Here is a 47,140-nt window from a genome sequence, read left to right as displayed (position 1 = left end):
CCAGGCGGAGGCGTCCGCGGCAGCAGCCACACCGACCGCGCCGCGGCGTGCGCGTACGGCGGCGGAGGGTTCGGCCAGCCAGGCGGAGGCGTCCGCGGCAGGCGACGCGGCACCTTCACGGCCGCCGGGAGCGGGTGCCCCAGCTGGGCCCCGGCGAGCGCGCAGCGCCTCGGGCGGGCCCGCCAGCCAGCGATCCGCTTCCGATACGACCCCGTCGGCCGACGGCGACACGGCTGCACCCTCAGCAACGCCACCTGCGCAGACCGAGCCCCCAAAGGCTCCCACCGCCCCGCGCAGCCCGGACGCCCCTTGGCACCACGCCCGCCCGGCTTACGACGAGCCTGAGCCGCAGCGCAACAGCGAGGCCGCGCCCGAGTACGAGCGGAGCCCTGAAGCCGTGCACGAGCCGGAGCGCAGTGCGGAAGTCGAAGGCGAACCACCCCGCGAGCCCGAAGGGAGCGGGGAAGGCAAATCACCCCGCGATCCCGGACGGAGCGGGGAGGGCAAATCACCCCGCGATCCCGGACGGAGCGGGGAAGGCAAACCACGCCACGAGCCTGGGCCCGCATCGAAGTCACCCGACGGCGAGAAGGCACCCGAGGCTGAGCGCCCCCCTGCTCCCGCCTCCCCAGACTCAGCCGCCGCTCCCGATTCCGACGCCGCCCCAGGCTCCGACACCACCCCCGATTCCGACGCCGACCCCGACTCCCCCCAGACCCCCGAAGACCCCGAAGGAGGCCAGCAGTGAACGACGCTCTCGATGTCGCCCTGCGTCTCCTGATCGTCTTCGTCGTCTTCCTCACCTTTCCCCTGATCATCGGCCAGACCGAACACAAGGTGATGGCCCACATGCAGGGCCGCCTCGGCCCGATGTACGCCGGCGGCTTCCACGGCTGGGCCCAACTCGTCGCCGACGGCGTCAAGTTCGCGCAGAAGGAAGACGTCGTACCCGCGGGCGCGGACCGCCGTATCTTCCAGCTCGCCCCGGCCGTGGCCCTCCTCCCGTACCTCCTGGTCCTGCTCGCCATCCCCATCGGCCCCGGCGAGGGCGCAGTCGGGCAGGTCCTCGACGCCGGCATCTTCTTCGTGCTCGCGGTCATGGGCGTCGGCGTCCTCGGCTCGCTCATGGCCGGCTGGGCTTCTGCCAACAAGTACTCCCTTCTCGGCGGCCTGCGCACCGCCGCCCAGCTCCTCGCCTACGAACTCCCGATGCTGCTGGCCGCCGCCTCCGTCGCCATGGCGGCCGGCACGGTCTCCCTCCCTGGCATCCTCGACGCCTTCGAGTGGTGGTGGCTGCCCTGGCAGATCGTCGGCGCCATCGTCTTCTTCGTCGCCGGCCTCGCCGAACTCCAGCGGCCCCCCTTCGACATGCCGGTCGCCGACTCGGAGATCATCTTCGGTGCCTACACCGAGTACACCGGCCTCCGCTTCGCCCTGTTCCTCCTCGCCGAGTACGCCGGAATCGTCGTCCTGTGCGGCCTGACCACCGTCCTCTTCCTGGGCGGCTGGCACGGTCCCTGGGGCGCCGACGGCCTCGGCTGGGTCTGGACCCTGCTGAAGACGGCCGTCCTCGCCTTCCTGGTCATCTGGCTGCGCGTCACCTACCCCCGCCTGCGCGAGGACCAGCTCCAGAAGCTGTCCTGGACCCTTCTCGTCCCCGTCTCTCTCGCCCAGATCGCCCTCACCGGCGTCGTCAAGGTGGTGATGTAACCGTGGCTCCCTTCCCTGGCTCCGGCCTCGCCAAGGGCCTGGCCGTCACCCTCCGCACGATGACGAGGAAGTCCGTCACCGCCCAGTACCCGGACGTCCTGCCCGACCTCCCGCCCCGCACTCGCGGCGTCATCGGCCTCTTCGAGGAGAACTGCACGGTCTGCATGCTGTGCGCCCGTGAGTGCCCGGACTGGTGCATCTACATCGACTCCCACAAGGAGACCGTCCCTGCGGCGACCCCCGGCGGACGCGAACGCAGCCGCAACGTCCTCGACCGCTTCGCCATCGACTTCTCCCTGTGCATGTACTGCGGTATCTGCATCGAGGTCTGTCCTTTCGACGCCCTGTTCTGGTCCCCGGAGTTCGAGTACGCCGAGACCGACATCCGCGACCTCACCCACGAGCGCGACAAGCTGCGCGAGTGGATGTGGACGGTCCCGGCCCCGCCCGCCCTCGACCCCGGCGCGGAGGAACCGAAGGAGATCGCGGCCGCCCGCAAGACGGCGGAGAAGTTCGCGGCAGCCCAGGCCGAACCGAAGGACCCCACGGGTTCCACCGGTCCTGCCGATCCCCCCGGTCCACAGGGAGGACAGTCGTGAACCTCGCCGCATCGCACGGCTTCCTCTCCCCGACCGGTGTCGAGATCGCCTTCCTCCTCGTAGGCCTGGCCACCTTCGGCGCCGCGATCGTAACCGTCACCACCCGGCAGCTGGTGCACGCCGCCCTGTGGCTGGTGGTGACCCTCGGCGGCCTCGCTGTCGAGTACCTCCTGCTCACCGCCGAGTTCATCGCCTGGGTGCAGGTCCTCATCTATGTCGGTTCCGTCGTCGTCCTCCTCCTGTTCGGTCTGATGCTCACCAGGGCCCCCATCGGCCGCTCCCCGGACGCCGACTCCGGCAACCGCTGGGCCGCCCTCACCGTGGCCGTGGCCGCGGCGGCCGCCCTGGTCTGGGTCGTCGTCGACGCCTTCCGCACGACCTGGATCGACCTGGACGGCCCGGCCGCCGGTTCCACCGAGGCCACCGGAGCGAGCCTCTTCCAGAACTGGGTCCTCCCCTTCGAGGCTCTCTCCGTCCTCCTGCTCGCCGCCCTGGTCGGCGCGATCGTCCTGTCCCGGAAGGCCGAGAAGGACGCGGTCGGGGCCGGCACGGCCAAGCCGCACGCAGGCAAGGCCGGAACAGGCAAGGCCGACAAGGAAGGGGCCCGCTGATGCACCTCGCCTATCCCGCCGTGCTCTCCGCCCTCCTCTTCTGCACCGGCCTGTACGGCGTCCTCGCCCGCCGCAACGCGATCCTGGTGCTGATGTCGGTCGAGCTGATGCTCAACGCCGTCAACCTGAACCTCGTCGCCTTCGACATCTGGCTCAGCAAGGCCGCCGAGGAGACCCTGCACTCAGGTCAGGCCCTGACCCTGTTCACCATCGCCATCGCCGCCGCCGAGATCGGCATCGGCCTGGCGATCGTCCTCGCCGTCTACCGCAACCGCGGCACCTCGGACATCGACAAGCTCCGCGACACCGCCGAGGGCCACGAACGCGGCACTCCCGCGGACGAGAAGGCTGAGGCCACCGCGTGACCACCACCACCCTCGCCGTCCTCGTCCCCCTCCTTCCCTTCCTCGGCGCGGCCGCCGGCCTGCTCCTGGGCCGCACCGCCCCCGGCTTCGTCCGCCCGCTCGCCGTCCTGCCGACTCTCACCTCCCTCGTGCTGGCGGCACTCGTCGCCGTGCGCCAGGGCGGCGACCAGGCGGTGAACGCCGCCACCGAGCTCACCCCCACAGGTTCGATCCCCATCGAACTCGCCCTGTACATCGACGGCTTCGCCGCCCTCGTCGCCGTCCTGGTCGGCGTCGTCGCGACCTGTGTGCAGATCTACTCGACGGGCTACCTGCGCGACGACCCGCGCTACCCCTCGTACGCCGCTCTCGTCTCCCTGTTCACCTCAGCGATGCTCCTCGTCGTCTACTCCGGCGACCTGATCGTCCTGCTGGTCGGCTGGGAGATCATGGGCATCTGCTCGTACTTCCTGGTCGGCCACTACTGGGAGACCCCGGAGGCCCGCGCCGCCTCCATCAAGGCGTTCCTGGTGACCAAGCTCGGTGACGTCCCCTTCCTGATCGGCCTGTTCGCGCTCGCCACCGACGCCGGGTCCTTCCAGATCACGAAGGTCCTCGGCACCGTCGCGAGCGGCGGACTCGACCACCCGACGCTGATCGCCCTGCTGCTCCTGGCGGGCGTGGCGGGCAAGTCGGCGCAGTTCCCGCTGCACACCTGGCTCCCCGACGCGATGGCGGGCCCCACGCCCGTCTCCGCGCTGATCCACGCCGCGACGATGGTCGCCGCCGGTGTCTACTTCGTCGCTCGTCTCCTCCCGGTCTTCCAGGCCTCCTCGGCCGCGATGGTCGTCCTCGCCGTCATGGCCGCGGTGACGATGACCGGCTCGGGCCTCGCAGCGCTCGCCCAGGACGACATCAAGCGCGTCCTGGCCTACTCGACGATCGGCCAGCTCGGCTACATGACCGGTGCCCTCGCCGTCGGCGACCGCGGTGCCGCCGTCTTCCACCTCCTGTCCCACGGCGCCTTCAAGGCGCTGCTGTTCCTCGCCGCCGGCGTGATCATCCACGCCGCCGGTACCAACTCGCTGGCCGCCATGTCCCGCATGCGGGGCCTGCGCGACCGCGTCCCCGACGCCTACTGGACGATGACCGTGGCGCTCCTCGCGCTCGCCGCCATCCCGCCGTTCAGCGGCTTCTTCTCCAAGGAGTCCGTCCTCGGCGCCGCCGAGCACGTCGCCACCGGTCACACCGAGCACGCTCCCGGCGCGGCGGGCTGGACCGTCCTCGTCGCCGGCCTGCTCACGGCCCTGCTCACCGCCGCGTACGCCACCCGCCTGTGGCTGCTCACCTTCCAGGGCCGTGGCGCCGAGGCCCCCGACCACGGGCGCCAGCCGCTCACCATGACCGTGGTGCTCTGGGTACTCGCCGTCCCGTCCCTCGCCCTGGGCGGGCTCGCCTACCGCACGCTGCCCGACTGGTTCGACGGTCGCGACCTGACCCCGACGCTCACCACCTCCGTGCTCGGCACGGGTCTGGCTCTGGCCGGCGTGATCGTCGTGTACGGAGCCTGGCGGCACACCACCGCGCTCGCCGCCCGCCTTCCGCTGGGCGCGGTCGCGGCTCACCCCGAGGGCGGCGCCGGACTCGTCGAGGCCGAGGCCATCGCCGGCCATGCGCCCGCCTACGGAGACGTGGCCTACGCGCCCGACCCGGCAGACCCGGGCCGCCTCCTGCTCGGCCCGCTGCACCGGCACGCGGCCGTCGGCTTCCACCTCGACGCCGTGTACTCGGCCCTCTTCGTCCGCCCGGTCCAGGCCGGCGCCACTCTCGTCCGGTTTCTCGACCGTGAGGTCGTCGAGACCTACGTCCGCGGTGCGGGCGCCCTACCCCGCTGGCTCGGTGCCGCCGTTCGGCGTGCCCAGACCGGCAACGTGCAGACCTATGTGAGCGCGCTGCTCGCCGGCACCGTCGTCCTCGCGGTCGCCGTCGTCCTCGTCGCCACGGGAGCGTGAGCAGGCGTGATCGATATCAATGAGTCCGTGATGCAGTTCCTTCTCGCGTTCGTCGTCGTCGGCCCGCTCCTCGGCGCCGCCGCCGCTCTCCTGCCGGCCCCGCCCGGACTGAAGGGGAAGTCGCCCGAGCAGGCCGTGCTGCGGCACGGCGTGACCATCACCGGCGTGATCCTCGTCGCCGCGATCGTCCTCGCGCTCGGCTTCGACCACGACCATCCCTCGAAGATGCAGGCCACGACCGACATCAGCTGGATCCCCGCACTCGACGTGCGGATCCACCTCGGCATCGACGGCATCTCCCTCCCCCTTCTGGTCCTGACCGCGCTGCTGACCTTCCTCTGCGCGCTCTACTCCTACTTCAAGATGCCTGCGGGCCCGACCCCGAAGGCCTTCGTCGCGCTCCTGCTCGTCCTCGAGTCCGGCACCCTCGCCACCTTCGCCGTCCTCGACCTGCTCCTCTTCTTCCTCGCCTTCGAGATGGTCCTCATCCCGATGTACTTCCTCATCGCCCGCTGGGGCGGTGGACAACGGACCCAGGCCGCCTGGAAGTTCATCCTTTTCACACTGCTCGGATCCGTCGTCATGCTGCTCGGCCTGCTCCTGATCGGAATCAAGGCGGGCACATTCGACATGGTGGCACTCGCCACTGACAACGGCTCATCGCTGACCACATCCGTGCAGGTCATCGCAGTTTTGGCGATCGGAATCGGGCTCGCGGTCAAGACGCCGATGTGGCCGCTGCACAGCTGGCTGCCCGACGCCCACACCGCCGCCCCGACGGTCGGCTCGGTCCTGCTCGCCGGCGTGCTGCTGAAGATGGGGACGTACGGGTTCGTCCGAATCCTCCTCCCCGTCGCACCCGACGGCTTCCGCACCTTCGCCCCCTACCTCGCCGCCTTCGCCGTCGTCGGCATCATCTACGGATCCCTGGCCTGCCTGGCCCTCGCCAAGCAGGGCGCGAAGGGCGACCTCAAACGCCTCATCGCCTACTCCTCCGTCGGCCACATGGGCTTCGTCCTGCTCGGCATCGCCAGCATGACCCCGACCGGCGTGAACGGCGCCCTGTTCGCCAACATCGCCCACGGCCTCATCACCGGCCTGCTCTTCTTCCTGGTCGGCGCGCTGAAGGACCGCACCGGCACCACCGACCTCGACACCCTCGCCGACACGACCGGCGCCGCGCTCTACGGCAAGGCACCCCGCCTCGGCGGTCTGCTCGCCTTCGCCGCGGTCGCCTCACTGGGCCTGCCGGGCCTCGCCGGGTTCTGGGGCGAGATGCTGGCGCTGTTCGGCGCGTTCAACCCAGCCGCCGACCTCAGCCGCCCCGCCTTCCTCACCTTCATGGCGATCGGCGCGTTCGGCACGCTGCTCACCGCCGCGTACCTGCTCGTGGTCGTTCGCCGCGTCTGCATGGGCGCCGCCCCGCAGGAAGCCCCGAAACTCGCCGACGTCCACACCTACGAGTTCGCGGCCTGGACCCCGCTCGTCGCCCTCACCGTCGTCGCCGGCCTGTGGCCCAAGGCCCTCCTCGGGCTGACCGACCCGGCCGTGCAGCAGCTCCTCGCAGGAGGCACCCGATGAGCTCCCTCGTCCAGTCCGTCGACTGGCTCGCCATCGCGCCGCCCACCATCGCGGCCGTCGTCGGCCTCGCCGTCCTCGTCGCCGACCTCTTCGTGGAGGAGGCCAGGAAGACACTGCTCGGCTGGGTGTCGGTCGCGGGCCTCGCCGCCTCCACGCTCCTGCTGCTGCCCCTCACGGACGGCGACCGCAGCACCTTCTGCCTTACCGGCGACGCCGACGTATGCAGCTACACCGTGGACCGCTTCACTCTCGTCATCCAGTTCCTGGTCCTCGGCGGCGCCCTCCTCGCCGCCCTCCTGTCCGTCACCGCCCTCAAGGACGCCGACAAGGGACTCCCAGAAGGGGAGTACTGGTTCCTGCTGCTGTCCTCCGCCGCAGGCGCCGCCCTCCTGCCCGCCTCTCGCGACCTCGCGACCCTGATCGTCGCCCTGGAAGTCGCCTCCCTGCCCGCGTTCGCCCTCGTCGGCCTGCGCTACGGCGACAGGAAGTCTTCAGAAGCAGCCCTGAAGTTCTTCCTGTCCTCGGTCACCGCGACCGCGGTCAGTCTCATGGGCATCAGCTTCGTGTACGCCTCCACGGGCACCCTCTACCTCACCCAGGTCGCCGACCGGATCCAGCATGTCGACGGGCAGCTCCACACCCTCGCCCAGACCGGCGTCGTCCTCACCCTGGTCGGCTTCGCCTTCAAGACCGCAGCGGTGCCCTTCCACTTCTGGGTGCCGGACACCTACGTGGGGGCACCGCTCCCCATCGCCGCCTACCTGTCGGTCGTCGGCAAGGCGGTCGGCTTCTCCGGCCTGATCCTCGTCACGGTCGTCGCCCTCCCGTCGTACGCCGACGTCTGGGGACCGGCACTCGCGGCGCTGGCCGCCCTCACCATGACCGTCGGCAACGTCGGCGCCCTGCGCCAGCAGGCCACGCGCGCGTACAGCGCGGTACGGCTCCTCGCCTGGTCGTCCGTCGGCCAGGCCGGCTATCTCCTCGTACCGATCGCCGCCGCCGCGTACTCCGAGGACGCCGAGAGGTCGATCGGCTCCACGGTCGCCTACGCCCTCATGTACGCCGCCGTGAACCTCGGCGCCTTCGCGGTGGCCGCGCTGGTGGGCCGTACGCGCTCCCTCAACCGCATCACCGACTACCGCGGCCTGTACGCCTCGAACCCCCTGGCAGCCCTCATCCTGGCGTTCTTCCTGCTCTGCCTCGCCGGACTGCCGCCGGGCATCATCGGCCTCTTCGCGAAGGTCACCGTCTTCTCCGCAGCCGTCGACGCGGGCCTCGGCTGGCTCGCCGTGGTCATGGCCGTCAACGTCGTCATCGCCCTCTTCTATTACCTCCAATGGACCGCACTGCTGTTCCGGGCCCCCGAGGGTGAACCCGTCAAACACCATGTCCCAGCCCCCCTCACGGCCGCGATCACCCTGACCGCGATCCTCGGCATCGTCCTCTCCGGGGCCCCCCAGATGGTCCTGCGCTTCGCCGACACGGGGCTTTTCTGAGCACCTTGCAGCGCATCCGGCTGAACGACCGGCGCTCTCCCCACGCGCGCGGTGCGGCCGAAAACCTCACGCGCGCCCGCGCGCACAGAGGGGTCCGAACCACACACGCGCTTGCCGCACACCGTCGCCGTCACCCGGACGGCCCACGCGCGCCGGCGTACGCACAAGGGAACTAGTGGCTCTCGCCTGGCGTTGACCAGGTCAGGAGGGTCCACTGGACGTGACACCGCGGAACCAGTGGCATCGGAGACCAACAAGCAAGATCAGCAGGCAAAGGGTTCCCCTGCGGCACCACTTGGAGGGCGTACCGTGCACCGCCGGCACAACGGGCTCAGGACCGCAGTACTCCTCGGGGGGCTGTCCGCACTCATCATCGTCATCGGCAGCTTCTTCGGCCGCATGGGGCTGATCATCGCGGTCCTCATCGCGCTGGCCACGAACGCGTACGCCTACTGGAACAGCGACAAGCTCGCTCTACGCGCGATGCGCGCCCGGCCGGTCAGCGAGTTCGAAGCCCCGGCCCTGTACCGGATGGTCCGCGACCTCTCCACCCAGGCCCGACAGCCCATGCCGCGCCTCTACATCTCCCCGACGGAGGCGCCCAACGCCTTCGCGACGGGCCGCAACCCGCGCAACGCCGCCGTGTGCTGCACCGAAGGCATCCTGCGTCTCCTGGACGAACGCGAACTGCGAGGCGTCATCGGCCACGAACTCAGCCACGTCTACAACCGAGACATCCTGATCTCGTCGGTCGCCGGCGCGCTCGCCTCCGTCATCATGTTCCTGGTCAACTTCGCCTGGCTGATCCCGATCGGCCGCTCGGACGACGAAGAAGGCCCCGGCATCCTCGGCCTGCTGCTCATCATGATCCTCGGCCCGCTCGCCGCCGGCCTCATCCAACTCGCCATCAGCCGCTCCCGCGAGTACGAGGCGGACGCCTCCGGCTCCCAGCTCACCGGCGACCCCCTCGCGCTCGCCGGCGCCCTGCGCAAGCTCGAACTCGGCACCAAACAGCTTCCACTTCCCCCGGAGCCCCGGATCGAGACCGCGAGCCACATGATGATCGCGAACCCGTTCCGCACAGGCCAGGGGTTCTCCAGAATGTTCTCGACACACCCGCCGATGGCGGAGCGCATCGCCCGGCTCGAGAAGATGGCAGGTCGCCAACAGTGAAAACAATCCTGAACGTCATTTGGCTCGTCCTGAGCGGCTTCTGGCTGTTCCTCGGGTACCTGGCCGCTGGACTGCTCCTCTGCATCACGATCATCGGAATCCCGTTCGGCATCGCGGCCTTCCGTATCGGCGTCTACGCCCTGTGGCCCTTCGGGTACACGACGGTCGAGCGCCATGACGCCGGCGCGCCCTCCTGCATCGGCAACGTGCTGTGGCTGATCCTCGCGGGCTGGTGGCTGGCCATCGCCCACATCGTCACCGGCATCGCCCTGTGCATCACGATCATCGGTATCCCGTTCGGCATCGCCAACTTCAAACTGATCCCCGTGTCACTGCTCCCACTGGGACGCGAAATCGTGCGCACGGACGAGCCGTTCGCCGCCCGCTGACGGGCGGTCCGGGGGGTGGGAGAGCCGAAGTACATCCTGCTGGCGTACGACCGGGAGGCCGAGTACGACGGCGAGGAGGGCGGCGAAGAGACATGGGCCCTGTGCCAGGACGTCCACGACCTCTTCGCCGACCCTCGGCCTCCCCGGCGGGAGACGTACGAGCTGCTCGGCTGCGCCCCCGAGGGCGGACTGCGGACAGCCCTCGCACGCGCGCGTGCCGACGGTTCGGCGCCGCTGGGCTCCCTCACCCTGGAGATCCTCGACAAGTCCGGCACGGTGGTCGGCGAGTGGTACCTGGAAGACGTGCGCGTCCTCGCCGACCGCCCCTGTGCCCGCGATCTGTCGCTGAGGGACGTCACGGTCGAGGGGACGGAATCCGACGACAGCCCCTACGACTATCCGCGGCGTCCACCCCTGTCCCCGGGCTACCGCGTGCTGGGCGGCGCGGGCGAACCGCTTGGCCCCTGCCGCGACCTGGCCCATGTGCGGGAGCTCCAGGACGAACCCCTGGACCCCCCGTTGCGGCTGCTGGGCTGTTCCCCGCGAGGCGCCCTGCGCGCGGCACTGGACACCGGGGAGGCGGACCTCGGTCACGCCGAGGTCCTGCGGATCGACTCGGCGGGCCGGCCCGTTCAGGCAGCCGCCGAGGGCGAGTTGCGGGCCTGGATCCCGTCCGCCCGCGGCCCGGGCCTGGTCGACCTCACCCTCGACCCGTGGTCGGAACGCCCCCCGCTCGCGGCCCGTGAGGTGTGGGAGCTGTGGGGCGACGGGCGCCCCGCCGAGCGCAACCGCTGGGCGCGGTGCGGTGCCGAAGGGCGATGGTTCTGGCTCGGCACCGCTCTGGACAACCATGACCACGGCCGCGAGGACCGGTCGTCCGGCACCACCTGTCACCTCGACGGCCGTCACATCACCGACCAGCCCGGATTTTTCTGCGCTCTCGGCGAGGCGGTGAACGGCCCGGGTGGCTACTTCGGCCGGGGCCTCGAATCCCTCAACGACTGCCTGAGGGGCCGCTGGGGAGTGGCCCCGCCCTTCACCCTCGTCTGGTCCGACGCCGACGTCGCCCGCACCTGCCTCGGTGTCACCCCGCACACCGTGCACGGCACGCCGAGCTTCCGAGAACTCCTCGGCTTTCTCGCCGAACGGCGCGTCGACGTCCGCCTCGCATGACCGCTCGTCATGGCCCGCGGCGCCCGTCGCGGGCTCGAGGTTGTCCACAGCCCGGCGGTTGTCCACAGGCCGGCACGATTGTCAGTGCCGCCTTGCATCATGAACCCATGACCGAGATCGAGCAGTTGCTGGCACGGGTGGATGCGAAGGCCCGCAACACCCGCCCGTGGGGCTGGACCTCCCTGCCCGAGCCGGTGGACAGCGTCACGCTGGCCCGCGCCGAAGCCGCCCTGGGCTTCCGCCTGCCCCCGCTGCTCGCCGAGCTCTACCTTCGGACAGGAGATGGCGGATTCGGCCCGGAGTACGGCCTGTTGCCCCTGCTCGACAACCCTCCTGCCGGCGAACCCGCCGCCGTCGTGCAGTACCTCGCCAATCGCGAGACCGGCCGCAGGGACCCCGAATGGCCCTGGCCGGAGGGCGTCCTGCCGATATCCCACTGGGGTTGCGCGATGTACGCGTGCGTGGACTGCCGAAGTCCCGAGGCCACCGTCCTGCTCTTCGAGCCGAACGCCAACGACGCCGACCATGCCTGGTACGTGGACGCACCCGGCCTCGCGGACTGGCTGCGCGCCTGGGTCGAGGGCACGGGCTGGTGGGACGAGATGGACGAGGAGCTGGAGATGACCCCCTGGGCCGAGTTCCGCATACGTACGGCGACGACTCAGGCGTCCTGAGAGGCCGCCGAACCCCGAAGCGCCCTGAACGCACCCCACTCAAGGCCCCGCGGGCGGCAGCCACCGCAGGCCGGGCACACTCTCCGGCCTACCGCCCCGCCACTCGGCGCACGCCATACACGACCACGCCCACCGCCAGCACCCCCGCCCCCACGATCACCGAAACCCCCGGCAGCGCGAACGCCAGGACCGTGCACCCGAGCAGACCCATCGCCGGCACCACCCGGGCCGCCGGAGCGGATCCGAGCGTCCAGGCCGACGCGTTGGCCACGGCGTAGTACGTCAGCACACCGAAGGAGGAGAACCCGATCGCGCCCCGTACGTCCACCGTCGCCGCCAGGACCGCGACCACCGCACCCACGGCGAGCTCCGCCCGGTGCGGCACCTGGAACCGCGGGTGCACGACAGCCAGCGCACCGGGCAGATGCCGGTCCCGCGCCATGGCCAGCGTCGTACGGGACACGCCCAGGATCAATGCGAGCAGCGAGCCGAGCGCCGCGACGGCAGCGCCCACCCGCACCACCGGCACGAGCCCCGGCACCCCTGCCGCCCGCACCGCGTCGGCCAACGGCGCCTCCGCGTGCCCGAGACCACCGGCCCCCAGCACGGAAAGGACAGCCACCGCCACACTCACGTACACCACCAGCGTGATCCCCAGGGCCAGCGGGATCGCGCGGGGAATGGTGCGCGCTGGATCCCGAACCTCCTCACCGAGGGTGGCGATGCGCGCGTACCCGGCGAACGCGAAGAACAACAGGCCGGCCGCCTGCAGCACCCCGTCGGCACCGCCGGAGGTCCCGACGTCCAACCGCGCTGCGTCCGCCGCCCCGGATCCCAGACACACGACCACCACGGAAGCGAGGACGGCCAGGACGACCGCCACGATCGCCCGGGTCAGCCGGGCGGACTTCTGCATACCGCCGTAGTTCACCGCGGTCAGGGCCACCACGGCGGCGACCGCCACGGCATGCGCCTGCCCCGGCCACACGTACGCCCCCACGGTGAGCGCCATCGCCGCACAGGAGGCCGTCTTGCCGACCACGAAGGACCAGCCTGCGAGATAACCCCAGAACTCCCCGAGCCGCTCGCGTCCGTACACGTAGGTGCCGCCCGACGCCGGGTACAGCGCGGCCAGCCGAGCCGACGACGTGGCGTTGCAGTAGGCGACCACGGCGGCGACCGCGAGCCCGATCAGCAGCCCGGACCCGGCCGCGCGTGCCGCGGGCCCCAGGGCGGCGAAGATCCCGGCCCCGACCATCGAGCCGAGCCCGATGACCACGGCGTCGCCGACTCCAAGGGTGCGCCGCAGCCCCGCGCCGGAACGTGTCATGCGCCGCACCCTACTGACCAGTGCAACCGCCGGATGCCGGCCTGGCGTCTTCTTCGTCACAACGGCATGAACAAGGCACGCGGCAAACAGGAAGCACGAGCTTACGAGCACAGCCTGTCCGGACCGAAATCGCAGGGCCGGGACAGTGCGGGCACAGCACGAAAGGGCAGGTTCACCGCATGGGCATCCTCAGCTGGATCATCCTGGGACTGCTGGCCGGAGCCATCGCCAAGTTCCTGCTGCCGGGCCGTGACCCGGGCGGCTTCATCGGTACGACCGTCATCGGAATCACGGGCGCGTTCATCGGCGGCTGGATATCGGCCCGCTGGCTGGACCACCCGATCAGCAAGCACTTCTACGACGGCGCCACCTGGGCAGCGGCCATCGGCGGCTCGCTCGTCCTCCTGATCGCGTACCGCATCCTGTTCGGCAACTCGCGCGACTGAGACGCGGCACGACTCAGCACGCCCCCAGACCGCAGCCAGCAGGCGAGAAGGGTGGGCACCGCCGGCAAACCGCCGGGGGCCCACCCTTCCTCGTACAGCCGGAGAGCTGGGACCGCCGGCTACGACTACCGCCTACTGACCACCGACTACCGGTAATTCACGAACTGAATGGCGAAGTCGAAGTCCTTGCCCTTCAGCAGAGCGATGACGGCCTGCAGGTCGTCGCGACTCTTCGAGCTGACGCGCAGCTCGTCGCCCTGCACCTGGGCCTTCACGCCCTTCGGACCCTCATCGCGGATGATCTTTGCCACCTTCTTCGCGTTCTCCTGGGAGATACCCTCCTCGATCGAGGCGAAGATCTTGTACTCCTTGCCCGAGAGCTGGGGCTCGCCCGCGTCCAGCGCCTTCAGCGAGATCCCGCGCTTGATCAGCTTGGACTGGAAGACGTCGAGGACGGCCTTCACCCGGTCCTCGGAGTTCGCCTCCATCAGGATCTTGTCGCCGGACCACGAGATCGAGGCACCCACACCCTTGAAGTCGTAGCGCTGCGAGATCTCCTTGGCGGCCTGGTTGAGGGCGTTGTCGACCTCCTGCCGCTCGACCTTCGAGACGATGTCGAAACTGGAGTCGGCCATGTCCTGTGGCTCCTTGTATCGAGGTGCGTATCGGGTGCGTATCGGCGTACGTGGGGGCGGCCGCCGAGCCCGGCGTTGTCCCGGGCCGCATCCGGACAAGCCTAGCCACCCGCGGTCCTCCGAGCGCAGATCAATCAGGTGGCGAAGCACCCCTCCGCATCGGGTATCGTTTACGTCGTTGCCACGGAGCACCGCTGAAAGACGGTTCGAAGGGCAGCGAACCCCGGCGGTGTGCCCGAGCGGCCAAAGGGAGCAGACTGTAAATCTGCCGGCTCAGCCTTCCCAGGTTCGAATCCTGGCGCCGCCACGCTTGTGGGTATCGGCCCCTGACCAGTCACTTTGGTCGGGGGCCGATCTCGTTCCCGTTCGCCGTCGGTTACCGTGATTCCCCGCCGGTCCCCGCCCGATCTGGCACGCGTGTGGCACGACTGGTGAGCATGATCACGTGGTCGACGGAGTCTTGAACCTCAAGCCCACGACAGTCAGCCACGACGGTGAGTACGCCGACCGATCAGGCGCGCGTGTGTCTCGCTGCACTCCCACCGGCCTCAGCCGCGCTATCGACGTCTGTCGTCAACCACAGCAACTGCGAGGGCCGGCGCGGTGGTCCGTGCCCCGAGCCGGAGCCATGCGTGCCGACGTGGGGATCGACGCGCCGTCTGCTGTCCCGGGTCAACAGAGCCTCTGACTTCTGCCTCGTCCGTCGAGATTTCATGCCTCGTCGGCCCTCGCACGCTGGCCAGACTTGTAGATCGCGCCACCCCGGATCCGACAGGCATCAAGGGCGTCCATGGGCAGGCGGCGGACCCGCGGCCGGCCCATCCTGCTGCCCGTCTGCCTGGCACTCTGGGCACAGCTCATGCAGTCCCTCGCCAGTAACCACGGTTCCCCACTCGAGGCACCGTTCGCAATGCAGGGCCCGGACAGGGTTAGCGCGAGGTACAGGCTGGGTGGCGGCGTGGGCTCGGTGGTCCATGCGGGGGCATCCTCAGTGATTTCAACAGTGGAGCATGCGACCCTTTGGATCCTTTTATGCATGTATAAACACGGCGCTCATTTGAAGTAACCCCGATGTTAAGCCTTCCTGGATCAACGGAGCCGCTTTGGGCTGGAGCTGCTTCGGAGTGAGCGATCATGGCCCCGACCGCCCCAGCCACGACGGGGGTTTCTCCCACGTCATGGCTGCGTCCGCTGTCCGGTCGGCGTTCCCGGTGCGGGATCAGCGGGCCGTACGAACGCCCGCGCATTCGGCAGCGTTGTCCCGCATGCCACCGCCCCTGCGATCCGGCCTCTTTCTGTGCCACAAAGCGTCTTTGACCTGCACCGTTGGGGCTCATCGTTCGCCCCCGTGCCCGTGTTGGAATGTGGCCGCTGCGTGTGGCGGCGGACGGGCGGCGACGTGGGGCCGGGCCCGACGCACGCTGTCGCGCCGAGGACGTCACCGTTTGATCCCTAGCTTCGAGGGGATCGGTCGTCGGTACCGGTCGCGACTGGTTCGAAGGGACGCCACCGCCCGCGATGGGTTGCGGTGCAGCAGGTGAGGCGAGTGTCACCGCTGTGGGCTGGTGACCGAACGGCCAGGAGCAAAAGTGGACAGCGAGGACTGTAAAGCGATCTCACTCGGCCTACGTCCCAATTCAGTTCAACTGCGGGTGAAGTCAGGCTGCTTTCCATACAGTTGATGCACTGTGTCGGGGGACGAGAGGGTTTCCATGCATGAGACGGGATCATCGTCCGGCGAAGCGGCGCTGGACTTCTGGGTCTCCTACGACGAGGAGAACGAGGCGCCTGGAGATTCGATGGGTCTGTTCGGTGACAGTGGGGAGGCCGTTCTCAAGCGCGTGCCGCTGGGACCGCTGCGCAAGAACCTGGCCGAGGCGGTCGACGCACTTCAGCAGGTCTTCGCGGATGTGGCCGCCCGAGGGGGCCCGCTGCCGCTCCGGGAGGCGCACCTGTCCTTCCAGGTGACGGCGAACGGCGGTGTCCAGCTCATCGGCACGGCCCAGATACAGAGCAGCCGCGGCATCGTCCTGGTGTTCAAGGAGTGACGGACGGCGCGTCATGGGGATGCACAGAGCACTGCTCATCGGGGCCAGCGATTACGACATGCGGGGCATCCAGCCCCTTCCGTTCATTCCCGGAGACCTGAGGCGACTCGGACATGCGTTGGAGCACCACGGATTCGACGATGTCCAGGTCCTGGCCCGGCGGGCAGACGGCAAACAGATCTCGGCCAACTATGTCAACGCTCGGGTCACGGGCTTTCTGCGACGGGCCCGGCGCGGCGACACCGTATTCATCGTGCTGAGCGGCCACGGTATCCATGCCAAGGGCCGGGACTACCTGGTACCGGAAGACATAGACGAGGACGTACATCCCTTCGAGTCGGGCTGTGTGCCGATCGACTGGCGCCACCAGCTCGACGAGACACCCGCCGAGCACGTTGTCTTCCTCATCGACGCGTGCCGGGAGGGCATCGACCAGGATTCGATGGGAGTCGCCGGTGTCAAGGAGTGGGGCCGCCAGAAGATCGGGGCTGCTCTGCGCCGCAAGGTCGCCTATCTGTACGCCTGCTCGCCCGCACAGCTCTCGCTCTTCGTGCGCGCTGATGAACGGGTGAGGGACGGAGGAAACCACGGCACCTGGCCCAGCGAGTCGTTCAGCATTTTCTCACGATCGGTATCCGACGTGGTTGCCGCGCATCCAAGGGGAGTACCGCTTGCCTTGGACGCGTTCAGGGATGCTGTGCAGGACAGGGTGGCGGACTTGCACCAGGCGTACCGGAAGAGAGGCGAGCCACAGATCCTTCGCCTGGTCACGGATATTCCGGCTGACGGGTTCTTCTTCTTGCCGCGCCACGAGATCATCCGGCCACCGACGCAGACCTCCGCAACGGAGTTCCAAGGCCAACCGTTGCATGATGACGCGACGATGGGTCTGAGTACGGGCTCGGACCTCCTCGGTGAGCTTCCGGAATCAGCGATCGCGAGAGTGCTGCCACCTCCTCCTTCCGCCGCACCCTCCGACGGGCCGCAGCTTGTTCGCTTGCCGGAAGTTCCCTCCCATCTGCCCAAGACGTCACTGGGGTTCGCTCGGCGGCGCATCAGCTGGAGCAGGAAGCGGTCCTTGCTTCTCGGATGCGTGCTAGTCCCTCTCGCCTTGATCAGCATCGGGTTGTACATCGGGTACCGCTGGACGCAGACGCAGTATTACGTCGGCGCCAAGGGCCAGCACGTCGCGCTGTACCAAGGCATCAGCCAAGACCTGTGGGTCTTCTCGCTGTCGAAGGTGGAGAAGGACCACCCCGAGATCGAACTCAAGTACTTGCCGCCGTACCAACAGAAGCTGGTCACGGCGACGATTGCCGAGGGTGGACTGTCCGACGCCCAGTCGAAGATCGACGAGATCTCCGTGCAGGCCTCCGCCTGCAAGAAGGAGGCCGAGCGACGGGCGGCTGAGAGCGAGAACGACTCCCACACCTCGTCTACGCCCCCTTCTGGCCCCAGCCTCACGGAGGAAGAGCAGAAGGTCGTCTCCCTTTGCGGCAGGCAGTAGGCAAGCCGTGAGAGGCCCGCGGGCAGTCCGCGCGGGCCCCGTCAGGGATCGCTCCGTGACCTCGCTGGGGCTTGGGCAGATTTGGAGGCGATTGTGGGCGATCCCGAGTGCATCAGTTCGGAGCCCGCTATCGAGGTTCTGGACGGGGTGGCTGCCCTGTCCAGCACTCGACTGATCGCCGGAATACGACTAGCTCCGGGGCGCGGTTGCGGCCGTCCAGGCATCGGCGATGATCTCGTGCAGGGAGGACCGTTCAGGCCTCCAGCCGAGTTCCCTCCGGATGAGGGTGGTGTCGGCGAGCACTGTCGGCGGTTCCTGACGCGGCGGGTGGTGGACCACCGGGACCCGGCGGCCGGTGACCCGCTCAGTCGCGGACACGATGTCGCTGACGCTCGCTCCGGTGGCGCCGACGTTGTAGATCCGGTGAGTCCCGGGTGCGCACGCCTGCAGGGCCAGCACGTAGGCGCGGGCCAGGTCGTCGACGTGGACGAAGTCCCGCACGGCGGATCCGTCACCGTTGACGTCGACGTGGGGCGCACGCCCGGCCGCGACCGCCATTGCCTTCGGGACGATCCGGGTCAGGTCCGGGTCGCCCACGTCGGCGACGGCACCGGCGACGTTGAATGCGCGGAGGATTACCGCCCCCACCGTGCCGCCGCTCGTCCGATTGATCAATGCCTCGTCGGCGGCCAGTTTGGTCTTGCCGTACGGCGATGTCGGCAGGGGAGGCGTCTGCTCGTCGATGGGCTGACGCTCGGACACGCCGTAGACAGCGGCGGTCGACGCCTGGACGACCCCGACCGGGCGGCCGGTGCGGGCGAACTCGTCCTCGCAGGCCTCCAACAGGGCCACCGTGCCGCCGCGGTTGACCGCTTCGTAGTCGTCGGGCCGTTCGAAAGACTCCCGAACCCTGGTGAGCGCGGCCAGGTGACACACAGCGTCGATGTCGCGGAGGGCGTCGCGCAGCCGCGCGGAGTCGAGCAGGTCGGCATGCACGGTCCCGGCAACCGGAGTCGACGGCAGCTCGGCATCGATCGGCCGATGCGTCATGGCGATCACGTCATGCCCGGCCTCGGCGAGCCGCCGTACGAGGGCGTTGCCCACGTAGCCGTACGCACCTGTCACCAGTACGCGCAAGGGTCCTCCTCAGTCGGCCAGTACCAGCTTAGAAGCTGCCACGTCAGGTCAAGGCAGGCCACGTCAGGTCAAGGCAGGCCACGTCAGGTCAAGGCAGGTCAAGGCAGGCGCCGGCGGCTCGGAATCCAGCGTTTCCCCACGGAGGCCTCGGCCTCGTTCCAGACGGCCGCCCCGGCCCTGGTCCCGACCGCGCTCGGCCTGCTCCACTCCCCTCGTGGGGCAGAAACACGCCGGCACCCCGCCATCCTCGCGGGCCAGGCGCCCTCCTTCGCGCTGGCACCCTCCGCTCCGACCAGGCACGGGGCAGCGCAGCCCGCCGTTGGCCGGCCCGGCAGTGGAGGAACCCCGATCCGCGCTGGCGGGCGATGCCGGTGTTGCCACCCTGGCGGCCGGAGCGGCGCCTGGGTGGACGCCCACACCTGAGCCGCCGGTCAGAAGGTAGGTACCGACACCCGTCCGCGGCCAGGGCAACCCGCCGCCGCTGAGCAGGAAAAGCCGCACGCGGGCCGGCCGGGACCGTGTTCCCGCACAGACCTGGGCGAGTCGCTGTTCGCATCAACACGCCCCCGCTCAGGGCACACTGACCCCATGTCCACTCGTCGCAGGCGCTGCCCCGAATGCCGTCGAGAGATCGCCGTCGTCGCCGGGCGGTTCGCGCGGCACGACCCGCCCGGTGCGCGCGAGAGCGGGGATCTCGTCTCGTGCCCCGGCTCACGCAGATTGGCGGAACTCGACGCCGCCCAGCCGTCGTTGGACGGCTATGCGGTGCCGGAATTCCCCGGACAGCTGGCCCTGTTCTAGCGGTTCTAGCGGTTCTAGCGGTTCTGGAGGGCCCGGAGGGCCTGAAGTCCTGGAAGCTCTAGGGCTGTCAGAGCACCCTCAGCAGCGGCCACCTCCTCAGTTCCCCGCCACCGACTTGACCGCCACTGACACCGGTGTCGATCCGCTGATCAGCTCCAGGGTCAGGCCGGCCGTCGCCGGAGTGTCCACCAACTCCGCCAGTACGGCGGCCACGTCGTCGCGCGGGACGGCGCCGCGGCCCGTGTGCGCCTCGAGGCGTACGAGGCCGGTGCCGGCGTCGTTCGTCAGTGAGCCGGGGCGCAGGATCGTCCAGTCGAGGGCGTCGAGGCGGCGGACGTACTCGTCGGCCTCGCCCTTGGCGCGCAGGTACACGTCGAAGACGTCGTCCCCCTCGTGCGCGGGATCCGCGCCCATGGACGACACGACCACGTGACGTCGTACCCGCGCCCGGACCGCCGCGTCCGCGAACAGGACGGCAGCACCCCGGTCCACCGTGTCCTTGCGGGCCGAACCGCTGCCCGGGCCCGCGCCCGCCGCGAAAACGGCCGCGTCGGCGCCCTGCAGATGTGCCGCGACCTCCTCGACCGCGGCCGACTCAAGATCGAGGAGCACCGGTTCGGCACCGGCTTCCCGCAGGTCGTCGCCCTGTTCGGCCCTGCGGATGAGCCCCGCGACCTCGTACCCGCGCGCGGCGAGCAGTCGCTCCAGCCGCAGCGCGATCTGACCATGACCACCAGCGATGACAATGCGCATGTTTCCGACCGTACGCCCGGACGGCCGCATGCGCCGCATTGCTTCAGCCGCTTCAGCCGCTTCAGCCGCTTCCCGGCGGTTCAGGTACGCGTGGGGTTCAGGACACTTCGCCCCGCCCCTGCCGAGGCAGCCCCAGCTCCACCGCCGCCGCCGAGTTGCAGTACTCCCGCACCGCACTCGTCCGCGCCACCACCCTTCCCCGGTGCACCACGATCCGGCTGTACGCCAGGGACAGCGCACCCGCGAGCCGGTTCCCGCGCACCGCGAGAAGTTCGGCCGGAAAGCCCGCCTCCACCCGCACCTCGGGCAGCCCCAGCACCCTCCGCGCCGACGAACTCACCGCGTCGTACGCGTCATCGGGCCGCAGCCCGTGGCGGGAGGCCAGCAGATACGCCGCCTCCAGGGGGTCCCCGCGGCCCATCGGGTTCGACACGTCACGCAGTGCGCCGCTTCCGGCGGCCACCCGGACCCCGGCTGTACGCAGCAGCCGTACCGGAGCCGTGCCCCGGCGGTCGACGCCGCCGCAGCCGCCCTGCGGCAGGCACACCACCGTCACCCCGGCCGCCGCCAGCTGGTCCGCGGTCCTTGACGCCACCTCGACGGGCAGCCGCCCGAGTCCGCCGCAGGGGCCGAGGGTCAGCCCGGGACGCAGCCCGCCGGCCATCGCCGCGATCCGGGCGAGGCGGGCCGGGTCGGTGGCGTCGGTGTGCAGGTCGACCGGGCAGCCGTGCTCGGAGGCGATCTCCAGGAGAGTCTCTACGTAGCCCGTCGGATCGGGGTCCACATCCGGGCAGCCGCCCACCACAGAGGCGCCCATCTTCACGGCGTCCCGCAGCATCGCGAGCCCGTCGGCACCGGCCACCCCGGTCAGCATCCTCGGCATCGCCACGGCCGTCAGCTCGGTGAACCCGCGCAGCGAACGCCGTGCCCGCAGTACGGCGCTCAGGGCGCCCAGTCCCTGAACGTCGCCCACGCGCACGTGTGCCCGTAGCGCTGTCGTCCCGTGCCCGAGCTGGAGCAGGGCGGCCTCGGTGGCCCGGCGCTGGACGTCCTGGGGGTCGTACGAGACCGGCCCGTCGCCGTCGGCGTCGGCCGAGAGTGCGGTGTCGCTGTGGGCGTGCGGTTCCGCCGGGGCCGGCAGGAGCAGATAGCCGGCGAGGTCCACGCGCGTGCCACAGCCGTGCGCTCCGCCCGCCGCCAGGCTCCCGGCCGTCCCGACCGCCTCGATGCGCCCGCCGCCCAGCCGTACGTCCACGCTCCGGCCGTCGGTGAGCCGCGCCCCGCAGAGTAGGAGAGCGGCGGGGTCGGCCGACCCCGCCGAGCCCGAGGCAGCCGGTGCACCTGACGAGGACGGTGATCCCGACGCGGACGAGGAGTCCGACGAGGACGGTGCACCCGACGAGGACGGTGAGTCCGACGGTGAACCCGACGACGATGAACCCGATGAGTAAGACGAGCCCGACGACGAATCACCCGATGAGTAAGACGAGCCCGACGACGGTGAACCCGGCGAAGACGACGACCCCGAAGAGGAGGACCACGGCGGTGGCTGATGGCTGTCGGGCATCGCGCTCCAGGGGCTCAGGGACTGCTCACAGGGGGACGCAAGATCACGCAGAGTGAGACGAGCCTAGGGTGACGACCTGCCCGCTTCCGGTAGGAGCGCAATAGTCGTACCGGTGTGGTCCTCCCTGACGAGCCCTGACGAAGCCCCGACGAGGCCCCGACAAGGCTGCGGAAGAGGCGCAGGAGGCGCCCGGGAGGTCCGTGGAACGGGGCCGGGCTGCGGCCCCGAAACGGATTTGGGTGAACGGCGGCCTAGCGTGTAATGTCTTCATCGCTCGCCCCAATAGCTCAGTCGGCAGAGCGTCTCCATGGTAAGGAGAAGGTCTACGGTTCGATTCCGTATTGGGGCTCTGGTGTGTGAGGTTCCCGTCGCGAGGCGGGGCCCGATCGCATCGCAGCGGTGTAGCTCAGTCGGTAGAGCAAGCGGCTCATAATCGCTGTGTCACCGGTTCAAGTCCGGTCACCGCTACTGACAGTAGCCGATTGCGGGGTCGGTCCTTCGATCGGCTACTCTTTCTTGCGTTAAATCATCCTATCCGTTCGTCAAGGAGCACTCACGTGGCTGCCACCGACGTCCGCCCGAAGATCACGCTGGCCTGCGTGGAGTGCAAGGAGCGGAACTACATCACCAAGAAGAACCGGCGTAACAACCCGGACCGTCTTGAGATGAAGAAGCACTGCCCGCGTTGCAACGCGCACACCGCGCACCGCGAGACGCGATAAATCAGGCTCGCACACGAGGCCGCCCCCGCATTCAGGGGGCGGCCTCGCGTCGTTTCGGCCCCGGTTACCGGCCGGTTCCGGCCAACCTAAGGTCCAGTACAGGACCACCAGGTCCACTGCAGGCAACCGCAGCAGACATCGCGCAGACATCAGGAGGTGCCGAGCCATGGCGCTCGACCAGTCCTTCGTGGGGCGGGCCTATCCGCCCACCGACCCCTATGAAGTGGGCCGGGAGAAGATCCGTGAGTTCGCGGAGGCGGTGGGGGACGCCAACCCGGCGTACACGGACCCCGAAGCCGCCAAGGCGCTCGGGCACCCCGATGTCATCGCGCCGCCCACCTTCGTCTTCGCGATCAGCTTCAAGGCCGCGGGACAGGTCTTCGAGGACCCCCAGCTCGGCCTGGACTACAGCCGCGTGGTGCACGGCGACCAGAAGTTCGCCTACACCCGCCCGGTGCGCGCCGGTGACCGGCTCACGGTCACCTCGACCATCGAGGCCATCAAGTCCATGGCGGGCAACGACATCCTGGACATCCGTGGCGAGGTCCACGACGAGGCGGGCGAGCACGTCGTGACCGCCTGGACCAAGCTCGTGGCCCGCGCGGCCGAGGAGGCGTGAGGAACCGATGACGGCGAAGATCGCGTACGACGACGTCGAGGTCGGCACCGAGCTGCCGGCGCAGACGTTCTCCGTGAGCCGGGCCACCCTCGTCCGGTACGCGGGTGCCTCCGGCGACTTCAACCCGATCCACTGGAACGAGAAGTTCGCCAAGGAGGTCGGGCTGCCGGACGTCATCGCACACGGCATGTTCACCATGGCCGAGGCGATCCGCGTGGTCACCGACTGGGCCGGCGACCCGGGCGCGGTCGTCGAGTACGGCGTCCGCTTCACCAAGCCCGTCGTCGTCCCGAACGACGACCAGGGCGCCACGATCGAGGTCAGCGGCAAGGTCGCGGTCAAGCTCGACGACAACACGGTCCGGGTGGACCTCACGGCGACCAGTGCCGGGCAGAAGGTGCTGGGGATGTCCCGGGCGGTCGTGCGGCTGGCCTGACCGGATGTGGGGGAGTGTTGTACGGCTGCCCTCACCGGATGAGTGCCGCACGGCTGCCCTCACCGGATGAGTGCCGCACGGCTGCCCTCACCGGATGAGTGCCGCACGGCTGCCCTCACCGGAGGCCGGTAGGTGCTGTACGGCTGCCCTCACCGGATGCCGTTGAGCGCTGTACGGCTGCCTTGGCCGGATGCCGTTGAGCGCCGTACGGCTGCCCTGACCGGATGCCGTCGGGTCCTGTACGGACCGGACGCCGGTGAGCGCCGTACTGCCCGCCTCACTGCACGCAGCGGAGTAAGGGGCGTCCTCCATTGTGGGGCGCCCCTTACCTGATTCGGGCCCCCTGCCTGCAACAACGCTTCATGCGGACACGGCGTTCCGGGGCCCACGAGACCTGGCCGGCGTCGACTCTTGACTAAGTTAGTGATTGAGTACTAACTTACTCACATGGTCAGGATGAGCGCAGACGAGAGGCGCGAGAGCGTCATCCGCGCTGCGATGAGCGAGTTCGCCCGCGGCGGCTACTACGGCACGTCGACCGAGGCGATCGCCAAGCGGGTCGGGGTCTCCCAGCCGTATCTCTTCCGGCTCTTCCCGGGCAAGAAGGCGATCTTCCTCGCTGTGGCCGAGCGGTGCATGGAGGACAGTCTCCGCACCTTCGTCGACGCCTCCGAGGGGCTTGAGGGCGAAGAGGCCCTGCATGCCATGGCGAACGCGTACACCAAGGTCATCGCGGAGCAGCCCGAGCGGCTGATGATGCAGATGCAGATGTACCTCGCGGTGAGCGCCGCCGAACAGGCCGGTGATCATGAGTTCGGCGAGGCGGTTCGGGCCGGCTGGATGCGGCTGTGGGACAGCGTCCACCTGCCGTTGGGCGCCGACATCGACGAGACGACCACGTTCATGGCGTACGGAATGCTCATCAACTGTCTCGTGGCCATGGGCTTTCCGCCCGAGCACCGGGTCTGGGAAGGGCTCTACCCGTCGGCGCGGGTCACCGGCCGGCTGGAGAAGTAAAGCGCTCAGCGGCCGGCTGGAGAAGTAAGGCAAAGCAAAGGCATCGGCATCGCCTTTTCATGCCCATGAAAGTTAGTCAGTAATAACTAACCCGAGATAACGATCACCCACTGGGGGAGCGATGTCACAGCAGACCGAACGCCGCGGGGGCGCCGTCTGGGCCCTCGTCATCACCAGCGTCGCCGGATTCATGGCGGCCCTCGACAACCTCGTCGTCACCACCGCGCTGCCCTCCATCCGACAGGACCTCGGCGGAGCGCTGGACGACCTGGAATGGACCGTGAGCGCCTACACGCTCACCTTCGCCGTCCTGCTGATGTTCGGCGCGGCGCTCGGCGACCGGTTCGGCCGGCGCCGGCTCTTCCTCGCCGGGCTCACCGTCTTCACCGGCGCGTCCGCCGCCGCGGCCATGGCGTCCGGCATCGACGGCCTCATCGCCGCCCGTGCGGTCCAGGGCGTCGGCGCCGCGATCATGATGCCCCTGACGCTCACCCTGCTGACGGCCGCCGTGCCCGTCGCCAAGCGCGGGATGGCGTACGGCATCTGGGGAGCCGTCAACGGACTCGCCGTGGCCTCAGGGCCGCTCATCGGCGGCAGCCTCACGGAACACGTGTCCTGGCACTGGATCTTCTGGCTGAACGTTCCGCTGGGCGTGGCCCTGCTGCCGCTCGCCCGCCTGCGCCTGGCCGAGTCGTACGGCACCGGCGCCCCGCTCGACGTCCCGGGAACCCTGCTCGCCAGCGGCGGCCTCTTCGGCATCGTCTACGGCCTGGTCCGCAGCCCCGTCGACGGCTGGACCAGCCCCCTGGTCCTGACCGGACTGTTCGCCGGCGCCGCGCTGCTCGTCGGGTTCATCCTCTACAGCGTCCGTGCCAAGAACCCCATGCTGCCGATGCGCCTGTTCCGCTCCCGTGCCTTCGCCGGCATCAACGCCGCGAGCCTGCTGATGTTCCTCGGGATGTTCGGGTCGATCTTCCTGCTCAGCCAGTACATGCAGGGCGTGCTCGGCTACTCGCCCACCGAGGCGGGTCTGCGCATGCTGCCCTGGACCGGCATGCCGATGCTCGTCGCGCCGATCGCCGGCATACTCTCCGACCGCATCGGCGGCCGCCCGGTCGTCGCCGCCGGCCTCTTCCTGCAGGCGGCCGGCCTCGGCTACATGGCCTACGCGGCCACAGCCGAAGCCTCCTACGCCATCCAGCTGCCCGGCCTGATCATCAGCGGCATCGGCATGGCGCTGTACTTCGCTCCCGCCGCCAACCTCGTGATGTCCAGCGTCCTCCCCAGAGAGCAGGGCGTCGCCTCCGGCGCCAACAACGCCCTGCGTGAGGTGGGCGGCGCGCTCGGCATCGCGGTCATGGCCTCGATCTTCTCCGCCCAGGGCGGCTACGAGAGCGGACAGGCGTTCGTCGACGGCCTGCGGCCCGCACTCGTGACCGGCAGCGCCGTGGTGGCGCTCGCCGGGATCGCCGCGCTGCTCATCCCCGCACGGCGGCGCGGCGCTCCCGCCACGAGCGCGGCCGAGCAGGCGCCCGCGCCGGTCGCCGAGGCCGTCTCCCACTGACACGACACCCGAGAGGCGCCCCACATGCCCACTCTTCCCTGGACCGTGCCGAACACCCCGCCCAAGGCCACCGACGTCCACGTCTTCGCCTCCCGCTTCGAGACCCGCACCCTCTGGGGAGCGTTCCGCTTCCTCGCCCGTACGCCGGGTGTGTGGCGGCAGGTGACCGGGGCCCCCGGAGCCTACGGCGCCTCCCTGAAGGCCCAGCCGTTCCGGCGGACCTTCTGGACCCTGTCCGCCTGGGAGTCGCCCGAGGCCCTGAAGGCCTTCGCCCGTACGGGCACCCACGCGCCGACGTCCCAAGGCCTGGCCGCGCAGATGCGGGACGCGAGGTTCGCCACCTGGACGGCGACGAGTGACAGCCTTCCGGTGGACTGGAGCGAGGCGATCCGGCGCCTCAAGTGACTGAGCCCGCGCGGGCACGCGCGCGTGGAGGGTGTGAACGGCTCGGCCCCACGGCCGGGCCGTTCGCCTGTGGCCAGGGCTGTCCGTGCCGTCTCGTACTCTTGGGCGCGTGCAGGAACTCCACGATGCCCCCCTCGCCCCGCTGACCACCTTCCGGCTGGGCGGCCCCGCCACCCGGCTGGTCACCGCCACGACCGACGCCGAGGTGATCGCCGCCGTCCGCGAGGCCGACGACAGCGGGACGCCCCTGCTGCTCATCGGCGGCGGCTCCAACCTGGTCATCGGCGACAAGGGCTTCGCGGGCACCGCGCTCGTCATCGCCACGAAGGGCTTCGCCCTTGCGGGCACGCGGCTCGAGCTGGCCGCCGGCGAGGCGTGGACCGACGCCGTCGCCCGCACGGTGGAGGCCGGACTCGCCGGCGTCGAGTGCCTCGCGGGCATCCCCGGCTCGGCCGGCGCGACCCCCATCCAGAACGTCGGGGCGTACGGCCAGGAGGTGTCGTCGACGATCACCGAGGTCGTCGCGTACGACCGCCTCACGCGCGAGACGGTGACGGTCCCGAACGCCGAGTGCGTCTTCTCGTACCGCCACAGCCGCTTCAAGGCCGACCCCGAGCGGTACGTCGTCCTGCGCGTCCGCTTCGAACTGGAGGACGCGGGCGGCCTGTCGGGGCCGCTCAGGTACGCCGAGACGGCCCGCGCCCTCGGCGTCGAGGCCGGGGAGCGCGTGCCGCTGGCCGCGGCCCGCGAGACCGTCCTGAAACTGCGCTCCGGGAAGGGCATGGTCCTCGATCCCGAGGACCACGACACCTGGTCGGCCGGATCCTTCTTCACCAACCCGATCCTCACCGCCGAGCAGTTCGCCGCTTTCGACGCGCGCGTGCGCGAGCGGCTCGGCGACGGCGTGCAGCCGCCCGCCTACCCGGCGGGGGACGGACACACCAAGACCTCCGCGGCCTGGCTGATCGACAAGGCGGGCTTCACCAAGGGCTACGGCACCGGCCCCGCCCGCATCTCCACCAAGCACACCCTCGCCCTCACCAACCGCGGCAGCGCGACCACCGAAGACCTGCTGGCGCTGGCCCGCGAAGTCGTCGCAGGGGTCCACGAGGCCTTCGGGATCACCCTGGTCAACGAGCCGGTGACGGTCGGGGTCAGCCTCTAGTGCCGCGGCAGGCAACGTTCGCCCCGTCGCGACGCCCGGCACGCCCTCTCGCCGCCGGCCGAAAGCCCACGTACGTCCAGTACGAGGACTTCCGGCCGGCACGCCGAGAGCACGCACCGAACGCCGCTCCTTGCCGGGCAAACGTTGCCTGCCGCGGCACTAGACCGAGGCCCGGGGGCCGCCCCCGGGCCGGCTATGCGGCCAGCCAGTCGTCGATCCCCGACAGCAGCTTCGCCTTCGTGTCCTCCGGCGCCGCCGACGCCCGCACCGACTGGCGGGCCAGTTCGGCCAGTTCCGCGTCCGTGAAGGCGTGGTGGCGGCGGGCGATCTCGTACTGGGCCGCCAGGCGCGAGCCGAACAGCAGCGGGTCGTCCGCGCCGAGGGCCATCGGTACGCCCGCCTCGAACAACGTCCGCAACGGCACGTCCGCCGCCTTCTCGTACACGCCGAGGGCCACGTTCGACGCCGGGCACACCTCGCACGTCACGCCCCGCTCCGCCAGCCGCTTCAGCAGCCGCGGGTCCTCGGCCGCCCGCACCCCGTGGCCCAGCCGGTGCGCGTGCAGGTCGTCCAGGCAGTCACGCACCGACGCCGGGCCGGTCAGCTCGCCTCCGTGCGGGGCCGACAGCAGGCCGCCGTCGCGGGCGATGGCGAAAGCACGGTCGAAGTCCCTGGCCATACCCCGGCGTTCGTCGTTCGACAGACCGAAGCCGACCACACCGCGGTCCGCGTACCGCACCGCGAGCCTGGCCAGCGTGCGCGCGTCCAGCGGATGCTTCATACGGTTCGCGGCGACCAGCACCCGCATACCGAGGCCCGTCTCCCGCATCGTCGTGCCGACCGCGTCCAGGATGATCTCCAGGGCCGGGATCAGACCGCCCAGACGAGGGGCGTACGACGTCGGGTCCACCTGGATCTCCAGCCAGCCCGAGCCGTCCTTCAGATCCTCCTCCGCGGCCTCCCGCACCAGGCGCTGGATGTCCTCGGGCTCCCGCAGGCACGAGCGCGCCGCGTCGTAAAGGCGCTGGAAGCGGAACCAGCCCCGCTCGTCCGTCGCCCGCAGCTTCGGCGGCTCTCCGCTGGTCAGTGCTTCGGTCAGCGCCTCCGGCAGCCGTACGCCGTACTTGTCGGCCAGTTCCAGCACGGTGGTGGGACGCATCGACCCGGTGAAGTGCAGGTGCAGATGGGCTTTCGGCAGCTCAGAGACATCACGTACACGCTCCATTCCGGAATCCTGCCGTACGTCCCCGCCGTCCCGGTACCGCTTTCGCCATTCGTGGTCTTGCTCGCACAAACAAACGTGGGGCCTGCCACCGCATGCGGTGGCAGGCCCCACCAAGAAACCCGGGGCAGGGACTCAGTCCCGTGCCTCCGCCAGCAGCTTCTGGATCCGGCTCACGCCCTCGACGAGGTCCTCGTCACCCAGGGCGTACGACAGCCGCAGGTAGCCCGGCGTGCCGAAGGCCTCACCGGGAACGACCGCGACCTCGGCCTCCTCCAGGATCAGCGCGGCCAGCTCCACCGAGTTCTGCGGGCGCTTGCCGCGGATCTCCTTGCCGATCAGCGCCTTCACCGAGGGGTACGCGTAGAACGCGCCCTCGGGCTCCGGGCAGAGCACGCCGTCGATCTCGTTGAGCATCCGCACGATGGTCTTGCGGCGGCGGTCGAAGGCCTCACGCATCTTCGCGACCGCGTCCAGATCGCCGGAGACCGCGGCCAGGGCCGCCACCTGCGCGACGTTCGACACGTTCGACGTCGCGTGCGACTGCAGGTTCGTCGCCGCCTTGACGACGTCCTTCGGGCCGATGATCCAGCCGACACGCCAGCCCGTCATCGCGTACGTCTTCGCGACACCGTTGACCACGATGCACTTGTCGCGCAGCTCCGGCAGGAGCGCGGGCAGCGAGGTGAAGGTGGCGTCGCCGTAGACCAGGTGCTCGTAGATCTCGTCCGTCAGCACCCACAGGCCGTGCTCCACGGCCCAGCGGCCGATCGCCTCGGCGTCCTCGGCGCTGTAGACGGCACCGGTCGGGTTGGAGGGGGAGACGAAGAGCACCACCTTGGTCTTCTCCGTGCGGGCCGCCTCCAGCTGCTCCACGGAGACCCGGTAGCCGGTCGTCTCGTCCGCGACGACCTCCACCGGAACGCCGCCCGCCAGGCGGATCGACTCCGGGTAGGTCGTCCAGTACGGCGCCGGGACGATGACCTCGTCGCCCGGGTCGAGGATCGCGGCGAAGGCCTCGTAGATCGCCTGCTTGCCGCCGTTGGTGACCAGGATCTGCGAAGGGTCGACCTCGTAGTCCGAGTCGCGCAGCGTCTTCGCGGCGATCGCGGCCTTCAGCTCGGGCAGACCGCCCGCCGGCGTGTAGCGGTGGTACTTCGGGTTCTTGCAGGCCTCGATCGCGGCCTCGACGATGTAGTCCGGGGTCGGGAAGTCGGGCTCACCGGCGCCGAAGCCGATCACCGGACGTCCGGCGGCCTTGAGGGCCTTGGCCTTGGCGTCCACGGCGAGGGTGGCGGACTCGGAGATCGCGCCGACTCGGGCGGAGACCCGGCGCTCGGTGGGAGGGGTTGCAGCGCTCATGGCACCCATCGTTTCAGACCGGAAACGCACGCGGCACGCGGGTTTCACGGACTGAACAACGACAGAACAACCGTCCGTATCCCGCCCCTGCGCTGGGCGATCTTCCGCGGGCAAAGCCCCTATGGGCGCTTTCTGTTCGACGACCGGCGCCGGAACACGTACACTCTCACCTCGTTGGCCTTCAGCAGGCCGCACCCGACCGGTGCACACCGAGCACCCGGCCGGATGCGGTACGTTGGGGGACATACAAAGGGTCGTAGCTCAATTGGTAGAGCACTGGTCTCCAAAACCAGCGGTTGGGGGTTCAAGTCCCTCCGGCCCTGCTACACACACCTTCGCCAGGGATGTGTGCGCATGTACGTACAGCATTGCACCGCCGTGCGGCTCAGACCGGGCGCGGCACGGCCACGACCCGGAATCAGGTGAGGACGAGTGACGGACGCCGTGGGCTCCATCGACATGCCTGATGCCCAGGACGAGGCGCCGGAGTCCAGGAAGAAGACCCGCAAGGGCGGCAAGCGTGCCAAGAAGGGCCCGCTGAAGCGTCTTGCGCTCTTCTACCGCCAGGTCGTCGCAGAGCTCCGCAAGGTCGTCTGGCCCACCCGCAGCCAGCTGACGACGTACACGACCGTGGTGATCGTCTTCGTGGTCATCATGATCGGCCTGGTGACCGTGATTGACTATGGGCTCGACCACGCCGCCAAGTACGTCTTCGGCTGAGCCAGAAGCGAAGGGCGCCGGTGACGGCGCCCCTTTCGCGTGTTCCACCCCCATGTATCCAGGAAGAAGCAGCCACCGTGTCTGACCCGAACCTGAACGAGGCCGTCGAGCCGGACGAGTCCGTGGATGACGAACTCGACATCGTCGAGGGCGCGGACGAGGTAGACGAGTTCGAGGCTGCGGAAGCCGAACTGGGCGAGCCCGCAGAGGAATCCGCCCTGCACCTCGAGGACGAGTCCGGCGAGGAGGTCGAGGGCGACGTCGACGCCGCCGACCCGGCCGTCTCCGCCGAGGCGGAGGAGGCTGAGGAGGCCGAGGAGGAGACCGAGCCGGTCGACCCCATCGCCGCCCTGCGCGAGGAGCTGCGCACCCTGCCCGGCGAGTGGTACGTCATCCACACCTACGCCGGCTACGAGAACCGTGTGAAGACCAACCTCGAGCAGCGCGCCGTCTCGCTGAACGTCGAGGACTACATCTTCCAGGCCGAGGTGCCGCAGGAAGAGGTCGTCCAGATCAAGAACGGCGACCGCAAGACCATCCGCCAGAACAAGCTCCCCGGCTACGTGCTGGTGCGCATGGACCTGACGAACGAGTCCTGGGGCGTCGTCCGCAACACCCCCGGCGTCACCGGCTTCGTCGGCAACGCCTACGACCCGTACCCGCTGACCCTGGACGAGATCGTCAAGATGCTCGCCCCGGAGGCCGAGGAGAAGGCCGCCCGCGAGGCCGCCGAGGCCGAGGGCAAGCCGGCCCCGCAGCGCAAGGTCGAGGTCCAGGTGCTGGACTTCGAGGTGGGCGACTCGGTCACCGTGACCGACGGCCCGTTCGCCACGCTGCAGGCGACGATCAACGAGATCAACCCCGACTCGAAGAAGGTCAAGGGCCTGGTGGAGATCTTCGGCCGCGAGACGCCGGTCGAGCTCTCCTTCGACCAGATCCAGAAGAACTAGAAGAATCGGTCGGCGGAACCCAGGTTCGTCGACCGATTCGGACACAGAAGGCGCCTCGGGCCGAGCGGCTGTTGCCGTGTGGCCCGGGCGTCTTCGTCGCTTCCGTGTGCCCGCCCGACGGCATGGAAGCACGCCCCCTCGCAGCCGACCTGAGCTGCCGATTTCATGTCGCGCGACCACAGCAGCTATCGTGGTGCGGTATGCCATCTGCCGGATGATTCATCCGAATGACGCAGGTGGTACTCAACCTCTCAGTAAGGACCCGGAGAGAGCATGCCTCCCAAGAAGAAGAAGGTCACGGGGCTCATCAAGCTCCAGATCCAGGCCGGCGCCGCCAACCCGGCCCCGCCGGTCGGCCCCGCGCTGGGCCAGCACGGCGTGAACATCATGGAGTTCTGCAAGGCCTACAACGCCGCGACCGAGTCGCAGCGTGGCTGGGTGATCCCGGTGGAGATCACGGTCTACGAGGACCGCTCCTTCACCTTCATCACCAAGACGCCGCCGGCCGCGAAGATGATCCTCAAGGCCGCGGGCATCGAGAAGGGCTCCGGCGAGCCTCACAAGACCAAGGTCGCCAAGATCACCGAGGCACAGGTCCGCGAGATCGCCCAGACCAAGCTCCCCGACCTCAACGCCAACGACCTGGACGCCGCCGCGAAGATCATCGCCGGCACCGCGCGTTCCATGGGCGTCACGGTCGAGGGCTGAGCCCCAGCCCCGTAGTCAGAACGCACGCGGCGGCAGCCGCGTATGGGTACAGCGTGGCAGGGCCTGCTCGGCCCGTACCACGACTCCTAAGAACACACAGGAGCAGTAGTGAGCAAGCGCAGCAAGTCTCTCCGCGCTGCGGACGCCAAGGTCGACCGGGAGAAGCTCTACGCCCCGCTCGAGGCCGTCCGTCTCGCCAAGGAGACCTCCACGACCAAGTTCGACGGCACCGTCGAGGTCGCCTTCCGTCTGGGTGTCGACCCGCGCAAGGCCGACCAGATGGTCCGTGGCACCGTGAACCTTCCGCACGGCACCGGTAAGACCGCCCGGGTCCTGGTCTTCGCGACCGGCGACCGTGCCGAGGCCGCGCGTGCCGCGGGCGCCGACATCGTCGGCGCCGACGAGCTGATCGACGAGGTGTCGAAGGGCCGCCTGGACTTCGACGCCGTCGTCGCCACCCCGGACCTCATGGGCAAGGTCGGCCGCCTCGGCCGTGTCCTCGGCCCGCGTGGTCTGATGCCGAACCCGAAGACCGGCACGGTGACCCCGGACGTGGTCAAGGCCGTGACCGAGATCAAGGGCGGCAAGATCGAGTTCCGCGTCGACAAGCACTCGAACCTGCACTTCATCATCGGCAAGACGTCCTTCGACGACACCAAGCTGGTGGAGAACTACGGCGCCGCGCTGGAGGAGATCCTCCGTCTGAAGCCGTCCGCCGCCAAGGGTCGCTACATCAAGAAGGCCGCGGTCAGCACCACCATGGGCCCCGGCATCCCGGTCGACCCGAACCGCACCCGCAACCTCCTCGTCGAGGAGGACCCGGCCGCGGTCTGAGCCTGACGGCTCACCACATCCGGTGACGGGCCCCGCAACCTTTCTGGGTGCGGGGCCCGTCCCCTATTTCGGTACCGAGTGTCACTGCCCCGCGCTAGCGTGCGGGCACAGGATTCACATAGGGGTGGGACGAATGAAGAGCACGACCGTGCGCCACATGGCTCTCTCGATCGCGGCAGTGACCGCGCTGACCGGACTGGCGGCCTGCGGCCCCTCCGACTCCTCGAAGAGCTCCCGCAAGGACGACAATGGGCCCGGCAGGGCCTCCGCGCACCTCAACCCCATAGCCGCCCTGCGCACCGCCGAGAAGTCCACGGACGCCGCCGACTCCGCCAGGGTCGAGTCGACCACCACCATGGGCTCGATGATGTCCATGACGGCCGACGGCGCCCTCGGCTGGGGCGACGGCATCACCGGCACGATGACCATCACCTACACCGGCGGCACGATGGCCGACACGATGCGTCAGCTCGGCACCACGTCGATGGAGGCCCGCTACCTCCCCGACGCCTACTACGCGAAGATGGGCGAGCAGTTCGCCGAGCAGGCGGGCGGCAAGCACTGGATCCGGTACGGGTACGACGACCTGGAGGACCTCGGCGGCGGCTCCGGCGCCTACCTCAAGGACCAGATGCAGAACACGACCCCCAACCAGTCGGTGAAGCTCCTGCTGGCCTCCGGGGACGTGAAGAAGGTCGGCGAGGAGAAGGTGCGAGGGGTGAACACCACGCACTACTCGGGCACGGTCGACGTCGCCGACCTGGCCTCCAAGAACTCCAGCCTGAGCGAGAGCCAGCTGGCCGATCTGAAGAAGCAGCTGGAACAGGCCGGCGTCACCACGCAGACCATCGACATCTGGGTGAACGACCAGAACCTTCTGGTCAAGAAAATCGAGAAGGGTGAGATGACCAGCGGAGAACTGACCCAGACCGCCTACTACAGCGACTACGGCGTCAAGGTCTCCGCCGAAGAGCCCCCGGCCGCCGACACCGAGGACTTCAAGGAGCTGCTGGAGAAGCAGGGCGGCACGGGCACGGTCTCCTGAGGCCTCCCGGTCTCTGAGGCCTCCCGGTCTCTGAGGATTCCCGGTCTCGTGAGGATTCCCGGGCCGGGAATCCTGAGGCTCCTGTGACCCCTGTGACCCCTGTGACTCTGTGACCCGTGTGACTCATGTGACCCGTGTGACTCATGGGTATTCGCGAGACCATTCGATTCTCCTGGGATACGCTCGCGACCTTGCTGTGTATCAGCCATGTATTCCTAGGGGGAATCGATGGAGACTTCTGCACGTGGTTCCGTGCGCCGTCGGGCGGCGGGCGCAGGCCTTGCCGCCCTGGTCCTCGCCGGTGGGGCGGTCGGGTGTTCCAAGGCCGCCGACGAGCAGTCGCCCGCGATGGAGCCCGCCGCGGCCGTCGCCAAGGCGGCGAAGAACGCCGACGACATCACGTCCTTCCGCTACAAGCTGACCGGCAAGGTGCCCGAGCAGGGCCGGGTGAGCGGCGAGGCGTCGATGAGCGTCAAGCCGCTGGCCATGAGCATGAAGATGACGGCACTGGACCAGTCCACCGACAACCAGGTGGAGATCCGGCTCGTCGACAAGGCGATGTACATCGGCGGGGGCGCCGCGGCCGCCAAGGAGATGGACGGCAAGAGCTGGATCAAGTTCGACATGTTCGCGCTCGGCGCCGACAAGGACCTGAACGCCGGCCAGTTCGGGGCCGGCCAGGCCGACCAGAACCCGGCGACCGAGTCCACCTTCCTGACCGGCTCCAAGGACATCAAGGAGGTCGGCATCGAGACCGTCGACGGTGTGAAGACCACCCACTACAAGGGCACCGTCACCCTCGACGACCTCGAGGCCTCCCTCAAGGACGAGGACAGGACCACCCGCGAGAAGCGCGAGAAGAGCATCCAGGTGTACGAGAAGATGGGTGTCGACTCGTTCACGATGGACATGTGGATCGACGGCGAGGACCACACCAAGCAGTTCCGGATGCGCGGCGACGCCGACAAGGGGCCGCTCGACATGACCATCACCTTCTCCGACATCAACGAGCCGGTCACGGTCACCGCCCCGCCGGCCGAGGACACCGCGGACCTGGCGGAGATGATGAAGGGCGCCGAGGGCTGAGCACCGGACGGGCGGATTTGCCTGCCGGCGATCCGTTCGCGTACTCTCCTACAGAAGCCAAAGACCGCTGGTCGTTGCCGTGCGCTCGCAAGAGGGCGCGGCGGCCGAAGGATCCGCTGAACCGCGGACGACCCGCGCAGGTGACTGTGGAATTGCTCCTGGAGTTCGCTGCTCGCGCTGCGAATGCCCGGTCGAGCTACGCCCCGTGCGCCTGCGCCGGGGCGTTTCGTTTACCCAGCCCCTTCCGAGCGGTCCTCATCACCCGGAAGGAGGCCGACGCTCTATGGCAAGGCCCGACAAGGCTGCCGCGGTGGCCGAGCTCGCGGAGCAGTTCCGCAGCTCGAACGCCGCCGTGCTGACCGAGTACCGGGGTCTCACCGTGGCGCAGCTCAAGACGCTGCGTCGTTCGCTCGGTGAGAACGCCCAGTACGCCGTGGTGAAGAACACGCTGACCAAGATTGCGGCCAACGAGGCCGGGATCTCGACGCTCGACGACCTGTTCAACGGTCCGACGGCGGTCGCCTTCGTCACCGGTGACCCGGTGGAGTCGGCGAAGGGTCTTCGTGACTTCGCCAAGGACAACCCGAACCTCGTCATCAAGGGCGGTGTCCTTGACGGCAAGGCGCTGTCCGCCGACGAGATCAAGAAGCTTGCGGACCTCGAGTCCCGCGAGGTTCTGCTCTCCAAGCTGGCGGGTGCCTTCAAGGGCAAGCAGTCTCAGGCTGCTCAGCTCTTCCAGGCGCTTCCCTCGAAGCTCGTCCGCACGGTGGACGCCCTTCGCGCCAAGCAAGAAGAGCAGGGCGGTGCCGAGTAACTCGGCTCGCGCATTGACTGCCGCCTGAGGCGACGGTCGTAGCGGGCCGAACGTACGCCCGCCTCACATGTACATCCCGGCACCAGCCGAATTAGTGGAAGGATCGCCCACCATGGCGAAGCTCAGCCAGGAAGACCTGCTCGCGCAGTTCGAGGAGATGACCCTCATCGAGCTCTCCGAGTTCGTGAAGGCCTTCGAGGAGAAGTTCGACGTCACCGCCGCCGCCGCGGTCGCCGTTGCCGGCCCGGCCGGTCCGGCCGCCCCGGCCGAGGCCGCCGAGGAGAAGGACGAGTTCGACGTCATCCTCACCGGCGCCGGCGACAAGAAGATCCAGGTCATCAAGGTCGTGCGTGAGCTGACCTCCCTGGGTCTGAAGGAGGCCAAGGACCTCGTGGACGGCGCCCCGAAGCCCGTCCTCGAGAAGGTCGCCAAGGACGCCGCCGAGAAGGCCGCCGAGTCCCTCAAGGGCGCCGGCGCCTCCGTCGAGGTCAAGTAACACCTCTCGGGTCCGCACGGACTCGCGCGCGAGCGGCAGCCGTCGTACGGACGGCTGTAACGCTGACGCACAGAAGAGCGATCATCCATCCGGGTGGTCGCTCTTCGGCGTTCCGGGGACCCCGGCGGCGGCTGCCTTGCGCCTGGGGGTGCTGCGAGTAGGGTGATCTTCGTCGTACGTCGAGGGTCTCCTGGTAGCAGACCGCAAGTGACGAGTGCAGCACCCGGTTTGGGCAAGACAGGCCTTGACGAACCGCACGCAGCGCGCAATTCTCAGGACGCGTCGTCACAGGATCCGGATCCGAGGCATGGATCGACGGCGAAGAGGGCAGTATCAACGTGCATTGAGGGCGTGGGCTTGCGCAGGTGTCGAGAAGAACGAGGGTCTCGAGAAACCCGCACTGGACATCAGTGTGCCAAGTGGCTACACTGACCCTTTGCGCTGCCTGTTAGCTGTCCCCTGCCCGTCACCAGGGGCATGCCCTCGCTTGAGCACCGACGACCGAACCGTCCCTGACCTGGCCTAATTGGGCTGGTGAAGGAACTTCTGTCTCTGTGCACGGGAGAGGGACCGGTACGCGCGTAGTGAGTCCGAGCCCTCGGAAGGACCCCCTCTTGGCCGCCTCGCGCACTGCCTCGACCGCGAATACGAACAACGGCGCCAGCACCGCCCCGCTGCGCATCTCCTTTGCAAAGATCAAGGAGCCCCTCGAGGTTCCGAACCTTCTTGCGCTGCAAACCGAGAGCTTCGACTGGCTGCTCGGAAACGACGCGTGGAAGGCTCGTGTCGAGGCGGCTCTGGAGTCCGGTCAGGACGTCCCCACCAAGTCCGGTCTGGAGGAGATCTTCGAGGAGATCTCCCCGATCGAGGACTTCTCCGGGTCGATGTCGCTGACTTTCCGCGACCACCGTTTCGAGCCCTCGAAGAACAGCATCGACGAGTGCAAGGAGCGCGACTTCACGTACGCGGCTCCGCTCTTCGTCACCGCTGAGTTCACCAACAACGAGACCGGCGAGATCAAGTCCCAGACGGTCTTCATGGGCGACTTCCCGCTCATGACCAACAAGGGCACCTTCGTCATCAACGGCACCGAGCGTGTCGTCGTGTCGCAGCTGGTCCGTTCGCCGGGTGTCTACTTCGACTCCTCCATCGACAAGACGTCCGACAAGGACATCTTCTCCGCCAAGATCATCCCGTCCCGGGGTGCCTGGCTGGAGATGGAGATCGACAAGCGCGACATGGTCGGTGTGCGCATCGACCGCAAGCGCAAGCAGTCCGTCACCGTCCTCCTGAAGGCGCTCGGCTGGACCACCGAGCAGATCCTCGAGGAGTTCGGCGAGTACGAGTCCATGCGGGCCACCCTGGAGAAGGACCACACCCAGGGCCAGGACGACGCGCTGCTCGACATCTACCGCAAGCTGCGTCCGGGCGAGCCCCCGACGCGTGAGGCCGCGCAGACGCTGCTCGAGAACCTCTACTTCAACCCCAAGCGCTACGACCTGGCCAAGGTCGGCCGCTACAAGGTCAACAAGAAGCTGGGTGCGGAGGCCCCGCTCGACGCGGGCGTCCTGACCGTCGAGGATGTCATCTCGACGATCAAGTACCTGGTGAAGCTGCACGCGGGGGAGACCGAGACGGCCGCCGACAGCGGTCAGACGATCGTCGTCGAGACCGACGACATCGACCACTTCGGCAACCGTCGTCTGCGCAGTGTCGGCGAGCTCATCCAGAACCAGGTCCGTACGGGTCTGGCGCGTATGGAGCGTGTCGTCCGCGAGCGGATGACGACCCAGGACGTCGAGGCGATCACGCCGCAGACCCTGATCAACATCCGGCCGGTCGTCGCCTCCATCAAGGAGTTCTTCGGCACCAGCCAGCTCTCGCAGTTCATGGACCAGAACAACCCGCTGTCGGGTCTCACCCACAAGCGCCGTCTGTCGGCGCTCGGCCCGGGTGGTCTCTCCCGTGAGCGGGCCGGCTTCGAGGTCCGTGACGTGCACCCGTCCCACTACGGCCGCATGTGCCCGATCGAGACGCCGGAAGGCCCGAACATCGGTCTGATCGGTTCGCTCGCCTCCTACGGCCGCGTCAACGCGTTCGGTTTCGTGGAGACGCCGTACCGCAAGGTCGTCGACGGCCAGGTCACCGACGAGGTCGACTACCTGACGGCCGACGAAGAGGACCGATTCGTCATCGCGCAGGCCAACGCCACGCTCAACGACGACCTGCGCTTCACCGAGAACCGCGTCCTCGTCCGCCGCCGTGGCGGCGAGGTCGACTACGTCGCCGGTGACGACGTGGACTACATGGACGTCTCGCCGCGCCAGATGGTGTCGGTCGCGACCGCCATGATCCCGTTCCTCGAGCACGACGACGCCAACCGTGCCCTCATGGGCGCGAACATGATGCGTCAGGCCGTGCCGCTGATCAAGTCCGAGTCCCCGCTCGTCGGCACCGGCATGGAGTACCGCTCCGCCGTCGACGCCGGCGACGTGGTCAAGGCCGAGAAGGCGGGTGTGGTCCAGGAGGTCTCCGCGGACTACATCACCACCGCCAACGACGACGGCACGTACATCACGTACCGCCTGGCCAAGTTCGCCCGCTCCAACCAGGGCACCTCGGTCAACCAGAAGGTCATCGTCAACGAGGGCGACCGCGTCATCGAGGGCCAGGTCCTCGCCGACGGTCCGGCCACCCAGAACGGCGAGATGGCGCTCGGCAAGAACCTGCTCGTGGCGTTCATGCCGTGGGAGGGTCACAACTACGAGGACGCGATCATCCTGTCGCAGCGCCTCGTGCAGGACGACGTCCTCTCCTCGATCCACATCGAGGAGCACGAGGTCGACGCCCGTGACACCAAGCTCGGCCCCGAGGAGATCACCCGGGACATCCCGAACGTCTCCGAGGAGGTCCTCGCCGACCTCGACGAGCGCGGCATCATCCGCATCGGTGCCGAGGTCATCGCCGGCGACATCCTCGTCGGCAAGGTGACCCCCAAGGGTGAGACCGAGCTGACCCCCGAGGAGCGCCTGCTGCGCGCGATCTTCGGTGAGAAGGCCCGTGAGGTCCGTGACACCTCGCTGAAGGTGCCGCACGGCGAGACCGGCAAGGTCATCGGCGTCCGCGTCTTCGACCGCGAGGAGGGCGACGAGCTTCCCCCCGGTGTGAACCAGCTGGTGCGCGTCTACGTCGCGCAGAAGCGCAAGATCACCGACGGTGACAAGCTCGCCGGCCGCCACGGCAACAAGGGCGTCATCTCGAAGATCCTGCCGATCGAGGACATGCCGTTCCTGGAGGACGGCACCCCGGTCGACATCATCCTCAACCCGCTGGGTGTGCCGTCCCGAATGAACCCGGGACAGGTCCTGGAGATCCACCTCGGCTGGCTCGCCAGCCGCGGGTGGGACGTCTCCGGCCTCGCGGACGAGTGGGCGCAGCGCCTCCAGGCGATCGGCGCCGACCAGGTCGACCCGGGCACGAACGTCGCGACCCCCGTCTTCGACGGTGCGCGCGAGGACGAGCTCGCGGGCCTGCTGAACCACACCATCCCGAACCGCGACGGCGAGCGCATGGTGCTCCCGACCGGTAAGGCGCGGCTGTTCGACGGCCGTAGCGGTGAGCCGTTCCCGGACCCCATCTCGGTCGGCTACATGTACATCCTGAAGCTGCACCACCTGGTCGACGACAAGCTGCACGCCCGCTCGACCGGTCCGTACTCGATGATCACCCAGCAGCCGCTGGGTGGTAAGGCCCAGTTCGGTGGCCAGCGCTTCGGTGAGATGGAGGTGTGGGCGCTGGAGGCGTACGGCGCCGCGTACGCCCTCCAGGAGCTGCTGACCATCAAGTCCGACGACGTCACCGGCCGCGTGAAGGTCTACGAGGCCATCGTCAAGGGCGAGAACATCCCCGAGCCCGGCATCCCCGAGTCCTTCAAGGTGCTCATCAAGGAGATGCAGTCCCTGTGCCTCAACGTGGAGGTGCTGTCCTCGGACGGCATGTCCATCGAGATGCGCGACACCGACGAGGACGTCTTCCGCGCGGCGGAGGAGCTTGGCATCGACCTGTCGCGGCGCGAGCCGAGCAGCGTCGAAGAGGTCTGACGGGAGTCCGGCCGGGCTCAGCCCATGAGCCCGGCCGGCCCCAGGACCCCCGTATCAGACCCCTAAGACTTACAACCCTGAGAGGGATTGACGCATAGTGCTCGACGTCAACTTCTTCGACGAGCTCCGGATCGGCCTGGCCACCGCTGACGACATCCGTCAGTGGAGCCACGGCGAGGTCAAGAAGCCCGAGACCATCAACTACCGCACCCTCAAGCCCGAAAAGGACGGACTCTTCTGCGAGAAGATCTTCGGTCCGACCCGGGACTGGGAGTGCTACTGCGGCAAGTACAAGCGTGTCCGGTTCAAGGGCATCATCTGTGAGCGCTGTGGCGTCGAGGTGACTCGCGCCAAGGTGCGCCGTGAGCGGATGGGCCACATCGAGCTGGCCGCGCCCGTCACGCACATCTGGTACTTCAAGGGCGTCCCGTCGCGCCTGGGCTACCTGCTCGACCTGGCCCCGAAGGACCTGGAGAAGGTCATCTACTTCGCGGCGTACATGATCACGTACGTCGACGAGGAGCGCCGCACCCGCGACCTGCCCTCTCTGGAGGCGCACGTCTCCGTCGAGCGGCAGCAGATCGAGAACCGCCGGGACGCCGACCTGGAGGCCCGCGCCAAGAAGCTCGAGACCGACCTGGCCGAGCTGGAGGCCGAGGGCGCCAAGGCCGATGTGCGCCGCAAGGTGCGCGAGGGTGCCGAGCGTGAGATGAAGCAGCTGCGCGACCGTGCGCAGCGCGAGATCGACCGTCTCGACGAGGTGTGGACCCGGTTCAAGAACCTCAAGGTCCAGGACCTCGAGGGCGACGAGCTCCTCTACCGCGAGCTGCGCGACCGCTTCGGCACGTACTTCGACGGTTCGATGGGTGCCGCGGCGCTGCAGAAGCGCCTGGAGTCCTTCGACCTCGACGAGGAGGCCGAGCGCCTCCGCGAGATCATTCGCACCGGCAAGGGCCAGAAGAAGACCCGTGCGCTCAAGCGCCTGAAGGTCGTCTCCGCGTTCCTGCAGACCAGCAACAGCCCCAAGGGCATGGTGCTCGACTGCGTGCCGGTCATCCCGCCGGACCTGCGTCCGATGGTGCAGCTGGACGGTGGCCGCTTCGCGACCTCCGACCTGAACGACCTGTACCGCCGCGTCATCAACCGCAACAACCGCCTGAAGCGCCTTCTCGACCTCGGTGCCCCCGAGATCATCGTGAACAACGAGAAGCGCATGCTCCAGGAGGCCGTGGACGCGCTGTTCGACAACGGCCGTCGTGGCCGTCCGGTCACCGGCCCCGGCAACCGCCCGCTGAAGTCCCTCAGCGACATGCTGAAGGGCAAGCAGGGCCGGTTCCGCCAGAACCTGCTCGGCAAGCGTGTGGACTACTCCGCGCGTTCCGTGATCGTCGTCGGTCCGCAGCTGAAGCTGCACCAGTGCGGTCTGCCGAAGGCGATGGCGCTGGAGCTGTTCAAGCCGTTCGTGATGAAGCGCCTGGTCGACCTGAACCACGCGCAGAACATCAAGAGCGCCAAGCGCATGGTGGAGCGCGGCCGCACGGTCGTGTACGACGTCCTCGAAGAGGTCATCGCCGAGCACCCGGTTCTGCTGAACCGTGCGCCCACCCTGCACCGCCTGGGCATCCAGGCCTTCGAGCCGCAGCTGGTCGAGGGCAAGGCCATCCAGATCCACCCGCTCGTCTGCACCGCGTTCAACGCGGACTTCGACGGTGACCAGATGGCCGTGCACCTGCCGCTGTCCGCGGAGGCGCAGGCCGAGGCCCGCATCCTGATGCTGTCCTCGAACAACATCCTCAAGCCCGCCGACGGCCGTCCGGTGACGATGCCGACCCAGGACATGGTCCTCGGTCTGTTCTTCCTCACCACCGACGGCGAGCTGCGTGACACCAAGGGCGAGGGCCGGTCCTTCGGCTCCACGGCCGAGGCGATCATGGCGTTCGACGCCGGTGAGCTGGCGCTGCAGTCGGCGATCGACATCCGCTTCCCGGTGGGCACCATCCCGCCGCGCGGCTGGACCCCGCCGGTGCGCGAGGAGGGCGAGCCGGAGTGGCAGCAGGGTGACACCTTCCGCCTGCGGACGACCCTGGGCCGCGCGCTCTTCAACGAGCTGCTGCCCGAGGACTACCCGTTCGTCGACTACTCGGTGGGCAAGAAGCAGCTCTCCGAGATCGTCAACGATCTGGCCGAGCGCTACCCCAAGGTCATCGTGGCGGCGACGCTCGACAACCTGAAGGCGGCCGGCTTCTACTGGGCGACCCGTTCCGGTGTCACCGTCGCCATCTCCGACGTCGTCGTTCCCGAGGCGAAGAAGGAGATCGTCCGCGGGTACGAGGCGCAGGACGAGAAGGTCCAGAAGCAGTACGAGCGCGGTCTGATCACCAAGGAAGAGCGCACTCAGGAGCTCATCGCGATCTGGACCAAGGCGACCAACGAGGTCGCCGAGGCGATGAACGAGAACTTCCCCAAGACGAACCCCATCTTCATGATGGTTGACTCGGGTGCCCGAGGAAACATGATGCAGATGCGGCAGATCGCCGGTATGCGTGGTCTGGTGTCGAACGCCAAGAACGAGACGATCCCGCGTCCGATCAAGGCGTCCTTCCGTGAGGGTCTGTCCGTGCTGGAGTACTTCATCTCCACGCACGGTGCCCGTAAGGGTCTGGCGGACACCGCCCTGCGTACCGCCGACTCGGGTTACCTGACCCGTCGTCTGGTGGACGTCTCGCAGGACGTCATCATCCGCGAGGAGGACTGCGGCACCGAGCGCGGCCTGAAGCTGCGGATCGCCTCGAAGGACGCCGGTGGCGTGCTGCGCAAGGCGGACGACGTCGAGACCAGCGTCTACGCCCGCATGCTCGCCGAGGACGTCGTCATCGACGGCAAGGTGATCGCGCCGGCCAACGTGGACCTGGGCGACGTGCTCATCGACCAGCTCGTGCGCCACGGTGTCGAGGAGGTCAAGACCCGCTCGATCCTGACCTGCGAGTCCCACGTCGGCACCTGCGCCATGTGCTACGGCCGCTCCCTGGCCACCGGCAAGCTGGTCGACATCGGTGAGGCGGTCGGCATCATCGCCGCCCAGTCCATCGGTGAGCCCGGTACCCAGCTGACGATGCGTACCTTCCACACCGGTGGTGTGGCCGGTGACGACATCACCCAGGGTCTGCCGCGTGTCGTCGAGCTCTTCGAGGCCCGTACGCCGAAGGGTGTCGCCCCGATCTCCGAGGCCTCCGGCCGCGTCCGGATCGAGGAGACCGAGAAGACCAAGAAGATCGTCGTCACTCCGGACGACGGCAGCGACGAGACGGCGTTCCCGATCTCGAAGCGCGCCCGACTCCTGGTCAGCGAGGGCGAGCACGTCGAGGTGGGCCAGAAGCTCACCGTGGGTGCCACCAACCCGCACGACGTGCTGCGCATCCTGGGCCAGCGTGCCGTCCAGGTCCACCTGGTCGGCGAGGTCCAGAAGGTGTACAACTCGCAGGGTGTGTCGATCCACGACAAGCACATCGAGATCATCATCCGGCAGATGCTGCGCCGTGTGACGATCATCGAGTCCGGCGACGCCGAGCTGCTGCCCGGCGAGCTGGTCGAGCGCTCGAAGTTCGAGACCGAGAACCGTCGTGTGGTCCAGGAAGGCGGCCACCCGGCCTCCGGCCGTCCGCAGCTCATGGGTATCACCAAGGCCTCGCTGGCCACGGAGTCCTGGCTGTCGGCGGCGTCCTTCCAGGAGACGACCAGGGTCCTCACGGACGCGGCGATCAACGCCAAGTCCGACTCCCTGATCGGCCTCAAGGAGAACGTCATCATCGGTAAGCTCATCCCGGCCGGTACGGGTCTGTCCCGCTACCGCAACATCCGGGTCGAGCCGACCGAGGAGGCCAAGGCCGCGATGTACTCGGCCGTCGGCTACGACGACATCGACTACTCGCCGTTCGGCACGGGCTCCGGCCAGGCCGTTCCGCTGGAGGACTACGACTACGGTCCGTACAACCAGTAAGCGAGCAGCTTGAGCTGACGGGCGGTCACCCTGAGTGGGGTGACCGCCCGTCGGCGTCTTCCGGGGAAACGGGACAGTAGGAGCCGGACGGGAGCGGTGGGGGAACCGATGCCGGAACCACGGCGTCGGAGCATGATGTAGGTAGAGCCGTCCTGGGAGGTGTTCAGGTGTCGCAACCGTCGCCCTGGCAGCCCTGGCAGGGGCCGAGCGTCCCCCAGCCGTGGCAGAGCAACGCATCGATGCTCGCCTCCCACGCGGACCGTGAGCGGGCCGTGGACGTGCTCAGAGCGGGATTCAGCGAAGGGCGCATGCAGCAGGCCGAGTTCGAGCGGCGGGTCACGCGGGCGTACGAAGCGCGCACGGTGGGGGAGCTGGGTCTGCTCGTCGCGGACCTGCCCCAGGGGCCCGTACCGCTGCCTGCGGCGGCCGCGTACGTGCCGCGGACGTTTCTGCCCATGGCGGGGCCGAAGACGAACGACAAGGCGGTCGGGTCGGCCATCTGCGGCGTGCTGTGTCTTGTGACCCTCGGACTCACCGGCCTCCCCGCGGTAGTCCTGGGGCACACCGCGCGTTCCGAGATCCGCCGCACGGGGGAGCACGGCGACGGGCTCGCGCTGACCGGGCTCGTCCTCGGCTGGATGTCCACCGCCGGCTGGGCCCTCGTGGTGCTGCTGCTGCTGGTGGCAGTCGCGTCCGCGTGACGACTCCGAAGATCACTGAGGGTGCGTGGACGGTGTATGGGCTTGACATGCACCGCACGGCAATGCGACCAAGGCCCATTTGTTTTGACCGCAGCGAATGAGGTAGGTACGCTCAGACCTTGTGCCTGGGGTGTGCCCTGGCTCTCGTGCGTGCCTTCAACCGCATAGCGAGCCGTCACTGGCCACCGTAATCTGCGCCCTTTTCGCCTCGCGGCGGAAGTCTGCGGGATTCGACACACCCGACCGCGTGGGTCGGCGACGTTCCAGGTTAGCTGTACCTATCGGCACACAGAAACCGGAGAAGTAGTGCCTACGATCCAGCAGCTGGTCCGCAAGGGCCGGCAGGACAAGGTCGAGAAGAACAAGACGCCCGCACTCGAGGGTTCCCCTCAGCGTCGTGGCGTCTGCACGCGTGTGTTCACGACCACCCCGAAGAAGCCGAACTCGGCCCTGCGTAAGGTCGCGCGTGTGCGTCTGACCAGCGGGATCGAGGTCACCGCTTACATTCCGGGTGAGGGACACAACCTGCAGGAGCACTCCATCGTGCTCGTGCGCGGCGGCCGTGTGAAGGACCTGCCGGGTGTTCGCTACAAGATCATCCGCGGCTCGCTCGACACCCAGGGTGTCAAGAACCGCAAGCAGGCCCGCAGCCGCTACGGCGCCAAGAAGGAGAAGTAAGAATGCCTCGTAAGGGCCCCGCCCCGAAGCGCCCGGTCATCATCGACCCGGTCTACGGTTCTCCTCTTGTCACGTCGCTGATCAACAAGGTGCTGCTGAACGGCAAGCGCTCCACCGCCGAGCGCATCGTCTACGGCGCCATGGAGGGTCTGCGCGAGAAGACGGGCAACGACCCGATCATCACGCTGAAGCGCGCCCTGGAGAACATCAAGCCGACCCTCGAGGTCAAGTCCCGCCGTGTCGGTGGTGCGACGTACCAGGTTCCGATCGAGGTCAAGCCCGGTCGTGCCAACACGCTCGCGCTGCGCTGGCTGGTCGGATACTCCCGCGCCCGTCGCGAGAAGACCATGACCGAGCGTCTGCTCAACGAGCTTCTCGACGCCTCCAACGGCCTTGGTGCCGCTGTGAAGAAGCGCGAGGACACGCACAAGATGGCCGAGTCCAACAAGGCCTTCGCGCACTACCGCTGGTAGTCGCTACCCACATCGAGACCGAGAGAAGACTGAAGCCTTA

The 47,140-nt window shown here is 68.7% G+C and carries 45 protein-coding genes and 4 tRNA genes (1 of these 49 running past the window's edge); 41 read left to right on the top strand and 8 right to left on the bottom strand.

Features of this window, described 5'->3' with window-relative positions:
• Nucleotides 1–231: hypothetical protein (locus ACZ562_RS08695; RefSeq protein WP_471175305.1), on the bottom strand; the 231-nt coding region annotated here is incomplete at its 3' end.
• A gap of 513 nt (nt 232–744) precedes the next feature.
• Here ACZ562_RS08695 and ACZ562_RS08690 point away from each other — a divergent pair.
• From ACZ562_RS08690 to ACZ562_RS08640, 11 genes are all read left to right on the top strand, one after another.
• Nucleotides 745–1,710, top strand: coding sequence for a complex I subunit 1/NuoH family protein (locus ACZ562_RS08690; protein WP_471175303.1), 966 nt, complete (start codon nt 745–747; stop codon nt 1,708–1,710).
• 2 nt (nt 1,711–1,712) lie between these two features.
• Nucleotides 1,713–2,309 carry a NuoI/complex I 23 kDa subunit family protein gene (locus ACZ562_RS08685; protein WP_471175301.1) on the top strand — a complete coding sequence of 199 codons (597 nt, stop codon included), beginning with the start codon at nt 1,713–1,715 and terminating at the stop codon, nt 2,307–2,309.
• The gene (locus ACZ562_RS08680; RefSeq protein WP_471175299.1) at nt 2,306–2,920 is read left to right on the top strand and encodes an NADH-quinone oxidoreductase subunit J family protein; all 615 of its coding nucleotides are present in this window, start codon (nt 2,306–2,308) and stop codon (nt 2,918–2,920) included. The genes ACZ562_RS08685 and ACZ562_RS08680 overlap by 4 nt, the downstream gene beginning before the upstream one ends.
• On the top strand, nt 2,920–3,285 hold the full coding sequence (nuoK, locus tag ACZ562_RS08675) for an NADH-quinone oxidoreductase subunit NuoK (RefSeq protein ID WP_471175297.1): 366 nt from the start codon (nt 2,920–2,922) through the stop codon (nt 3,283–3,285). Before ACZ562_RS08680 ends, nuoK begins: the two co-directional genes overlap by 1 nt.
• Nucleotides 3,282–5,276 carry an NADH-quinone oxidoreductase subunit 5 family protein gene (locus ACZ562_RS08670; protein WP_471175295.1) on the top strand — a complete coding sequence of 665 codons (1,995 nt, stop codon included), beginning with the start codon at nt 3,282–3,284 and terminating at the stop codon, nt 5,274–5,276. Before nuoK ends, ACZ562_RS08670 begins: the two co-directional genes overlap by 4 nt.
• A 6-nt stretch (nt 5,277–5,282) precedes the next feature.
• Nucleotides 5,283–6,857 carry an NADH-quinone oxidoreductase subunit M gene (locus ACZ562_RS08665; protein ID WP_471175293.1) on the top strand — a complete coding sequence of 525 codons (1,575 nt, stop codon included), beginning with the start codon at nt 5,283–5,285 and terminating at the stop codon, nt 6,855–6,857.
• Complete coding sequence (locus ACZ562_RS08660) at nt 6,854–8,353, top strand: NADH-quinone oxidoreductase subunit N (RefSeq protein ID WP_471175291.1); 1,500 nt, start codon at nt 6,854–6,856, stop codon at nt 8,351–8,353. The genes ACZ562_RS08665 and ACZ562_RS08660 overlap by 4 nt, the downstream gene beginning before the upstream one ends.
• Nucleotides 8,354–8,662: 309 nt before the next feature.
• On the top strand, nt 8,663–9,526 hold the full coding sequence (gene htpX, locus ACZ562_RS08655) for a zinc metalloprotease HtpX (protein WP_471175289.1): 864 nt from the start codon (nt 8,663–8,665) through the stop codon (nt 9,524–9,526).
• The gene (locus ACZ562_RS08650) at nt 9,523–9,915 is read left to right on the top strand and encodes a YccF domain-containing protein (RefSeq protein ID WP_471175287.1); all 393 of its coding nucleotides are present in this window, start codon (nt 9,523–9,525) and stop codon (nt 9,913–9,915) included. Before htpX ends, ACZ562_RS08650 begins: the two co-directional genes overlap by 4 nt.
• 15 nt (nt 9,916–9,930) lie before the next feature.
• Nucleotides 9,931–11,088, top strand: coding sequence for a barstar family protein (locus tag ACZ562_RS08645; protein ID WP_471175285.1), 1,158 nt, complete (start codon nt 9,931–9,933; stop codon nt 11,086–11,088).
• A 107-nt stretch (nt 11,089–11,195) separates the two neighbouring features.
• Complete coding sequence (locus ACZ562_RS08640) at nt 11,196–11,762, top strand: SMI1/KNR4 family protein (RefSeq protein ID WP_471175283.1); 567 nt, start codon at nt 11,196–11,198, stop codon at nt 11,760–11,762.
• An 88-nt stretch (nt 11,763–11,850) separates the two neighbouring features.
• Here ACZ562_RS08640 and ACZ562_RS08635 read toward each other — a convergent pair whose 3' ends face one another.
• Nucleotides 11,851–13,092, bottom strand: coding sequence for an APC family permease (locus ACZ562_RS08635; protein ID WP_471175281.1), 1,242 nt, complete (start codon nt 13,090–13,092; stop codon nt 11,851–11,853).
• A 179-nt stretch (nt 13,093–13,271) separates the two neighbouring features.
• On the opposite strand from ACZ562_RS08635, the gene ACZ562_RS08630 reads away from it, so the two are divergent.
• Nucleotides 13,272–13,538: a GlsB/YeaQ/YmgE family stress response membrane protein gene (locus tag ACZ562_RS08630; RefSeq protein ID WP_471175279.1), complete on the top strand. Its 267-nt coding sequence runs from the start codon at nt 13,272–13,274 to the stop codon at nt 13,536–13,538.
• Nucleotides 13,539–13,684: 146 nt separating this feature from the next.
• Here the strand turns inward: ACZ562_RS08630 and ACZ562_RS08625 are convergent, their stop codons facing one another.
• Nucleotides 13,685–14,173: a YajQ family cyclic di-GMP-binding protein gene (locus ACZ562_RS08625; protein WP_471175277.1), complete on the bottom strand. Its 489-nt coding sequence runs from the start codon at nt 14,171–14,173 to the stop codon at nt 13,685–13,687.
• Nucleotides 14,174–14,398: 225 nt separating this feature from the next.
• Between ACZ562_RS08625 and ACZ562_RS08620 the strand changes: the two genes are divergently transcribed.
• The 3 genes from ACZ562_RS08620 (at nt 14,399) to ACZ562_RS08610 (ending at nt 17,728) form a co-directional block, all read left to right on the top strand.
• A tRNA-Tyr gene (locus ACZ562_RS08620) sits at nt 14,399–14,480 on the top strand.
• Nucleotides 14,481–15,885: 1,405 nt separating this feature from the next.
• Nucleotides 15,886–16,221 (top strand): Pepco domain-containing protein, encoded by a 336-nt coding sequence (locus ACZ562_RS08615; protein WP_471175275.1) that lies wholly within the window; start codon nt 15,886–15,888, stop codon nt 16,219–16,221.
• Nucleotides 16,222–16,234: 13 nt separating this feature from the next.
• On the top strand, nt 16,235–17,728 hold the full coding sequence (locus tag ACZ562_RS08610; RefSeq protein ID WP_471175273.1) for a caspase family protein: 1,494 nt from the start codon (nt 16,235–16,237) through the stop codon (nt 17,726–17,728).
• A gap of 189 nt (nt 17,729–17,917) precedes the next feature.
• Here ACZ562_RS08610 and ACZ562_RS08605 read toward each other — a convergent pair whose 3' ends face one another.
• Nucleotides 17,918–18,865: an NAD-dependent epimerase/dehydratase family protein gene (locus tag ACZ562_RS08605; RefSeq protein WP_471175271.1), complete on the bottom strand. Its 948-nt coding sequence runs from the start codon at nt 18,863–18,865 to the stop codon at nt 17,918–17,920.
• A gap of 588 nt (nt 18,866–19,453) precedes the next feature.
• Here ACZ562_RS08605 and ACZ562_RS08600 point away from each other — a divergent pair.
• Nucleotides 19,454–19,666, top strand: a complete 213-nt coding sequence (locus ACZ562_RS08600; RefSeq protein WP_471175269.1) for a hypothetical protein — start codon at nt 19,454–19,456, stop codon at nt 19,664–19,666.
• Nucleotides 19,667–19,762: 96 nt separating this feature from the next.
• Here the strand turns inward: ACZ562_RS08600 and ACZ562_RS08595 are convergent, their stop codons facing one another.
• Together ACZ562_RS08595 and ACZ562_RS08590 are read right to left on the bottom strand one after the other, a co-directional pair.
• Nucleotides 19,763–20,419 (bottom strand): NAD(P)H-binding protein, encoded by a 657-nt coding sequence (locus ACZ562_RS08595; RefSeq protein WP_471175267.1) that lies wholly within the window; start codon nt 20,417–20,419, stop codon nt 19,763–19,765.
• Between the two features lie 97 nt (nt 20,420–20,516).
• Nucleotides 20,517–21,674: an amidohydrolase family protein gene (locus ACZ562_RS08590; protein ID WP_471175265.1), complete on the bottom strand. Its 1,158-nt coding sequence runs from the start codon at nt 21,672–21,674 to the stop codon at nt 20,517–20,519.
• 13 nt (nt 21,675–21,687) lie between these two features.
• Here ACZ562_RS08590 and ACZ562_RS08585 point away from each other — a divergent pair, with 13 nt between their 5' ends.
• From ACZ562_RS08585 to ACZ562_RS08540, 10 genes are all read left to right on the top strand, one after another.
• On the top strand, nt 21,688–21,870 hold the full coding sequence (locus ACZ562_RS08585; RefSeq protein ID WP_471175263.1) for a hypothetical protein: 183 nt from the start codon (nt 21,688–21,690) through the stop codon (nt 21,868–21,870).
• A gap of 392 nt (nt 21,871–22,262) precedes the next feature.
• A tRNA-Thr gene (locus tag ACZ562_RS08580) sits at nt 22,263–22,335 on the top strand.
• 46 nt (nt 22,336–22,381) lie between these two features.
• Nucleotides 22,382–22,454: transfer RNA gene (locus tag ACZ562_RS08575), tRNA-Met, on the top strand.
• Nucleotides 22,455–22,543: 89 nt separating this feature from the next.
• Complete coding sequence (gene rpmG / locus ACZ562_RS08570; RefSeq protein ID WP_003948671.1) at nt 22,544–22,708, top strand: 50S ribosomal protein L33; 165 nt, start codon at nt 22,544–22,546, stop codon at nt 22,706–22,708.
• 166 nt (nt 22,709–22,874) lie between these two features.
• Nucleotides 22,875–23,327: an FAS1-like dehydratase domain-containing protein gene (locus ACZ562_RS08565; RefSeq protein ID WP_471175261.1), complete on the top strand. Its 453-nt coding sequence runs from the start codon at nt 22,875–22,877 to the stop codon at nt 23,325–23,327.
• Between the two features lie 7 nt (nt 23,328–23,334).
• Complete coding sequence (locus tag ACZ562_RS08560) at nt 23,335–23,763, top strand: MaoC family dehydratase (protein ID WP_471175259.1); 429 nt, start codon at nt 23,335–23,337, stop codon at nt 23,761–23,763.
• Nucleotides 23,764–24,210: 447 nt separating this feature from the next.
• Nucleotides 24,211–24,780: a TetR/AcrR family transcriptional regulator gene (locus ACZ562_RS08555; protein WP_471175257.1), complete on the top strand. Its 570-nt coding sequence runs from the start codon at nt 24,211–24,213 to the stop codon at nt 24,778–24,780.
• A 121-nt stretch (nt 24,781–24,901) separates the two neighbouring features.
• The gene (locus tag ACZ562_RS08550; protein WP_471175255.1) at nt 24,902–26,344 is read left to right on the top strand and encodes a DHA2 family efflux MFS transporter permease subunit; all 1,443 of its coding nucleotides are present in this window, start codon (nt 24,902–24,904) and stop codon (nt 26,342–26,344) included.
• Nucleotides 26,345–26,368: 24 nt separating this feature from the next.
• On the top strand, nt 26,369–26,749 hold the full coding sequence (locus ACZ562_RS08545; RefSeq protein WP_471175253.1) for a DUF3291 domain-containing protein: 381 nt from the start codon (nt 26,369–26,371) through the stop codon (nt 26,747–26,749).
• Between the two features lie 109 nt (nt 26,750–26,858).
• Nucleotides 26,859–27,914, top strand: a complete 1,056-nt coding sequence (locus tag ACZ562_RS08540) for a UDP-N-acetylmuramate dehydrogenase (protein WP_471175251.1) — start codon at nt 26,859–26,861, stop codon at nt 27,912–27,914.
• Between the two features lie 193 nt (nt 27,915–28,107).
• Here the strand turns inward: ACZ562_RS08540 and ACZ562_RS08535 are convergent, their stop codons facing one another.
• Both ACZ562_RS08535 and ACZ562_RS08530 read right to left on the bottom strand, forming a co-directional pair.
• Complete coding sequence (locus tag ACZ562_RS08535; RefSeq protein WP_471175249.1) at nt 28,108–29,139, bottom strand: adenosine deaminase; 1,032 nt, start codon at nt 29,137–29,139, stop codon at nt 28,108–28,110.
• Between the two features lie 132 nt (nt 29,140–29,271).
• Nucleotides 29,272–30,498: a pyridoxal phosphate-dependent aminotransferase gene (locus ACZ562_RS08530; RefSeq protein ID WP_471175247.1), complete on the bottom strand. Its 1,227-nt coding sequence runs from the start codon at nt 30,496–30,498 to the stop codon at nt 29,272–29,274.
• A 250-nt stretch (nt 30,499–30,748) separates the two neighbouring features.
• On the opposite strand from ACZ562_RS08530, the gene ACZ562_RS08525 reads away from it, so the two are divergent.
• From ACZ562_RS08525 to fusA, 15 genes are all read left to right on the top strand, one after another.
• Nucleotides 30,749–30,821, top strand: a tRNA-Trp gene (locus ACZ562_RS08525).
• Nucleotides 30,822–30,930: 109 nt separating this feature from the next.
• Nucleotides 30,931–31,218 (top strand): preprotein translocase subunit SecE, encoded by a 288-nt coding sequence (secE, locus tag ACZ562_RS08520; protein WP_471175245.1) that lies wholly within the window; start codon nt 30,931–30,933, stop codon nt 31,216–31,218.
• A 77-nt stretch (nt 31,219–31,295) separates the two neighbouring features.
• The gene (nusG, locus tag ACZ562_RS08515; protein WP_471175243.1) at nt 31,296–32,168 is read left to right on the top strand and encodes a transcription termination/antitermination protein NusG; all 873 of its coding nucleotides are present in this window, start codon (nt 31,296–31,298) and stop codon (nt 32,166–32,168) included.
• Between the two features lie 273 nt (nt 32,169–32,441).
• On the top strand, nt 32,442–32,876 hold the full coding sequence (rplK, locus tag ACZ562_RS08510) for a 50S ribosomal protein L11 (protein WP_003998857.1): 435 nt from the start codon (nt 32,442–32,444) through the stop codon (nt 32,874–32,876).
• A gap of 108 nt (nt 32,877–32,984) precedes the next feature.
• Nucleotides 32,985–33,710, top strand: a complete 726-nt coding sequence (rplA, locus tag ACZ562_RS08505; protein WP_471175240.1) for a 50S ribosomal protein L1 — start codon at nt 32,985–32,987, stop codon at nt 33,708–33,710.
• A 133-nt stretch (nt 33,711–33,843) separates the two neighbouring features.
• On the top strand, nt 33,844–34,755 hold the full coding sequence (locus ACZ562_RS08500; protein WP_471175238.1) for an SCO4651 family lipoprotein: 912 nt from the start codon (nt 33,844–33,846) through the stop codon (nt 34,753–34,755).
• 228 nt (nt 34,756–34,983) lie between these two features.
• A complete protein-coding gene (locus ACZ562_RS08495; protein ID WP_471175236.1) occupies nt 34,984–35,841 on the top strand; it encodes an SCO4651 family lipoprotein in 858 nt (285 codons plus the stop codon).
• Between the two features lie 283 nt (nt 35,842–36,124).
• Nucleotides 36,125–36,655: a 50S ribosomal protein L10 gene (gene rplJ / locus ACZ562_RS08490; RefSeq protein ID WP_451527006.1), complete on the top strand. Its 531-nt coding sequence runs from the start codon at nt 36,125–36,127 to the stop codon at nt 36,653–36,655.
• Nucleotides 36,656–36,767: 112 nt separating this feature from the next.
• Nucleotides 36,768–37,151 carry a 50S ribosomal protein L7/L12 gene (gene rplL / locus ACZ562_RS08485; RefSeq protein ID WP_030823471.1) on the top strand — a complete coding sequence of 128 codons (384 nt, stop codon included), beginning with the start codon at nt 36,768–36,770 and terminating at the stop codon, nt 37,149–37,151.
• 614 nt (nt 37,152–37,765) lie between these two features.
• Nucleotides 37,766–41,251 carry a DNA-directed RNA polymerase subunit beta gene (rpoB, locus tag ACZ562_RS08480; protein WP_471175233.1) on the top strand — a complete coding sequence of 1,162 codons (3,486 nt, stop codon included), beginning with the start codon at nt 37,766–37,768 and terminating at the stop codon, nt 41,249–41,251.
• A gap of 97 nt (nt 41,252–41,348) precedes the next feature.
• Nucleotides 41,349–45,248, top strand: coding sequence for a DNA-directed RNA polymerase subunit beta' (locus tag ACZ562_RS08475; protein WP_471175231.1), 3,900 nt, complete (start codon nt 41,349–41,351; stop codon nt 45,246–45,248).
• Nucleotides 45,249–45,415: 167 nt separating this feature from the next.
• Nucleotides 45,416–45,949, top strand: coding sequence for a DUF1707 and DUF4190 domain-containing protein (locus ACZ562_RS08470; protein WP_471175229.1), 534 nt, complete (start codon nt 45,416–45,418; stop codon nt 45,947–45,949).
• A gap of 306 nt (nt 45,950–46,255) precedes the next feature.
• Complete coding sequence (gene rpsL, locus ACZ562_RS08465; RefSeq protein WP_003948652.1) at nt 46,256–46,627, top strand: 30S ribosomal protein S12; 372 nt, start codon at nt 46,256–46,258, stop codon at nt 46,625–46,627.
• A 2-nt stretch (nt 46,628–46,629) separates the two neighbouring features.
• Nucleotides 46,630–47,100: a 30S ribosomal protein S7 gene (gene rpsG, locus ACZ562_RS08460; protein ID WP_003992340.1), complete on the top strand. Its 471-nt coding sequence runs from the start codon at nt 46,630–46,632 to the stop codon at nt 47,098–47,100.
• 39 nt (nt 47,101–47,139) lie between these two features.
• On the top strand, nt 47,140 holds a 1-nt sliver of the coding sequence (gene fusA, locus ACZ562_RS08455) for an elongation factor G (RefSeq protein WP_471175227.1). Its footprint extends 2,126 nt past the window's final position; a 1-nt sliver of its 2,127-nt coding sequence is all that appears in the window; only part of the start codon is in view: it crosses the right edge, with 1 base visible at nt 47,140; its stop codon lies off the right edge, out of view.

The organism is Streptomyces sp. NPDC040410 (assembly GCF_055595715.1).
Note: the sequence above shows the minus strand (reverse complement) of the source record. Positions and strands in the feature narration are given on the sequence as shown.

Excerpts from the sequence above, each read along its gene's own strand:
- ACZ562_RS08495 (WP_471175236.1), top strand. The coding sequence starts at position 34,984 with ATGGAGACTTCTGCACGTGGTTCCGTGCGCCGTCGGGCGGCGGGCGCA.
- ACZ562_RS08500 (WP_471175238.1), top strand. The coding sequence starts at position 33,844 with ATGAAGAGCACGACCGTGCGCCACATGGCTCTCTCGATCGCGGCAGTG.
- ACZ562_RS08550 (WP_471175255.1), top strand. The coding sequence starts at position 24,902 with ATGTCACAGCAGACCGAACGCCGCGGGGGCGCCGTCTGGGCCCTCGTC.
- rpsG (WP_003992340.1), top strand. The coding sequence starts at position 46,630 with ATGCCTCGTAAGGGCCCCGCCCCGAAGCGCCCGGTCATCATCGACCCG.
- ACZ562_RS08535 (WP_471175249.1), bottom strand. The coding sequence starts at position 29,139 with ATGGAGCGTGTACGTGATGTCTCTGAGCTGCCGAAAGCCCATCTGCAC.
- rplL (WP_030823471.1), top strand. The coding sequence starts at position 36,768 with ATGGCGAAGCTCAGCCAGGAAGACCTGCTCGCGCAGTTCGAGGAGATG.
- ACZ562_RS08560 (WP_471175259.1), top strand. The coding sequence starts at position 23,335 with ATGACGGCGAAGATCGCGTACGACGACGTCGAGGTCGGCACCGAGCTG.
- ACZ562_RS08610 (WP_471175273.1), top strand. The coding sequence starts at position 16,235 with ATGGGGATGCACAGAGCACTGCTCATCGGGGCCAGCGATTACGACATG.
- ACZ562_RS08635 (WP_471175281.1), bottom strand. The coding sequence starts at position 13,092 with ATGACACGTTCCGGCGCGGGGCTGCGGCGCACCCTTGGAGTCGGCGAC.
- ACZ562_RS08600 (WP_471175269.1), top strand. The coding sequence starts at position 19,454 with ATGTCCACTCGTCGCAGGCGCTGCCCCGAATGCCGTCGAGAGATCGCC.
- ACZ562_RS08595 (WP_471175267.1), bottom strand. The coding sequence starts at position 20,419 with ATGCGCATTGTCATCGCTGGTGGTCATGGTCAGATCGCGCTGCGGCTG.
- ACZ562_RS08555 (WP_471175257.1), top strand. The coding sequence starts at position 24,211 with ATGGTCAGGATGAGCGCAGACGAGAGGCGCGAGAGCGTCATCCGCGCT.
- ACZ562_RS08545 (WP_471175253.1), top strand. The coding sequence starts at position 26,369 with ATGCCCACTCTTCCCTGGACCGTGCCGAACACCCCGCCCAAGGCCACC.
- ACZ562_RS08625 (WP_471175277.1), bottom strand. The coding sequence starts at position 14,173 with ATGGCCGACTCCAGTTTCGACATCGTCTCGAAGGTCGAGCGGCAGGAG.
- ACZ562_RS08630 (WP_471175279.1), top strand. The coding sequence starts at position 13,272 with ATGGGCATCCTCAGCTGGATCATCCTGGGACTGCTGGCCGGAGCCATC.
- ACZ562_RS08565 (WP_471175261.1), top strand. The coding sequence starts at position 22,875 with ATGGCGCTCGACCAGTCCTTCGTGGGGCGGGCCTATCCGCCCACCGAC.
- nuoK (WP_471175297.1), top strand. The coding sequence starts at position 2,920 with ATGCACCTCGCCTATCCCGCCGTGCTCTCCGCCCTCCTCTTCTGCACC.
- rplJ (WP_451527006.1), top strand. The coding sequence starts at position 36,125 with ATGGCAAGGCCCGACAAGGCTGCCGCGGTGGCCGAGCTCGCGGAGCAG.
- ACZ562_RS08640 (WP_471175283.1), top strand. The coding sequence starts at position 11,196 with ATGACCGAGATCGAGCAGTTGCTGGCACGGGTGGATGCGAAGGCCCGC.
- ACZ562_RS08660 (WP_471175291.1), top strand. The coding sequence starts at position 6,854 with ATGAGCTCCCTCGTCCAGTCCGTCGACTGGCTCGCCATCGCGCCGCCC.
- rplK (WP_003998857.1), top strand. The coding sequence starts at position 32,442 with ATGCCTCCCAAGAAGAAGAAGGTCACGGGGCTCATCAAGCTCCAGATC.
- ACZ562_RS08615 (WP_471175275.1), top strand. The coding sequence starts at position 15,886 with ATGCATGAGACGGGATCATCGTCCGGCGAAGCGGCGCTGGACTTCTGG.
- ACZ562_RS08530 (WP_471175247.1), bottom strand. The coding sequence starts at position 30,498 with ATGAGCGCTGCAACCCCTCCCACCGAGCGCCGGGTCTCCGCCCGAGTC.